At 58.8% G+C, this 53,496-nt stretch carries 67 protein-coding genes and 3 pseudogenes (2 of these 70 running past the window's edge); 36 read left to right on the top strand and 34 right to left on the bottom strand.

Translation table 11 applies throughout. The annotated features are described in order from the left end of the window. On the top strand, positions 1-28 hold the final stretch of the coding sequence (gene aac(6')-Ib, locus IMX18_RS27655) for an AAC(6')-Ib family aminoglycoside 6'-N-acetyltransferase (protein WP_071984682.1). Its footprint begins 527 nt before the window's first position; 28 of the gene's 555 nt are visible here — the last part of the coding sequence; its start codon lies beyond the left edge, outside the window; the stop codon is at positions 26-28. A 90-nt stretch (positions 29-118) separates the two neighbouring features. Next, the gene (locus IMX18_RS27650; protein ID WP_003108247.1) at positions 119-919 is read left to right on the top strand and encodes a subclass B1 metallo-beta-lactamase VIM-2; all 801 of its coding nucleotides are present in this window, start codon (positions 119-121) and stop codon (positions 917-919) included. Between the two features lie 180 nt (positions 920-1,099). On the opposite strand, the gene IMX18_RS27645 is transcribed toward IMX18_RS27650, so the two are convergent. From IMX18_RS27645 to IMX18_RS27625, 5 genes and pseudogenes are all read right to left on the bottom strand, one after another. Then, on the bottom strand, positions 1,100-1,723 hold the full coding sequence (locus IMX18_RS27645; protein WP_003155741.1) for a recombinase family protein: 624 nt from the start codon (positions 1,721-1,723) through the stop codon (positions 1,100-1,102). Positions 1,724-1,784: 61 nt separating this feature from the next. Further along, the gene (locus IMX18_RS27640; RefSeq protein WP_006122485.1) at positions 1,785-3,002 is read right to left on the bottom strand and encodes a TniQ family protein; all 1,218 of its coding nucleotides are present in this window, start codon (positions 3,000-3,002) and stop codon (positions 1,785-1,787) included. Beyond that, a complete protein-coding gene (locus IMX18_RS27635; RefSeq protein ID WP_003155746.1) occupies positions 2,999-3,907 on the bottom strand; it encodes a TniB family NTP-binding protein in 909 nt (302 codons plus the stop codon). Before IMX18_RS27635 ends, IMX18_RS27640 begins: the two co-directional genes overlap by 4 nt. A gap of 2 nt (positions 3,908-3,909) precedes the next feature. Continuing rightward, a complete protein-coding gene (locus IMX18_RS27630; RefSeq protein WP_000179844.1) occupies positions 3,910-5,589 on the bottom strand; it encodes a Mu transposase C-terminal domain-containing protein in 1,680 nt (559 codons plus the stop codon). Between the two features lie 74 nt (positions 5,590-5,663). Continuing rightward, positions 5,664-5,729 (bottom strand): annotated as a pseudogene (locus IMX18_RS27625) (hypothetical protein); the annotation flags it as partial. Between the two features lie 60 nt (positions 5,730-5,789). On the opposite strand from IMX18_RS27625, the pseudogene IMX18_RS27620 reads away from it, so the two are divergent. The 7 genes and pseudogenes from IMX18_RS27620 to IMX18_RS27590 all read left to right on the top strand — a co-directional run. Next, positions 5,790-5,966, top strand: a pseudogene (locus IMX18_RS27620) (DUF4158 domain-containing protein); the annotation flags it as partial. A gap of 114 nt (positions 5,967-6,080) precedes the next feature. Beyond that, positions 6,081-7,580 (top strand): IS21 family transposase, encoded by a 1,500-nt coding sequence (istA, locus tag IMX18_RS27615; protein ID WP_116826081.1) that lies wholly within the window; start codon positions 6,081-6,083, stop codon positions 7,578-7,580. Then, entirely contained in the window at positions 7,573-8,376 is an 804-nt protein-coding gene (gene istB, locus IMX18_RS27610) for an IS21-like element ISPst3 family helper ATPase IstB (protein WP_011911830.1), read from the top strand. The genes istA and istB overlap by 8 nt, the downstream gene beginning before the upstream one ends. Before the next feature lie 520 nt (positions 8,377-8,896). After that, on the top strand, positions 8,897-9,340 hold the full coding sequence (gene msrB, locus IMX18_RS27605) for a peptide-methionine (R)-S-oxide reductase MsrB (protein ID WP_003464965.1): 444 nt from the start codon (positions 8,897-8,899) through the stop codon (positions 9,338-9,340). 1 nt (position 9,341) lies between these two features. Continuing rightward, positions 9,342-9,881 (top strand): peptide-methionine (S)-S-oxide reductase MsrA, encoded by a 540-nt coding sequence (gene msrA / locus IMX18_RS27600; RefSeq protein WP_003464967.1) that lies wholly within the window; start codon positions 9,342-9,344, stop codon positions 9,879-9,881. 140 nt (positions 9,882-10,021) lie between these two features. After that, a complete protein-coding gene (locus IMX18_RS27595; protein ID WP_003464969.1) occupies positions 10,022-10,726 on the top strand; it encodes a glutathione S-transferase N-terminal domain-containing protein in 705 nt (234 codons plus the stop codon). Continuing rightward, positions 10,723-11,691 (top strand): magnesium and cobalt transport protein CorA, encoded by a 969-nt coding sequence (locus tag IMX18_RS27590; RefSeq protein ID WP_011979111.1) that lies wholly within the window; start codon positions 10,723-10,725, stop codon positions 11,689-11,691. Before IMX18_RS27595 ends, IMX18_RS27590 begins: the two co-directional genes overlap by 4 nt. Before the next feature lie 204 nt (positions 11,692-11,895). Here the strand turns inward: IMX18_RS27590 and IMX18_RS27585 are convergent, their stop codons facing one another. After that, the gene (locus IMX18_RS27585; RefSeq protein WP_016487060.1) at positions 11,896-12,063 is read right to left on the bottom strand and encodes a hypothetical protein; all 168 of its coding nucleotides are present in this window, start codon (positions 12,061-12,063) and stop codon (positions 11,896-11,898) included. Between the two features lie 75 nt (positions 12,064-12,138). Between IMX18_RS27585 and IMX18_RS27580 the strand changes: the two genes are divergently transcribed. From IMX18_RS27580 to IMX18_RS27570, 3 genes are all read left to right on the top strand, one after another. Next, positions 12,139-13,152: a zinc-binding alcohol dehydrogenase family protein gene (locus IMX18_RS27580; RefSeq protein WP_002118279.1), complete on the top strand. Its 1,014-nt coding sequence runs from the start codon at positions 12,139-12,141 to the stop codon at positions 13,150-13,152. Positions 13,153-13,224: 72 nt separating this feature from the next. Continuing rightward, a complete protein-coding gene (locus IMX18_RS27575; RefSeq protein ID WP_005006001.1) occupies positions 13,225-13,656 on the top strand; it encodes a GlcG/HbpS family heme-binding protein in 432 nt (143 codons plus the stop codon). Positions 13,657-13,714: 58 nt separating this feature from the next. Then, positions 13,715-14,008, top strand: a complete 294-nt coding sequence (locus IMX18_RS27570; protein ID WP_003464978.1) for a DUF1330 domain-containing protein — start codon at positions 13,715-13,717, stop codon at positions 14,006-14,008. Positions 14,009-14,333: 325 nt separating this feature from the next. On the opposite strand, the gene IMX18_RS27565 is transcribed toward IMX18_RS27570, so the two are convergent. Continuing rightward, positions 14,334-14,804: a TlpA family protein disulfide reductase gene (locus IMX18_RS27565; RefSeq protein WP_003464979.1), complete on the bottom strand. Its 471-nt coding sequence runs from the start codon at positions 14,802-14,804 to the stop codon at positions 14,334-14,336. 467 nt (positions 14,805-15,271) lie between these two features. Here IMX18_RS27565 and IMX18_RS27560 point away from each other — a divergent pair, with 467 nt between their 5' ends. The 5 genes from IMX18_RS27560 to IMX18_RS27540 all read left to right on the top strand — a co-directional run bounded on the left by IMX18_RS27560 (position 15,272) and on the right by IMX18_RS27540 (position 18,124). Next, positions 15,272-15,874, top strand: coding sequence for a sulfite oxidase-like oxidoreductase (locus IMX18_RS27560; protein WP_003464980.1), 603 nt, complete (start codon positions 15,272-15,274; stop codon positions 15,872-15,874). Then, entirely contained in the window at positions 15,867-16,613 is a 747-nt protein-coding gene (locus tag IMX18_RS27555) for a ferredoxin reductase (RefSeq protein WP_002118292.1), read from the top strand. The genes IMX18_RS27560 and IMX18_RS27555 overlap by 8 nt, the downstream gene beginning before the upstream one ends. 453 nt (positions 16,614-17,066) lie before the next feature. Further along, positions 17,067-17,339, top strand: a complete 273-nt coding sequence (grxC, locus tag IMX18_RS27550) for a glutaredoxin 3 (RefSeq protein WP_005005995.1) — start codon at positions 17,067-17,069, stop codon at positions 17,337-17,339. A gap of 67 nt (positions 17,340-17,406) precedes the next feature. Next, positions 17,407-17,688, top strand: a complete 282-nt coding sequence (locus IMX18_RS27545; RefSeq protein ID WP_003464986.1) for a DUF427 domain-containing protein — start codon at positions 17,407-17,409, stop codon at positions 17,686-17,688. Between the two features lie 169 nt (positions 17,689-17,857). After that, a complete protein-coding gene (locus IMX18_RS27540) occupies positions 17,858-18,124 on the top strand; it encodes a hypothetical protein (protein ID WP_003464988.1) in 267 nt (88 codons plus the stop codon). 860 nt (positions 18,125-18,984) lie between these two features. On the opposite strand, the gene sdhC is transcribed toward IMX18_RS27540, so the two are convergent. Continuing rightward, positions 18,985-19,359 carry a succinate dehydrogenase, cytochrome b556 subunit gene (sdhC, locus tag IMX18_RS27535; protein ID WP_005005993.1) on the bottom strand — a complete coding sequence of 125 codons (375 nt, stop codon included), beginning with the start codon at positions 19,357-19,359 and terminating at the stop codon, positions 18,985-18,987. Between the two features lie 227 nt (positions 19,360-19,586). On the opposite strand from sdhC, the gene IMX18_RS27530 reads away from it, so the two are divergent. After that, positions 19,587-19,805: a co-regulatory protein PtrA N-terminal domain-containing protein gene (locus IMX18_RS27530; RefSeq protein ID WP_004574529.1), complete on the top strand. Its 219-nt coding sequence runs from the start codon at positions 19,587-19,589 to the stop codon at positions 19,803-19,805. 152 nt (positions 19,806-19,957) lie between these two features. On the opposite strand, the gene merR is transcribed toward IMX18_RS27530, so the two are convergent. Then, the gene (merR, locus tag IMX18_RS27525) at positions 19,958-20,377 is read right to left on the bottom strand and encodes a mercury resistance transcriptional regulator MerR (RefSeq protein WP_004574528.1); all 420 of its coding nucleotides are present in this window, start codon (positions 20,375-20,377) and stop codon (positions 19,958-19,960) included. A 71-nt stretch (positions 20,378-20,448) separates the two neighbouring features. Between merR and merT the strand changes: the two genes are divergently transcribed. The 8 genes from merT to IMX18_RS27485 all read left to right on the top strand — a co-directional run bounded on the left by merT (position 20,449) and on the right by IMX18_RS27485 (position 24,594). Beyond that, positions 20,449-20,799 carry a mercuric ion transporter MerT gene (gene merT / locus IMX18_RS27520; protein WP_004574527.1) on the top strand — a complete coding sequence of 117 codons (351 nt, stop codon included), beginning with the start codon at positions 20,449-20,451 and terminating at the stop codon, positions 20,797-20,799. Between the two features lie 13 nt (positions 20,800-20,812). Then, entirely contained in the window at positions 20,813-21,091 is a 279-nt protein-coding gene (gene merP, locus IMX18_RS27515; RefSeq protein WP_004574526.1) for a mercury resistance system periplasmic binding protein MerP, read from the top strand. A 12-nt stretch (positions 21,092-21,103) separates the two neighbouring features. Then, on the top strand, positions 21,104-21,535 hold the full coding sequence (gene merC / locus IMX18_RS27510; protein ID WP_004574525.1) for an organomercurial transporter MerC: 432 nt from the start codon (positions 21,104-21,106) through the stop codon (positions 21,533-21,535). A 12-nt stretch (positions 21,536-21,547) separates the two neighbouring features. Beyond that, positions 21,548-23,230: a mercury(II) reductase gene (gene merA / locus IMX18_RS27505; RefSeq protein ID WP_004574524.1), complete on the top strand. Its 1,683-nt coding sequence runs from the start codon at positions 21,548-21,550 to the stop codon at positions 23,228-23,230. Between the two features lie 20 nt (positions 23,231-23,250). After that, on the top strand, positions 23,251-23,667 hold the full coding sequence (locus IMX18_RS27500; RefSeq protein WP_004574523.1) for a hypothetical protein: 417 nt from the start codon (positions 23,251-23,253) through the stop codon (positions 23,665-23,667). Beyond that, positions 23,667-24,029: a mercuric resistance transcriptional repressor MerD gene (gene merD, locus IMX18_RS27495; RefSeq protein ID WP_004574522.1), complete on the top strand. Its 363-nt coding sequence runs from the start codon at positions 23,667-23,669 to the stop codon at positions 24,027-24,029. The genes IMX18_RS27500 and merD overlap by 1 nt, the downstream gene beginning before the upstream one ends. Then, positions 24,022-24,258 (top strand): broad-spectrum mercury transporter MerE, encoded by a 237-nt coding sequence (merE, locus tag IMX18_RS27490; protein ID WP_004574521.1) that lies wholly within the window; start codon positions 24,022-24,024, stop codon positions 24,256-24,258. Before merD ends, merE begins: the two co-directional genes overlap by 8 nt. 123 nt (positions 24,259-24,381) lie before the next feature. Then, the gene (locus IMX18_RS27485) at positions 24,382-24,594 is read left to right on the top strand and encodes a DUF3330 domain-containing protein (protein WP_004574520.1); all 213 of its coding nucleotides are present in this window, start codon (positions 24,382-24,384) and stop codon (positions 24,592-24,594) included. Positions 24,595-24,731: 137 nt separating this feature from the next. Here IMX18_RS27485 and IMX18_RS27480 read toward each other — a convergent pair whose 3' ends face one another. From IMX18_RS27480 to IMX18_RS27470, 3 genes are read right to left on the bottom strand one after another with little or no spacing between them, the layout of a single operon-like run. Beyond that, on the bottom strand, positions 24,732-27,728 hold the full coding sequence (locus IMX18_RS27480; RefSeq protein ID WP_004574519.1) for a Tn3 family transposase: 2,997 nt from the start codon (positions 27,726-27,728) through the stop codon (positions 24,732-24,734). A gap of 3 nt (positions 27,729-27,731) precedes the next feature. Then, positions 27,732-28,142 (bottom strand): putative toxin-antitoxin system toxin component, PIN family, encoded by a 411-nt coding sequence (locus IMX18_RS27475; protein WP_004574518.1) that lies wholly within the window; start codon positions 28,140-28,142, stop codon positions 27,732-27,734. Next, positions 28,142-28,381 carry a ribbon-helix-helix domain-containing protein gene (locus IMX18_RS27470; protein WP_004574517.1) on the bottom strand — a complete coding sequence of 80 codons (240 nt, stop codon included), beginning with the start codon at positions 28,379-28,381 and terminating at the stop codon, positions 28,142-28,144. The genes IMX18_RS27475 and IMX18_RS27470 overlap by 1 nt, the downstream gene beginning before the upstream one ends. Before the next feature lie 201 nt (positions 28,382-28,582). On the opposite strand from IMX18_RS27470, the gene IMX18_RS27465 reads away from it, so the two are divergent. The 4 genes from IMX18_RS27465 to IMX18_RS27450 all read left to right on the top strand — a co-directional run bounded on the left by IMX18_RS27465 (position 28,583) and on the right by IMX18_RS27450 (position 33,663). Continuing rightward, a complete protein-coding gene (locus IMX18_RS27465; protein ID WP_223175427.1) occupies positions 28,583-29,512 on the top strand; it encodes a recombinase family protein in 930 nt (309 codons plus the stop codon). A gap of 76 nt (positions 29,513-29,588) precedes the next feature. Then, complete coding sequence (locus IMX18_RS27460; protein ID WP_217191461.1) at positions 29,589-30,125, top strand: hypothetical protein; 537 nt, start codon at positions 29,589-29,591, stop codon at positions 30,123-30,125. Positions 30,126-30,656: 531 nt separating this feature from the next. Next, complete coding sequence (locus IMX18_RS27455; RefSeq protein ID WP_217191460.1) at positions 30,657-31,775, top strand: phosphoadenosine phosphosulfate reductase domain-containing protein; 1,119 nt, start codon at positions 30,657-30,659, stop codon at positions 31,773-31,775. Positions 31,776-31,887: 112 nt separating this feature from the next. After that, positions 31,888-33,663 carry a phosphoadenosine phosphosulfate reductase domain-containing protein gene (locus IMX18_RS27450; RefSeq protein WP_217191458.1) on the top strand — a complete coding sequence of 592 codons (1,776 nt, stop codon included), beginning with the start codon at positions 31,888-31,890 and terminating at the stop codon, positions 33,661-33,663. A 63-nt stretch (positions 33,664-33,726) separates the two neighbouring features. On the opposite strand, the gene IMX18_RS27445 is transcribed toward IMX18_RS27450, so the two are convergent. From IMX18_RS27445 to ligD, 21 genes are all read right to left on the bottom strand, one after another. Next, a complete protein-coding gene (locus IMX18_RS27445; RefSeq protein ID WP_217191456.1) occupies positions 33,727-34,143 on the bottom strand; it encodes a hypothetical protein in 417 nt (138 codons plus the stop codon). 152 nt (positions 34,144-34,295) lie between these two features. Next, a complete protein-coding gene (locus IMX18_RS27440) occupies positions 34,296-34,616 on the bottom strand; it encodes a hypothetical protein (protein WP_217191454.1) in 321 nt (106 codons plus the stop codon). A gap of 55 nt (positions 34,617-34,671) precedes the next feature. Next, a complete protein-coding gene (locus IMX18_RS27435) occupies positions 34,672-35,031 on the bottom strand; it encodes a hypothetical protein (protein WP_217191452.1) in 360 nt (119 codons plus the stop codon). Positions 35,032-35,573: 542 nt separating this feature from the next. Next, positions 35,574-35,978 (bottom strand): hypothetical protein, encoded by a 405-nt coding sequence (locus IMX18_RS27430; protein WP_217191450.1) that lies wholly within the window; start codon positions 35,976-35,978, stop codon positions 35,574-35,576. A gap of 26 nt (positions 35,979-36,004) precedes the next feature. Beyond that, the gene (locus IMX18_RS27425) at positions 36,005-36,547 is read right to left on the bottom strand and encodes a hypothetical protein (RefSeq protein WP_217191447.1); all 543 of its coding nucleotides are present in this window, start codon (positions 36,545-36,547) and stop codon (positions 36,005-36,007) included. A gap of 22 nt (positions 36,548-36,569) precedes the next feature. After that, positions 36,570-37,019, bottom strand: coding sequence for a hypothetical protein (locus tag IMX18_RS27420; RefSeq protein ID WP_217191445.1), 450 nt, complete (start codon positions 37,017-37,019; stop codon positions 36,570-36,572). A 300-nt stretch (positions 37,020-37,319) separates the two neighbouring features. Beyond that, positions 37,320-37,550, bottom strand: coding sequence for a hypothetical protein (locus IMX18_RS27415; RefSeq protein ID WP_217191443.1), 231 nt, complete (start codon positions 37,548-37,550; stop codon positions 37,320-37,322). A 16-nt stretch (positions 37,551-37,566) separates the two neighbouring features. Then, positions 37,567-37,809 carry a hypothetical protein gene (locus tag IMX18_RS27410; protein ID WP_217191442.1) on the bottom strand — a complete coding sequence of 81 codons (243 nt, stop codon included), beginning with the start codon at positions 37,807-37,809 and terminating at the stop codon, positions 37,567-37,569. A 520-nt stretch (positions 37,810-38,329) separates the two neighbouring features. Next, positions 38,330-38,530, bottom strand: a complete 201-nt coding sequence (locus IMX18_RS27405) for a hypothetical protein (RefSeq protein WP_217191440.1) — start codon at positions 38,528-38,530, stop codon at positions 38,330-38,332. Positions 38,531-38,610: 80 nt separating this feature from the next. Continuing rightward, positions 38,611-39,024, bottom strand: a complete 414-nt coding sequence (locus IMX18_RS27400) for a hypothetical protein (RefSeq protein WP_217191437.1) — start codon at positions 39,022-39,024, stop codon at positions 38,611-38,613. A 98-nt stretch (positions 39,025-39,122) separates the two neighbouring features. Next, the gene (locus IMX18_RS27395; RefSeq protein WP_217191435.1) at positions 39,123-39,329 is read right to left on the bottom strand and encodes a hypothetical protein; all 207 of its coding nucleotides are present in this window, start codon (positions 39,327-39,329) and stop codon (positions 39,123-39,125) included. 93 nt (positions 39,330-39,422) lie between these two features. After that, complete coding sequence (locus tag IMX18_RS27390) at positions 39,423-39,602, bottom strand: hypothetical protein (RefSeq protein ID WP_217191434.1); 180 nt, start codon at positions 39,600-39,602, stop codon at positions 39,423-39,425. Between the two features lie 9 nt (positions 39,603-39,611). Then, positions 39,612-40,091: a ParB/RepB/Spo0J family partition protein gene (locus IMX18_RS27385; protein ID WP_217191433.1), complete on the bottom strand. Its 480-nt coding sequence runs from the start codon at positions 40,089-40,091 to the stop codon at positions 39,612-39,614. Between the two features lie 10 nt (positions 40,092-40,101). Further along, positions 40,102-40,416: a hypothetical protein gene (locus IMX18_RS27380; RefSeq protein ID WP_217191431.1), complete on the bottom strand. Its 315-nt coding sequence runs from the start codon at positions 40,414-40,416 to the stop codon at positions 40,102-40,104. A 463-nt stretch (positions 40,417-40,879) separates the two neighbouring features. Further along, positions 40,880-41,152 (bottom strand): hypothetical protein, encoded by a 273-nt coding sequence (locus tag IMX18_RS27375; RefSeq protein ID WP_217191429.1) that lies wholly within the window; start codon positions 41,150-41,152, stop codon positions 40,880-40,882. Positions 41,153-41,176: 24 nt separating this feature from the next. Continuing rightward, a complete protein-coding gene (locus IMX18_RS27370) occupies positions 41,177-41,413 on the bottom strand; it encodes a hypothetical protein (protein WP_217191427.1) in 237 nt (78 codons plus the stop codon). Positions 41,414-41,425: 12 nt separating this feature from the next. Beyond that, entirely contained in the window at positions 41,426-41,740 is a 315-nt protein-coding gene (locus tag IMX18_RS27365) for a hypothetical protein (RefSeq protein ID WP_217191425.1), read from the bottom strand. Beyond that, complete coding sequence (locus IMX18_RS27360) at positions 41,737-42,075, bottom strand: hypothetical protein (RefSeq protein ID WP_217191423.1); 339 nt, start codon at positions 42,073-42,075, stop codon at positions 41,737-41,739. The genes IMX18_RS27365 and IMX18_RS27360 overlap by 4 nt, the downstream gene beginning before the upstream one ends. A 673-nt stretch (positions 42,076-42,748) precedes the next feature. Next, positions 42,749-42,973 carry a DUF2188 domain-containing protein gene (locus IMX18_RS27355; protein ID WP_217191421.1) on the bottom strand — a complete coding sequence of 75 codons (225 nt, stop codon included), beginning with the start codon at positions 42,971-42,973 and terminating at the stop codon, positions 42,749-42,751. 64 nt (positions 42,974-43,037) lie between these two features. Beyond that, a complete protein-coding gene (locus IMX18_RS27350) occupies positions 43,038-43,322 on the bottom strand; it encodes a hypothetical protein (protein WP_217191420.1) in 285 nt (94 codons plus the stop codon). An 18-nt stretch (positions 43,323-43,340) separates the two neighbouring features. Then, positions 43,341-44,294, bottom strand: coding sequence for a non-homologous end-joining DNA ligase (gene ligD, locus IMX18_RS27345; protein WP_217191419.1), 954 nt, complete (start codon positions 44,292-44,294; stop codon positions 43,341-43,343). 137 nt (positions 44,295-44,431) lie between these two features. Between ligD and IMX18_RS27340 the strand changes: the two genes are divergently transcribed. From IMX18_RS27340 to IMX18_RS27315, 6 genes and pseudogenes are all read left to right on the top strand, one after another. Further along, a complete protein-coding gene (locus tag IMX18_RS27340; protein WP_217191417.1) occupies positions 44,432-44,863 on the top strand; it encodes a LexA family protein in 432 nt (143 codons plus the stop codon). Then, a pseudogene (locus IMX18_RS27335) lies at positions 44,853-45,185 on the top strand (Y-family DNA polymerase); the annotation flags it as partial. The gene IMX18_RS27340 and the pseudogene IMX18_RS27335, both read left to right, overlap by 11 nt. A 73-nt stretch (positions 45,186-45,258) precedes the next feature. Beyond that, positions 45,259-46,548 carry a site-specific integrase gene (locus tag IMX18_RS27330; RefSeq protein WP_034039555.1) on the top strand — a complete coding sequence of 430 codons (1,290 nt, stop codon included), beginning with the start codon at positions 45,259-45,261 and terminating at the stop codon, positions 46,546-46,548. Then, on the top strand, positions 46,541-48,271 hold the full coding sequence (locus tag IMX18_RS27325) for a site-specific integrase (RefSeq protein WP_034039553.1): 1,731 nt from the start codon (positions 46,541-46,543) through the stop codon (positions 48,269-48,271). Before IMX18_RS27330 ends, IMX18_RS27325 begins: the two co-directional genes overlap by 8 nt. After that, positions 48,268-50,307 carry a hypothetical protein gene (locus tag IMX18_RS27320; RefSeq protein ID WP_155684878.1) on the top strand — a complete coding sequence of 680 codons (2,040 nt, stop codon included), beginning with the start codon at positions 48,268-48,270 and terminating at the stop codon, positions 50,305-50,307. The genes IMX18_RS27325 and IMX18_RS27320 overlap by 4 nt, the downstream gene beginning before the upstream one ends. Further along, on the top strand, positions 50,288-50,752 hold the full coding sequence (locus IMX18_RS27315) for a hypothetical protein (RefSeq protein WP_023443007.1): 465 nt from the start codon (positions 50,288-50,290) through the stop codon (positions 50,750-50,752). The genes IMX18_RS27320 and IMX18_RS27315 overlap by 20 nt, the downstream gene beginning before the upstream one ends. A 67-nt stretch (positions 50,753-50,819) precedes the next feature. Here the strand turns inward: IMX18_RS27315 and IMX18_RS27310 are convergent, their stop codons facing one another. Beyond that, positions 50,820-53,496 carry the 3' portion of an AAA family ATPase gene (locus IMX18_RS27310; protein ID WP_058131653.1) on the bottom strand. 14 nt of this gene lie beyond the right edge of the window, so only the last 2,677 of its 2,691 coding nucleotides appear in the window; its start codon lies beyond the right edge, outside the window — the gene reads right to left on this strand; its stop codon occupies positions 50,820-50,822.

The following is a 53,496-nucleotide window of genomic DNA, read 5'->3' as shown; positions in this document are numbered from 1 at the left end:
ATTCGAGCGAACACGCAGTGATGCCTAACCCTTCCATCGAGGGGGACGTCCAAGGGCTGGCGCCCTTGGTCGCCCCTCATGTCAAACGTTATGCCGCACTCACCCCCATGGAGTTTTGATGTTCAAACTTTTGAGTAAGTTATTGGTCTATTTGACCGCGTCTATCATGGCTATTGCGAGTCCGCTCGCTTTTTCCGTAGATTCTAGCGGTGAGTATCCGACAGTCAGCGAAATTCCGGTCGGGGAGGTCCGGCTTTACCAGATTGCCGATGGTGTTTGGTCGCATATCGCAACGCAGTCGTTTGATGGCGCAGTCTACCCGTCCAATGGTCTCATTGTCCGTGATGGTGATGAGTTGCTTTTGATTGATACAGCGTGGGGTGCGAAAAACACAGCGGCACTTCTCGCGGAGATTGAGAAGCAAATTGGACTTCCTGTAACGCGTGCAGTCTCCACGCACTTTCATGACGACCGCGTCGGCGGCGTTGATGTCCTTCGGGCGGCTGGGGTGGCAACGTACGCATCACCGTCGACACGCCGGCTAGCCGAGGTAGAGGGGAACGAGATTCCCACGCACTCTCTAGAAGGACTCTCATCGAGCGGGGACGCAGTGCGCTTCGGTCCAGTAGAACTCTTCTATCCTGGTGCTGCGCATTCGACCGACAACTTAGTTGTGTACGTCCCGTCTGCGAGTGTGCTCTATGGTGGTTGTGCGATTTATGAGTTGTCACGCACGTCTGCGGGGAACGTGGCCGATGCCGATCTGGCTGAATGGCCCACCTCCATTGAGCGGATTCAACAACACTACCCGGAAGCACAGTTCGTCATTCCGGGGCACGGCCTGCCGGGCGGTCTAGACTTGCTCAAGCACACAACGAATGTTGTAAAAGCGCACACAAATCGCTCAGTCGTTGAGTAGCAGGCAGATGCGGCATAACATGAAGTTGCAGCCGACCATCACTCCGCTGCGCTCCGTTCTGGCGGCTGAACTTCGGCGTTGAACGACAGCTTTCCCAAAAGCTCTACGGCTGCTCTGGGTCGACACCGGTAATCGGATCGTTGCCGCACTGAACAGCGCCCCGTTCCAGGTCGCCTCCATTTATGCGGCTGAACCGAGGGAGAGCAGCTTTACGCCGTCTGGCCGCAGTTCGCCCTTGGGCGACACGTGCCGGTAGAGCGTCTGCCGGGTAATCCCGAGTTCTTCGCAGAGATCGCCCACCTTGGTTTCCGGTTGCCCCATGCTGGCCATCGCCAGGCGTAGCTTGGCGGCGGTCATCTTGAAGGGGCGCCCCCCTTTCCTGCCGCGAGCGCGCGCCGAGATAAGTCCAGCGACTGTTCGCTCGGAAATCAACTCACGCTCGAACTCGGCCAGCGCGGCAAAAATACCGAACACAAGCTTGCCGGCGGCAGTCGTCGTGTCGACCGCCGCACCGTGACCGGTCAGGACCTTCAGGCCCACGCTACGCGCAGTTAGGTCGTGCACGGTGTTGATCAGGTGGCGCAGATCACGGCCAAGCCGATCGAGCTTCCACACGATCAGCGTGTCCCCTTCACGAAGCGCCTTCAGGCAAGCAGCCAACCCTGGGCGATCATCGCGCCTGCCCGAGGCCAGATCCTCGTAAAGGTGCGCAAGGCTCACACCAGCGGCGATGAGCGCATCGCGTTGCAAATTGGTGGACTGGGATCCGTCCGCCTTCGATACCCGCATGTAGCCGATCAGCACCTTTTCACCCGTCACGTATACGTTCGATTATGTGACAGTGTGAGCCGGAAAGCTCTATCCGTCAAAATTTGTCACTTAACCCGTCATTTTGTTTAAGACATGCAAAGGGTGCATCAGGCAGGTAATGTGACAGAAATTCCGGCGGGATGCCTTCCTTCACGAAGGTGGCGCGCAACCGTTCCAAGGAAGCGGGATCGCGCCGACCATAGGAAGCCAACGCGAACAGCGAGCGTGCCGTCTCGGGGTTGTGTCGCGCTTCAATGATGGCCTCGTCGATGGCCTGGACTGCACGCTGCCAGTGATTGATGGGCTCGGGCTTCGGCGCTTTCGTCGGCAGGCCACTGGTGAACCCGGTTTGGGGCTCGGACCAGAATAGCTTTGCCTGCTCGCCTGGCGGGCTGATGTCCCTCACCTCAATCAAGCTGATTGCCGTTGCCGCCGCCTCCAGCATCTGTAACCGTACTATCGGATTCAGGGTTTCATACGGTCGCCACAGACTTTGCCCAGCACGCAGCGGATGCCCGCAGCCTTCCCAGACTTGGCGGGGATACCCCGCGCAGGTTCCGCACGCGGAAAGCGGGGTGTTCAGCTCATCGAGCAGCGTGCGAAGAAGTCGAAACCACAATCCGGCGTGGATGCGTCGGCGCGGCAGCTCCACGTGACCGGTTGTCAGTGCCTGCCAGGTACGCTGGTCCATCGCCGCAATCGCGTCGCTGGCGGTGCGCGGTTCGGCGTCGGCGTTCTCCCAGCCGAGAAACCGCCCTGGCACGCCCCAATAGGATTCCAGCCAGCAGCCATGCAGCGGGCAGCTCAGCATCAGGGGCAGCTTCCACGCGAGCAGTACGGCTTGGTTCTCCGGATCGCTCAGGCAGAGCGGACAGGCGCGGTTTATCGGCTGGCTGGGCAGCCAGGCACGCCAGCTCGTGATGGATCGCGTCTTACGGCGGAGTCTTGGCAGCAACACCGAGAGCTGAAACGCATAGGTTTCCAAGGCGTCTGGAATCTGGTCATCAAGGCTGTCCAGTAGCCAAGGCACCCATCCGGCGAAACTCATACAGCGCAGCCGGTCCAGCTCGATGCCGCTCCGCTGGGAAAGCAACGCCAGCAGCGAGAGTGGTGGCGCGGTGTCCAGGTCATCGACCTGGCCGTGACCAAGATCGTGCTCCAGCAGGTCGGGCTCCTCCATGTGATAGCAAAGGGCCACGCGGTTGAGCCATGAGGACAGCGCCTCGCCTTCTTTCGGGGCGGGATGCAGCGGCCAGCGCGGCGCAGGCTTCACATCAGTTCCCGCTCGAATTGCCGCCGCCGCTCGCTGGGTCCGGTGTAAACGGCCATGCTGAGTGTGCGATGGTTGATCGCTTCCTCGCCGCTCTCCACGGCGACGATGGCCGCCGCCATCAGCAAGTGCGCCAGTTCCCCTATGGTGCCCTCGCTGCGTGTGAGCAGGTAGCGAGCCATGTCCAGCGTGGCAATTGGGGAAGGCCGGCGCAGCGGGAGCGAAGCGGCGAAGCTGGCCAGCAGTGAGCAGCAATCGTCGTTGGCCTCCCATACCGGCAGCATCATCGGCTCGAAGCGATTTTCCAACTGGTCATCGGAGCGGATGGCTAGGTAGGCGTCGCGCGTGCCTACCCCAACCAACGGGATGCGCAGTTCGTTGCCGAGGAAGCGCAGCAGGTTGAGGAATTCCCGGCGGTTGACGCTGTTGCCGGCCAGCACGTTGTGCAGCTCGTCGATCACCAGCATGCGCACGCCGACCTTGCGCAGCAGTGCCAGAGCCAGTTGCTCCATTTCCGGCAACCGTGGGCGTGGGCGCAGCGGCGCGCCCATCGCGGCGAGCAGCGCGACGTAGAAGCGGATCACGGACGGCTCGGACGGCATCTGCACGACCAACACCGGGATGTGCTCCTGGTCGGCGTCGGAGCTGGCCGGGTGGGTGCGGCGGAACTTCTCGACGATCATCGACTTGCCATTGTTGGTCGGGCCAACCAGCAGCAGGTTGGGCATGCGTTGCTTGTTTGGCCACGCATAAAGGGCTTCCAGCCGGTTCAGCGCCTCGACTGCGCGCGGATAGCCGATCCAGCGGTCGGCGCGAAGGCGCTGGATGCGCTCGTCCGCCGGAAGACGGGCCAAGCCCTGGGCCGCCGGCAGCAGGTGGGACAGGTCGATGATGGGATATTCGTCCACGGCTACCACTCCTCAATCTGGTCGAACGGTTTGGCGGGTGGCAAGTTGTCTGCCTGCGGGTCGGCAATATCCGTATCCGGCGGAACGGGCTTGTCCGGCCGAGCTGATGTCTTGAGGTGCTGGCGGCGATCCGCGTCACGCCGCGCCTTGCGTGTGGCCTTCTGCGCGCTGGTCACAATCTCACGCATCTGGCCGATCATGCGGAACAGCGCCGACTCATCCACCTGTTCGCGCCCTTGCTGCCGCAGTTTCGCCAGCGCCTGCCGTTGTTCCCAGAGGGTGACAGCCGGATGCGACAAGGTACGGTAGGGAATTTCCAGGTAATGCTGTCCCTCCGGTTCCAGGACCCAGATACGGCTGATGTCGCGCGGATCGCGCCGGATCAGAAAGGACGGCCAGCGTTCACGCCGCGCAATCCACGGCTTGAGCGCATCGGCGTAGTAGTGGATGTGGTCGATGACAAAGCCGGTGCGGGTCAGCGTGCGCCGGAGGATCGGCAGAAAATCGACCAGGAACGAAGTAGCGCGTGTGACGACGGCCGGTACGCCGACACGCGCCACGGCCTCGGCCCAGCGCGCGGCCGGCGGTTGGAGCAGGCCGTTGTGCACCGAACCGTGGTAGGTGCCGACCGCCAATGTGAGCCAGCGCTCTAGCTCGCGCAGCGTCAGGGCGGCCTTGTTTTCGGAATCGTAGTCGCCGCGCTGGTCAGGGTTGGAGAAGGTCGTTCCCGGCAGTTCGTCGTGAATCATCTGCATCGCCGTGCCGATGATCCGTTCCACGATGCCGCCATAGTGCGGCTGTCCCAGCGGGCGATAGTCCAGCCGGATGCCATGCTGCTCGCAACCCCGGCGCAGGGCCTCGCTCTTGAACTCGGCCGCGTTGTCTAGGTAGAGCAGCAAGGGCTTGCCGCTCATCTGCCAATCCATTTCCACGTTCAGTCCTTCCAGCCAAGGGCGCTTGTCGCAGGCGACATGCACGAGGCACAGGCCAACCGAAACGGCAGACGGCGCTTCCAGCGTGACGACCATGCCGAGCACGCAGCGGGTGAACACGTCGATGGCGAGGGTCAGGTACGGGCGGCCAATAGGTTGCCGGTCGCGGTCATCGACCACGATCAGGTCGATGACCGTATGGTCTATCTGCACCTGCTCCAGCGGCGCGGTCACGGCAGGAGGCTCGCCGCCCACACCTTGTAGGTCACGAGCGGCATCCTGGCCTTCCCGCCGGCGGATGACCTTGCGCGGGTCAAGGCTAGCGATCCGTAAGGCCACGGTATTGCGCGCCGGCACTCGCAGTTTTTGAGCCTTGCACACCTGAGTGACTTCGCGGTGAAAGGCCGCTAGGCTGCGCTTCTGCTTGGTCAGGAACCGCTTTTGCAGTAGCTCGTGGATGACGCGCTCGACCGGTTCCGGCAAGCGCCCCTTACCTTTACCTCCACCGGACTGGCCGGGCACCAGATCCGTCACGAGGCCGCTGCCTTGCCGGGCACGCCGGATCAGAACGTATACCTGGCGCCGAGACAAGCCCAGCGCCTGAGCCGCCATATCGGCCGCTTCGTGCCCGACCGTCTCCGACTGCGCCAACGGACTGATGATCTCCGCACGACGGCGCGCACGCTCCCAAGCCTCATCAGGCAGAGTGGCCACGCCTTGTTCTGGAATCCGTGGGGTGTCCGTCGCCATGCTCACCTCGCTTTGGTGCACACGAGTATTGAGCATAGTCGAGATTGGTGCAGATCACTTCTGATATTGAACTGTCAGGAGCTGGCTGCACAACAGCCATTACGCCCAATCAACTGGTGCAGTCGTCTTCTGAAAATGACAGCGCCGGTTGCCTTGGCGGGCTTGTCACAAACCTACGTTTTCAAGAAGAAGGAAACCGCATGCCCCGCCGTTCGATCCTCTCCGCCGCCGAGCGCGAAAGCCTGCTGGCGTTGCCGGACACCAAGGATGAGTTGATCCGTCACTACACGTTCAGCGAAAGCGACCTCTCCATCATCCGGCAGCGGCGCGGCCCGGCCAATCGGCTGGGCTTCGTGGTGCAGCTCTGCTACCTGCGTGTTGCTGCTGACCGAAAACTGACCCAGTAGAGGCTGTTCTGCCGACTGAAAACTGACCCAGGTGTTCAACTGCTTCTGCTCAATTTTTGAGCAGGAGAACACAGGGTGATCAGTATGGAAATGATGGGCAAAATTCGCCGGATGTATTTCCGCGACAAGCTGTCGCTGCATGAGATAGCCAAGCGCACCGGGTTGGCGCGCAACACGATTCGCAAGTGGGTCAGAGCACCTGAGGCCAAGCCGCCGGTCTACCAACGCCGCGCGATCTTCAACAAACTCAGCCCTTTTCACGCCACGCTGGAGCAGGCGCTAAAAGCCGATTCGCTGCGGCCCAAGCAACAGCGGCGCAGTGCCAAGGCGCTGTTGGCGCAAATCAAAGCCGAAGGTTATGACGGTGGCTACAGCCAGCTCACCGCGTTTATCCGTGCCTGGCGAGGGGGACAGGGCAAGGCGTCGCAGGCCTTTGTGCCGCTGACCTTTGCTCTTGGCGAGGCGTTTCAGTTTGACTGGAGCGAGGAAGGCTTGCTGGTCGGCGGCATTTACCGGCGTATGCAGGTGGCACATCTGAAGCTGTGTGCCAGCCGTGCGTTCTGGCTTGTGGCGTATCCGAGCCAGGGCCATGAGATGTTATTTGACGCCCATACACGCTCGTTCGGCTCCTTGGGCGGCGTGCCGCGCCGGGGCATCTACGACAACATGAAGACCGCCGTCGACAAGGTCAATAAGGGCAAAGGCCGGGCGGTGAATGCGCGCTTTGCGGTGATGTGCGCGCATTACCTGTTCGATCCGGACTTCTGCAACGTCGCCGCTGGTTGGGAAAAGGGCATCGTTGAAAAGAACGTGCAAGACAGCCGCAGGCGTATCTGGCTAGACGCCCAGGACTGCCAGTTTCACTCCTTCGAGGAACTCAATGCCTGGCTGGGCCAGCGCTGCCGCGCGCTTTGGAACGAGCTGACGCACCCTCAATACAGCGGGCTCAGTGTGGCCGAGGTACTGGAGTTGGAGCGCGCCGAACTGATGCCTATGCCCGCGGCCTTCGACGGTTACGTCGAGCGGCCTGCGCGGGTCTCCAGCACCTGCCTGGTCAGTGTCGGGCGCAACCGTTACTCGGTGCCGTGTGAGTACGCGGGTAAGTGGGTCAGCAGCCGTTTGTATCCGACCCGCATCGAGGTGGTGGCCGATGATGCGCTGATTGCCAGCCATGCGCGCTTGCTGGATCGCGAACAGGTCAGCTACGACTGGCAGCACTACATCCCGCTGATTGAGCGCAAGCCCGGCGCGCTGCGCAACGGAGCGCCCTTTACTGATCTGCCAGCGCCGCTGCGTCAGCTTAAGCACGGTCTGGGGCGTCATGCCGGCGGTGACCGGATCATGGCGCAAGTCCTGGCTGCCGTACCGGTCGCCGGACTCGATGCCGTGCTGGTAGCCGTTGAGCTGGTACTGGAGAGCGGCAGCCTGAGCGCCGAACACATCCTCAATGTCGTGGCACGGCTGACAGCATCCGAACCGCCGCCCAGCGTCGAAACCCACTTGTCGCTCAAGGAAGCCCCCGTCGCCAACACGGCGCGCTACGACCGCCTGCGTGGCCAGACCAAGGAGATCGGTCATGCGTGATTTGATGGCGGAACTCAAGGAACTGCGCCTGCACGGCATGGCCACGGCCTGGGCGGAGTTAACTGCACAGGGTGAGTCGAACACAGCCTCATCCAAGTGGCTGCTCGAACACCTGCTGGAACAAGAGCACACAGATCGCGCCATGCGCTCGGTGAGCCACCAGATGAACATGGCCAAGCTGCCGATGCACCGCGATCTGGCCAGCTTCGATTTCAACGCCTCTAGCGCCGACGCACGCCTGATCAGCGAGCTGGCCAGCCTGGCCTTTACCGACACCGCGCAGAACGTGGTGCTGATCGGTGGGCCAGGCACCGGTAAAACCCACCTAGCCACCGCGCTGGCCGTGTCCGGCATCACCCGGCACGGTAAGCGCGTGCGCTTCTACTCCACGGTCGATCTGGTCAATCTGCTGGAGCGCGAAAAACACGACGGCAAAGCCGGGCGGATCGCCCAGGCACTGCTGCGCATGGATCTGGTCATCCTCGACGAACTGGGTTATCTGCCGTTCAGCCAGGCTGGCGGTGCGTTGCTGTTTCACCTGCTGTCCAAGCTGTACGAACACACCAGCGTGGTGATCACCACCAACCTGAGCTTCGCCGAATGGTCGAGCGTGTTCGGCGACGCCAAGATGACCACCGCCCTGCTGGATCGGCTGACCCACCACTGCCACATCGTCGAAACCGGTAACGAGTCCTATCGCCTGCAACACAGTAGCTTGGCGGCCCAGGCCAAGATCAAATCACGGGAGCGAAAGCGTAAGGGCGGCCAGGAACCGGAGGACGATGAGCCGTTCTGATTTCATGGCGACGACGGCCTGCTACATGGCTGCGTGTGGCAGGTCTTAAACAACTGAACTGGGCTAGCGAAGGAGTGGGGGCAACAGCAGCTGCGCTGGTAGACTTATCCACAGTTGCTGGTAACAAAATCAGCAATCCGCCCTGGGTCAAATTTCAATCGGCAGGGTGGGTCAATTTTCCATCAGCGCCAACACACTAAGCAACCATCAGAAAATTTTGACTGTACGCCAAAAAATTCGCATCTACCAGCATCTAAACAGGCGTTGTTGATTATCATAAAACACTGACACTGTATTATATAATCGTGCTTTTGTGTTATTTTTTTAATATTTACTGATTACGTACTTGCTTAACCACTCAGTTGCGCTAGAATTAATAGACGCGAAATTTAAATCTCTAATTTTCCAACACTTAGTAAAACCTCGTTTGCCATCCCACTACCATTGTAGGAGCAAATCAGGAGACATAAAAAATTAGCGGTAGCGTGCCTGGCCCTCTAGATAAGTATTGGAGACTGTAATGAAGTTTGAAAAGTCACAGACAGCAATCGACCACCTGACTCCCGAGCAACACCGAATTACCCAGGAGGCGGGCACCGAAAGGCCCTTCACGGGCGAGTACAACGACAACAAGGAGCCTGGCATCTACGTCGACATAGTGTCGGGAGAGCCACTGTTCGCTTCGACGGACAAGTTCGATTCGGGTACTGGCTGGCCCAGCTTCACCAAGCCGATCGTTTCGGCAAACGTGAACGAGGTGCGGGACAGCGCACACGGCATGGTCCGGACGGAGGTCAGGTCAGTACACGCAGACAGTCATCTCGGCCATGTGTTCCCCGATGGTCCTTCCGACCGCGGCGGTCTGCGGTACTGCATCAACTCAGCGTCCCTTCGCTTCATCCCGCGCGACGAGATGGAGTCCGAGGGATACGGTGAATATCTCGATCAAGTAGAGGAGGCTTAACATGCATCAGCGCGCTGTTCTCGCAGGAGGATGTTTCTGGGGCATGCAGGATCTGATCCGCAAGCGGCCCGGCATCATCTCGACCCGTGTGGGTTACACGGGCGGCGATATTCCGAACGCCACGTATCGTAATCACGGCACGCATGCCGAGGGGATCGAGATTGTCTTCGACCCGACAGTGACGAGCTACCGGAACATCCTGGAATTCTTCTTCCAGATCCACGATCCGACGACGCTGAACCGCCAGGGCAATGATCGTGGGCTCTCCTACCGGTCGGGCATCTATTATGTCGACGAGGAGCAGAAGCGCGTCGCCGAGGATACGATCGCCGATGTGGATGCCTCGGGGCTGTGGGATGGCAAAGTGGTGACCGAGGTCCAGCCGGTCGGCGAGTTCTGGGAGGCCGAGCCCGATCACCAGGATTATCTGGAGAAGCGCCCGGGCGGCTACACCTGCCACTTCGTCCGTCCCGGCTGGGTGCTTCCGAAGCGCCAAAAGGTTGACGACGTACAGCCAGCGGCCGGGACCGCGGCGGAATAGGCTTCACTGCCGTTGCCACTGCGCCGGTCCGGTCCGCAATCTTCGTGACCGCGTCGTTCAGCGACGCGGTCATCGAACCCTACTTCAGAGTGACGGCTCGTTCCAGTCAGTCGCCATCGCAACACCAGGATCGCAGATTTATGCCAGACCTCTCGTCCTTTCCGATCACGCAGCGCTGGCCGGCATCTCATCCCGATCGCCTGCAACTCTACGCAGCCCCTACGCCCAATGGCGTCAAGGTCTCGATCATGCTTGAGGAGACTGGCCTGGCGTACGAGCCCCACCTGATCGACATCTCGAACAACGAGTCGAAGGATCCGGCGTTCGTGTCGCTGAACCCGAACGGACGCATACCGGCGATCATCGATCCGGCTGGCCCTGACGGTAGACCCATCGCCTTATGGGAATCCGGTGCGATCCTCCTCTATCTGGCCGACAAGACGGGTCAGTTCATCTCCACCGAACCAGGCCAGCGTTACGAGACCCTAGCGTGGGTGTTCTTTCAGATGTCGGCCATCGGGCCGATGTTCGGTCAGCTCGGCTTCTTCCTGCGATTTGGCGGCAAGGACTATGAGGACAAGCGGCCGCAACAGCGCTTTATCGACGAATCCACGCGTCTGCTGGGGATTCTGGATCGCCGGCTGGAAGGCCGCGACTGGATCGTCGACGACTATTCGATCGCGGACATCGCGACGCTCGGCTGGGTGAATGCGCTGGTGGAATTCTACGCTGCGGGTGACATCCTTGGCCTCAGCAGCTTTTCGAACGTCCGCGCATGGCTTGGACGCGGGCTGGCTCGACCGGCCGTCCAGCGTGGCCTCCACATTCCCGCGAGGCCAGCATGAGCATCATCGCCGCCTATTATTACAACGAAGGCAAGCGAGTTCGCGAAATCGCGCTCGATGAGCACGTCAAGTTGGGCGAGAGTCGCTCGGGCTTCTGCTGGATCGCGCTTAGCGAACCCACCCCCGAGGAACTACTCGCGATCCAAAGGACATATAATCTTCATCCGTTGGCGATCGACAACGCGATGCACCCGCTGTGCCCGCCCAAGCTCGAGGTCTACAACGATGAGTTGTACGTCGTCGCGCAGACCGCCGAGCTGGTCGGCGACCGGATCAGCTACGGCAAGATGGCGATCTTCACCGGTCACAATCACCTTATCACCGTGCGGCACGGCAATGCCGGAGCGCTGGGCAAACTTCGGGAGCAACTCGAGGCATCGCCGACGCAGTTCGGCAAGGGTGTCGACTATGTGCTGCACGCGATCTTGCATCGCGTGGTCGACCAGTATCTGCCCATCTTCGAAATGATCGAGGACGACGTCCTGGCGATGGAGCGACGGTCGCTGCACGATTTCCTCGGGCCAGAAGAGGTGGCGCGAATCTTCGAACTAAGGTCCGAACTCACGCGGTTCCAGCGCACGCTCAGGGCTATGGCCGAGCTGGTGCGAAAGCTCGTTCGCGGCCACTTTCCCTGCATCAGCGCCGAAATGACACCATATTTCCACGACGTCGCGGACCATGTCCACCGCGTGCAGTCCATGGTCGACGGCCTCCTGCTTGTCCTGTCCACGGTCTTTGAGGCCAGCAGCCTTCTGGAAGCGCAAAGGATCGGTGTGGTCACCCGCCAGCTCGCGGCCTGGGCGGCAATACTGGCAGTCCCGACGGCGATCGCTGGAATATACGGCATGAACTTTAAGCACATGCCGGAGCTGGACACGGCCTACGGATACTTTGTCGTGCTCGGAGTGATAGCGATATCGTGCGTTTTCCTATTTGTGCGCTTCAAGAAGGCTAAGTGGCTGTGAATACTGCCCATCGTTTTCTTCGCCGTCATCTGACGGTTACAGCGGGCCTTATACGGAAGCTTGTCCAATCCAACTCAAGATGAAGGTGCGTCCATGACATAGCAGCTGACCGACGCTCTACAAGCAGTTCAGTCCTTCATCGCCAAGGGCTAAGACCGCGAATAGCGCGTCAAGGACAGCAATCTCGTCGATCTCGAGCCAGGATCAACCATCGGTCCGTGCGGCATCTGCGTCGACGCGGCGTTTCGCCTCGGAAGCGGTGATGATGGCGATAACGCCTCCACCCTCTACGCGATCACCGATCCGGCGACCGAGCATAAGGGCCTGTTGATCGACGTGTTCGATGAAATCTGCTACCGCGACCCAGTTCAAGAGTCGGGACCTCAATGTAGAAGAAGTTGACTAACGAGCATTCGCGTCATCCGATCAAGCAAGCTGGAGACATTTATGAAAGCCATTGGTTACAAGGTTCCGGGACCCATCGCCGCGGATGCCGCGCTGGTCGACATCAATCTGCCTCGGCCTGTCGCTGCAGGATACGATATCCTGGTTGAGGTGAAGGCCGTCTCGGTCAACCCGGTCGACTACAAGGTCCGCAACAGCACGCCGCCGGCAGATGGCGATTGGAAGGTGCTGGGATGGGATGCCGCCGGGATTGTGCGCGAGGTCGGCCCCGACGTCACGCAGTTCGAGTTAGGCGACGAGGTCTATTATGCCGGATCGATCACACGGCCCGGTACCAATGCGGAGTTCCATCTCGTCGACGCCCGGATTGTCGGTCACAAACCTGCGTCGCTCTCCTGGGCGGAAGCGGCGGCGCTGCCGCTGACGACGTTGACGGCCTGGGAGGCGATGTTCGACCGCCTGGACGTGGCGAAGCCCGTACCCGGTGCGGCGGAGGCGATCCTCATCATCGGTGGCGCGGGCGGGGTTGGGTCGATCGCCGTCCAGATCGCGCGACAGCGCACGGACCTCACCGTCATCGCCACAGCCTCTCGACCGGAAACCCAAGAGTGGGTAAGAGGGCTTGGAGCTCACCACGTCATCGACCATTCTCGTCCGCTCGCGCCACAGATCGCCGAACTCGGCATCGGTGCTCCCGCTTTCGTCTTTTCGACCACACATACCGAGCAACATGTCGCCGACATCGCCGAACTGATCGCCCCACAAGGACGGTTCGGACTGATCGACGATCCCAAGGCATTCGATATCATGGTTTTCAAGCGCAAGGCGGTGTCGATCCACCACGAGCTGATGTTCACGCGGTCGATCTACGGCACGCCCGACATGAATGAGCAGGGCGAGATTCTGGATGCGATGGCAGCGCTGGTTGACGACGGCAAAATCCGCACGACGCTGACCCGGCGACTGTCGCCGATCAATGCCGCCAATCTGAAGACGGTGCATGCACTGATCGAAAGTGGCGCGGCTAAAGGCAAGATCGTCCTCGAAGGCTTCTAACGACCGCGATCGCCAAACATCTTGTCCAACCTCAAAAAGCCGAACGGGTTATGCCCCAGCGATGAGAATCCCATGACCAAATCTATTGCCACCGCCTCGATCAACCGCGAAACCGCAGTCGCCCTCATCGACGCGGCGCTCGCTGCGGCCCGTGCCATCGGCATCCCGGCTGCCGTCGCCGTCGTCGACGCCACCGGTAACCTGCGCGCGTTCGAGCGCACCGACGATGCGCCGTTCCTTACCGTCGATGTTGCCATCGACAAGGCCTGGAGTTCCGCCTCGTTTGGGTTCCCGACCCATGTCTGGAACGACTATGTGACCAACGATCCAAAAGTGGCGCCGCTAGCCTATCGCCCTCGGATGGTCGCTGTCGGCGGCGGTTATCCGATTCTGGAGGATGGGAAGTTGATCGGCGGCATAGGCATCTCCGGAGGCAACTATCAGCAGGATCAGGATGCGTGCGTCGAGGCACTCATGAAAATCGGGTTCCAGTTGCCAGCCTGACGACTGTGAGGCCATCACCGGTGGTAATGGCCAACAGATCCAACCTTTGAGAGGCCTAATGATGGAAGCGTTCGTCGTCTTTACGCGGGAAGAAACCAGCGACCCACATGCACTCGCAACCTATTCTGCAGGCGTCGGACCATCGTTCGATGGTCACGACGTTACCTTTCTCGCCGCTTATGGCGCGATCCAGCATTTGGAGGGGCCGCCCATCGAAGGGGCCGTAATCTTGCGTTTCCCGACGATGCAGGCCGCTCGCGACTGGTATGACAGTCCCGCCTACCAAACCATCGCTGCTCATCGCTTTGCCGGTTCCCGTTACCGCGCCTTTATCATTGAAGGGCGGCGGTGACATACCGACAGAAGCACTTCGGCGCTGACCACGAGGTATCGGCGTGTGAACTCGCATCTTGGGAATCTGTGGGGGGGACCAAGACAGCGGCGCTAGGGGCTCATATCGTCGATCGGATCAGAGAGTTGCTCGGCGAGAATGGGTTATCTATTGCCGAGCTGACGGAGCGGAGCCGCCCTCTCCCAACGGATTGATTCAATCGTTGACGCTCCTCCTATCCGGATCCGGGTTTTCGCACGCTGATCAACAGAGTTACAGCGCGCAACGCCTGTAGTGGGCATCAGGGGATGGGTGGCAATCAGGATGATTGCCCACCTTCCAACGATTAACCTTGCTCAAGTTGCTTCACTAGTCGCTCCGCGTCGAGATGGAAGTCCGAGAAAACAATGCTACCGCCAGCGTCGATAACCGTAAACCACGGAGTTCCTCGTGTGCGGTAGTCTTCCATGAAGGTTGGAAACGGCGAGCCGGTCGGTTGCTCGTCGTGACCGAAAACGATAGGAAGCTCATACTTGAGCTGGTTCACGCGCAACTTCTCGAAGGTATTCTCATGCGTTCCTTCGAAGACGGTCTGGATCACTGCGAACCCCACGTCTTTTGAGCTCAACGCTGCATGCAACTTTTGTAGCGTCGGAAACCCATGCAAATGGCAACCTTGGCACCAATGCTGGAAGGCAAACAAGATTTTCGGGCCGGGCCCGATATCTGACAGTTTGAACGGCGCGATACTTTCCCCATCTTTGCCAATCCATTTTTGCACCCGCAGCTCAGGCGCTTGTCGTTCGATCTCGTTCATCTGATCCTCCAACCCCGATACAGAAGCTTAGTGGATGATCGCGCGTCGCGACGGTGCGCGAACGTCCGACCTTATTTTCCCTATTTCCTGAAGCCAGAATAGATCAGATCGACATTTCGTCCTTAATATACTCAAGCTGCCGGCGAGCGCGAACTGGGCAACCATGCGCTGGTGAGCCTTGAGCTTTGCACGCTGCCCATCCGTTTGAGAGCGAACCTGCAACTTCCGCTCCGCATACCGCAGATCAGCGTACGCAGCCTTGGGGTTATCTACCCTATAGCCATTGGGTATTGGGAATCATGCTGGCCTGACGCTATGTTCGATACGCGATTTTTTACGATGATAGAGCATCTGTATCTGATTTTTAGTCGATTGGCTTATTCGGCGGATGTGCGGGCAAATGCTTTACGCAGAGTACTGAAATGAAGGCCGGCTTCGGTCTGCCGTATCGAGCAAGAGGGGTCACTATGGTCACCAGAGGTTTCACCGGTCGCGGTTCAGGCGACCAGTCCGATCGGATTCCGCCAGGTCAGCATCTGGTGGAGGATTTCCCTGTTCTGTCGGCCGGCCCTACGCCGAGGGTAGAGCCCTCCGACTGGAAATTCACAGTCAAAATTGGTCCGAAGCCCGTCAAAACGTGGAATTGGGGCGAATTCAACACTCTACCAAAGACCCAGGTGACAAAGGATATTCACTGCGTCACCTCTTGGTCCAAACTGGATACCGTTTGGGAGGGTGTACTCATTGAAGACATCCTTGCAGATGCAGAGCTTGATCGGCCTACCGATTTCGTCTTGGCGCACTGCTACGATAATTATTCGACAAACGTCCCTCTGACGGATCTGCTTTCCGGGAAAGCGATGGTCGCCCTCAGTTATGCGGGCAAGCCACTTTCCCGCGATCATGGGGGGCCGGCGCGTCTTCTAGTGCCGCACCTTTACTTCTGGAAATCCGCCAAATGGGTGAATGCGCTGCAATTCACGACGCGTGACGAGGCCGGCTTTTGGGAGCTGCACGGCTATCACATCTACGGCGATCCGTGGCGCGAACAACGATACACCCATGACTGAAAACGAAGCGCAAGTCCGTTCGTGGCAATCATGCGTGATCGACGACATCATCCAGCAAACACCGAGTATCAAGAGCTTCTTCCTTCGGTTGAGCAAGCCGTTCGCGCACACCGCAGGTCAGCACGTCGATATCCGGCTGACCGCGCCCGACGGCTACAGTGCAATGCGCAGCTACTCGATCGCGTCATCGGCAGTTTCGACCCCGATCGTCGAGATAGCTATCGAGCGCATGCCGGATGCCGAAGTTTCGCCGTTTTTTCACGACATCGCGGCGATTGGTGACGAAATCGAAGTTCGCGGTCCGCTCGGTGGCCATTTCCTTTGGCCTGAGCCTGCCATAGATCCGGTTCTGTTGATCGGGGGAGGCTCCGGCCTCGTGCCGTTGATGGCAATGATCCGGCAGCGCCGCGCATTGGCCCAAGCCGTTCCGACAGCGTTGCTCCTGTCCGCACGAACCGCCGAGGACGTTCTCTTCTCAGAAGAACTTCATTGCATCGAAATCAGCGATCCGGCGTTCGTCCTGGCGCTCGCGATTACGCGCGAGAAACCGGTTCGCGCATCGGACTTTGCGCGACGGATCGACGGCATGATGGTCCAAGAAATTCTAACCAGGCTTCAGGGAAAGCCGACGCAAGTGTTCGTCTGCGGGTCTAACGGATTCGTCAACATCGCAACCGATAGCGCGCTGCTGGCGGGCTTGGACGCCTCCATCATCAAGACGGAGCGCTACGGGGGCTAGCGGCGCGAGCTATCTCACGTCGCGCCGATCGTAGACGTGCGCCCTGGGAAGCTTTGGCGATCAACGTGAACCGTTTTGCCGAACACAGTCTTCGTACCCCCCGGCCTCTAGAACGCCTTCGCTCGCGATACCTGGCTCGACATCAAGCTCAATTTGAAAGTTCCTGCACTATCCGTCGTCCTGATATGCTCGACCAGCATGATGGGCGATTCGAGCGGGACCGCTTCCGTCCCAATCGAGGCTCGGTTACCTTAGAGCATCGGCTCGGCGCTACAGGAGGCGCGTGCGGCCTCTGCCTGGCGGTGAAAGCACTTTGGGCCATGTCGCCTGGATAGCGGCCAATCGTCAGCATCTGCTCCGATGTCGGCCAAGGTGCAGTCGCCATCTTTGAACGCCGCGAATTGGAGATCAACGCCATGACAGCGATCCGCGTGCAACTGCCGGAGATGCAATATGACAACTGATGTATTGCTGTACACCACGAATTGGTGCCCGTTCTGCCGCCGAGCGAAGGCGCTCCTCAAGGAAAAGGGCGTGCGATGGAAGGAGCTCGATATTGAGGCGGATCCGGCTCACCGGCAGGCCATGGCGGAAGCGTCGGGGCGAAGCTCCGTGCCGCAGATCTTCATCAATGGCACCCTTATCGGTGGCTCCGATGAGCTATTCGCGCTCGATGTCAGAGGCGAGCTCGACAAACTTCTCGGGCGCAACCCGCCTGCCACCTGAGGAGGTGCGGCTTGGGGCAGCCAGCCCGCGAGCCTTCGCCGGTTGATGAATACAAAAGGAGAGTCCGTTGGTCTCAGCCATCTGGAAAGACACTACTATCGCCACAAGCGACGAAACAGTCATCGTCGAGGGAAATCACTACTTCCCACCGTCAGGAGTCGACCTGAGCCTGCTTGAGATGAGCCCGCACACATCTGTCTGTCCGATCAAAGGCGCCGCGCGCTTCTTTCATGTTCGCGCGGGTGACGCGCTCAACGTGAACGCCGCTTGGACCTATCCCGCCCCCACTCCGGATGCCGAGGGTATCCGGGATTACATCGCTTTCTGGAAAGGCGTGGACGTTGCCTAGCAGACTGGACGGACGACTTCGCTGATAGCCATGCGGGCGCCGACATCTCAATTATCCTGCCCACCCCGGGCCTCGTCGGCTGCAGGAATCTGCCCGGCACCTTAGCGCGACCCGGCACTGGCGGTCTCGCACCCGCCGCGCCTCTGTTCTATCAATAAGGATGGATGACATGGAGCATTCCGAGTTCGATGCCGCTTTCGCGAAGCTTGCGGAGGGATACAGAGAAGGGACTTATGAAGGCCGGCGTTTCAGCTTGATCGTCCGGCGATCTGGGGACGGACGTCGCAACAGTCTGTTCGCCAGGGAGTTGGACGGGACTGACATTGTCAGCTTCAACCTCTTCCGCGTTACATCAGATAGGACATTGTTGAAGCCGTGCGAAATGTCCGCCGAAAAGGTCGTAGCGTTCGTGCTGGAGTTCCGACCGGACACCTGACGGGCAGAACAAGATCCCGGCCAACCGGCGCGCCTGCGACGGCCGGCTATCTAAGGCTGCGCAAGCCTATAGCCGCAGCTCATTGCACTTCGTCTGGCGAGGAATTCAACATCGATACGTCGCCATCCGCGGGGATATCGGTACAGGCGCCCGTGTAAGCCAGATTGAGAAATCCTAAGCGATGACTAACACCAATGACGCCACCCTTCCGACACATTCTATTCTTGAGGAATGCACAGCGATGGCTGTCGTCAACGCTCTGAAGATTATTCTGAAGAACAGCTACGCGATCTACCTTAAGACAAAAAATGCCACTCGGGCGCATCCCGCCCCTACTTCAGGGACTTTCACTTGCTTCTCGCTCTGTCACTCACAGCATCGGCACGCCCATGACGCATGGTATCCAGGCCTCATAATTTTCCCATATAACCTTCTTGTCTTTTGCGCACCCAGAAAGACTCGAGGCTTTAACTGGACAGATGAGCCCTCGAGGGTAGTGTTCACCTGATTGGCTTTCTCATATCTGATGTTGATTCGCACAGTGTGCCAACCAGGTGATAGTTTCAAAAAACCTGCGCTTCAGAGCGAATTAGACGATCTTCGATAAGAGCGATCCGCCTCAAAATCCAAAACATCTAACATTGTCCTAGAGCCATATTTGTACCTAGTACTATGGCGCTCCCATTAACACATTTGATGATGCACAGAAAACTTAGCTCATGATAGCTTTCAGCTAACAGCTATTCGGAAGCCCGAAAGGATTCAACCGTTTAAGCGTGAACCGTCGATTATAAATACTTTCGTAAGTTAGCTTTAAAGGACGCTTTTAGTCCTTGTAAATACGCATTACGACTCCACAGCTACCAAATCCATACGGCGCCAGCAACCATTAAAACACCCGACACTACTAAAACAATAGTAGAGGCGCGATTGCTGCCTTTCAAAGTATGACCAACACCCACATCCATAACTAGGTGTCGAATTCCGGCTACGAGATGATAAATAAATGAAGAGTATACCAACCAGAAACTAACTTTGCCGAAAGGTGAAGAAAAAATCTCCTTGACTTCATTAAAACCCTTTTCTGACTCCAACGATTTGCTCAGCATATACAGTATCAGTCCCAGAAAAATAAAGAGCATAATTCCTGAAATCCGGTGCAGAATCGATGTAAGCGCCGTGAGAGGAAGCTGAATGGTTCGAATATCAAGATTAACCGGCCGCTTTTTATTCATTTTGACTCCAGTCAACAATTCTAGTGGGGGATTTCAGTTTTCGATCTCATTCATCATAGCAGCTGTAACTGGGGTTTGGGGAGCAACGGAACAGAAAGTGCACTTAAGCCCTGCCATTTCCTCTCAGCGCCATAATCCAGGACCTTCATCTCCATCTCTCCTTGATTCCGTACTTAACTACGGAGATAGAGTCGGCTCGTGGGTAGAAAACCCGAGAGGAGGCTGTTATGAAATACCTAAGACTACTGCTGATAGTTGGTGCGACTCTGCTGTCATCCACCGTATGGGCCGAGAGCGGGAGCGACCGTTCAATCGAGCGAATCGCCGCTATGCGCGACAAGGCTGAGGCGGCCTTGGTGGCGGAAACCGCCAAGAAGATTGAGCAACTGGGGGCCACGGCGGCTGGCCGGGTCGAGGCGCAGCCCGGCTGTCCGCCTGCAAAGTAGAACATGAGCTGCTGATGCAGTACTAACCTGTGGCCTATGCAAGTGCTCCTTTGGCCATTCAGCGGCGCTCAATGAGCGCCGCTGTTTTGCCAAGCGCAAGCCGACCCCGGAGGTGCCTCACGCATCGGGAAATCCTCGGTTAACGCGCGGAGTCAGCGCAGTTCCTTTTCCCCCTGCAGCGAAACGATCAGCGGACAGGAAACCGTCCCGTGGCTCGCACAACAATCGTGAACCAGCCGCGCCAACACCGACTCGATCCGCCGCAGATCCGCGAGTTTCCCCCGCACATCCTCGAGCTTCTGCTCGGCGAGCACGCGCGCTTCGTCGCAGTGAGCGCCGTCATCCAATCGCAACAGCCCGGCCACCTCATCGAGGCTGAAGCCCAGTCGTTGCGCGGATTTGACGAATTTCACCCGGGCCACGTCCGCCTCGCCGTAGCGGCGAATGCTGCCGTAGGGCTTGTCCGGTTCGGGCAACAGCCCCTTGCGTTGATAGAACCGGATGGTTTCCACGTTGACCCCGGCCGCCTTGGCGAAGGCGCCGATGGTCAGGCTTTCCACAGTGTTTTCCATACTGCTTGACTCCGTACTTGACTACGGAAGTAACCTTAAACCATCGCTCACATGCTCGAAAGGAGAAATGCATGTCTGAACCATCAAACGGGCGCGCCCCTCTTGTCGCCGGGGGGCTTGCGGCGATTCTCGCCTCGACTTGCTGTCTTGGGCCGCTGGTTCTGATCGCACTGGGATTCAGCGGGGCCTGGATCGGCAACCTGACCGTGCTGGAACCTTACCGCCCGCTCTTCATCGGTGCGGCGTTAGTCGCGCTGTTCTTCGCCTGGCGACGCATTTTCCGCCCGGCTCAAGTCTGCAAACCGGGTGAGGTCTGCGCCGTGCCCCAGGTACGCACCACCTACAAGCTGCTGTTCGGGCTGGTAACGGCCTTGGTGCTGGTCGCGCTCGGCTTCCCCTACATCCTTCCCTTGTTCTACTGATCAGGAGTCCGCCATGAAAAAACTGCTTGCATCCTTCGCCCTCGCCACCCTAGTCGCCGCACCTGCCTGGGCGGCCACGCAGACCGTCACTCTGGCGGTGCCGGGCATGACCTGCGCCGCTTGCCCGATCACGGTGAAGAAGGCGCTGACCAAGGTCGAGGGCGTGACCAAGGCCGAGGTGAGCTATGAGAACCGCGAGGCCATCGTCACCTTCGATGATGCCAAGACCAATGTCCAGGCGCTGACTAAGGCGACCGAGGACGCCGGCTACCCGTCCAGCGTCAAGCAGTAGGCGGGCATTCCGATGGCAAACCCTTTCAATTTGTTCACGCGGATCGGTGACAAAGCCGGGTCCGTTGGCGTGCTGATTTCTGCCATAGGCTGTGCCTCGTGTTTCCCCGCCCTTGCCGGTCTGGGGGCCGCGATCGGTCTGGGCTTTCTGAGCCAGTGGGAAGGCCTGTTCATCACCACGCTGCTGCCGTTATTTGCCGGGCTGGCCCTGCTCGTCAATGCCCTCGGCGGGTTCAGTCACCGGCAGTGGCGACGCGCTGCGCCTGGCCTGATCGGCCCGGCCCTGGTGCTGATAGCGGTGTATTTGATGCTGGCTCACGGCTGGCGGAGCGGCTGGCTGCTCTATATCGGCCTGGCCCTCATGTTTGGGGTGTCCATCTGGGATCTCGTGTCGCCCGCCCACCGCCGTTGCTCCCCGACGTCCTGTCCGACTCCGCCAAAATGAAGGAATAACACTATGACCAAACTACAAATCGTCGGCATGACCTGCGCCTCCTGTGTCGAGCATGTGAAAGAGGCCTTGGAGAAGATCCCCGGCGTGCATCGGGCGGATGTTTCCTACGCCAGCGGGAAGGCCGAACTGAAGGTCGACGAGGGCGTAAGCCGTGAACAGATGCAGGCCGCCGTCGAGGCCCTGGGGTATCGAGCGGCGTTCGAAGACGCCACGGCACCTACCCGCTCAGGCCTGCTCGACAAGGCGCGGGGCTGGTTGAGCGGCAGCATTGGCGCCGGGAAAGATGGCGACAGGCTCCACGTGGCGGTCATCGGCAGCGGTGGCGCCGCCATGGCGGCCGCGCTCAAGGCGGTGGAAGGCGGTGCGCGCGTCACCCTGATCGAGCGCGGCATCATCGGCGGCACCTGCGTCAACGTTGGCTGCGTGCCCTCCAAGATCATGATTCGCGCCGCGCATGTGGCCCATCTGCGGCGCGAGAGCCCGTTCGACGCCGGACTGTCCACCACGAGCCTGACCGTCCTGCGCGAGCGGTTGCTCGCCCAGCAACAGGGTCGTGTCGACGAACTGCGCCACGCCAAGTACGAAGGCATTCTGGAGAGCACGCCGGCGATCACCCTGGTACGCGGCACCGCCCGTTTCCAGGACGGCCGCACGCTCAGCGTGGAACTGGCCGAGGGCGGCGAGCGCATCGTCGCCTTCGACCGCTGCCTGATCGCCACCGGCGCGAGCCCGGCCGTTCTACCGATTCCCGGACTCAAGGACACCCCGTACTGGACCTCGGACGAGGCGCTGGCGAGCGACACCATTCCTAAGCGGCTCGCCGTGATCGGCTCCTCGGTGGTGGCGGTGGAACTGGCGCAGGCCTTTGCCCGGCTGGGCAGCAAGGTCACGGTCCTGGCACGCAGCACGTTGTTCTTCCGCGAAGATCCGGCCATCGGTGAAGCGCTGACGGCAGCCTTCCGTATGGAGGGCATCGAAGTGCTGGAACACACGCAAGCCAGCCAGGTGTCCCACGTCGACGGCGAGTTCATCCTGAGCACCAATCATGGCGAGCTGCATGCCGACCGACTACTCGTCGCCACCGGCCGCACGCCCAACACCCAAGGCATGAATCTGCAAGGCGCCGGCGTGAAGCTGGACGAACGCGGTGCCATCCAGATCGACTCGGGCATGCGCACCAGTGCCCCGGATATCTATGCGGCCGGCGACTGTACCGACCAGCCGCAGTTCGTCTACGTGGCGGCGGCCGCAGGCACCCGTGCGGCGCTCAACATGACCGGCGGCGAGGCGAAGCTCAATCTCGACGCCATGCCGGCCGTGGTGTTCACCGATCCGCAGGTGGCCACCGTGGGCTACAGCGAAGCGGAGGCGCACCACGCCGGCATCGAGACCGACAGCCGCACCTTGACCCTGGATAACGTGCCACGCGCACTGGCCAACTTCGACACGCGGGGTTTCATCAAGCTGGTCATCGAGGAAGGTAGCGGACGGCTCATCGGCGTGCAGGCGGTGGCCCCGGAGGCGGGCGAACTGATCCAGACCGCCGCCATCGCCATCCGGGCGCGGATGACGGTGCAGGAACTGGCCGACCAGTTGTTCCCCTACCTGACGATGGTCGAGGGGCTGAAGCTCGCGGCGCAAACCTTCGCCAAGGACGTCAAGCAGCTGTCCTGCTGCGCCGGGTAATGAGCGCGCGAGGTTGAAGCATGAACGACACGGCAAGCGATCTCGGCAGTCGCGACAGCCTGCGCAAGACCTGGCAGGTAATCAGCTTATGGGGGCTGCCTGCCGTCGTGGCGACCATAGCGCTTGTTCTGGCGGATCGACGCCCTGCGTTGTTCCTGGCAGCGAGCGCCGCGCTACTCGTGATGGGCGGCGCCTGCCTGGTCAACGCCGCGCGCTGTCGCCGCCTTCACTGCTACATCACCGGGCCGTATTTCCTGATGCTCGCGCTGGGTGCGCTGCTGGCTTATGGGTTTGCCCCAAACGGCGAGTATCACTCCCGGCTGTGGTTGCTCCTGGCACTAGGGGTTACGCCATTGCTCATCTGGCTACCTGAACGCCTAGCCGGAAGGAAATATCTGAGCGCCCTAGTTTGCGGGGAAGACCGGGAGTGTCGGTGATGAATGCCTACACCATATCCAGACTGGCCGAGGACGCGGGCGTCAGCGTGCATGTGGTGCGCGACTATGTGCTGCGTGGCTTGCTGCACCCCGCGCGGCGCACGGAGAGCGGTTACGGCATTTTCGATGAGCGGTCCCTGGCGCGTCTGCGCTTCGTGCGCGCCGCCTTCGAGTCTGGTATCGGGCTCGACGAATTGGCACGGCTCTGCCGGGCGCTCGATGCGGACGATGGCGCCGACTTGATCGGCTGCGTCGAGTGCCTGCTCCGGCTAGTCACGGCACGGCAGGCGGCCTTAGCCGCAGTGGCAACCCAGCTGGCCGGGCTGACTCATTGCGCCGGCGAAGGTTCTGCCTATGCGTAACGCCGATCACGTTGAGTCAAGCAAGGTCTTCCGCTGGCGTGCTTACACCTGGGGCGTGCTCGCCGCGCTCACCTGCCCTTGCCATCTGCCGGTGCTGGCATTGCTGCTTTCGGGGACAGCGGCCGGCGCGTTCGTCAGCGAGCAGTGGAGCCTCGCGACGCTCGTGCTGGCGGTTTTCTTCATCCTCTTCCTGCGAGCGGCATTGCAGGCCTTTCGGAAGCGACCGTGACCCGCTCGGAGCACGGCGCGACCACCACTGCCGAGTTGGGCAGGGAGGCTGCAGGTCGATCGGCGCTCAGTCACGGGGGGAAAGCGTTGCTAGGTTTTCTTGGACGATGGAGGAACCCCCATCATGAACACAAACAACACCTCCACCATCAGCTGCTGCGAATGCTGCAAGGACATTCCCCTTGACGCCGCACTGACGCCGGAAGGTTCCGAGTATGTCGTGCACTTCTGTGGCCTGGAGTGCTATCAGCGTTTCATGTCGCGAGCAGATAAGAGGGCGGCATCCGAGCCTGATCACCCCTGCACACAAAAGGTCAGTACCCGTCAGGACGGCTAATTCGCGCTGCACCGGAAAAGTGGCTCTTGCTGGTCGCAGAAAGCGTGAGCCCGAGGACTCCGTCAGTCGCAATCCGTCTGAGCTGGAAGTGGCATCGAGTGCGGTGCCCGGCCGATTTCGAACCCAGGCCGTTACACCTACTGGTCGTCGTCCGGATTGCGCAGCGGCCGCAGTTCGCCGCGGGTAACCTCTTCCGGCACCGCGAAGGAGTAACGGCCCAGCATGTTGATGTGCTCGTGGATCAGTGGCGAGAGCCGCGCGACATCCTCCTCCAGCACCGGGTAGCCGTGCTGCCTGAGCCGTTCTACGGCCGCCGTCATGTAGAGGGTGTTCCACAGCACGATGATGTTCACCACCAGGCCGAGGGCGCCGAGCTGGTCCTCCTGGCCTTCGCGGTAGCGCTGGCGCAGCTCGCCGCGTTTGCCGTGGAACACGGCGCGGGCCAGGCTGTGGCGGCCTTCGCCCCGGTTCAGCTGGGTCAGGGTGGCGCGGCGCTTGGACTCGTCGTCGATGTAGGTCAGGGTGTGCAAGGTCTTCTCGATGCGACCGAACTCAGCCAGCGCCTGGGCCAGGCGGGTGGGACGATCCCCTGTTTGCAGGGTGCGCATGATGCCGGTGGCCGGCACTCGGCCGAGCTTGAGCGAGCCGGCCAGGCGTAGCAGGTCGTCCCAGTGCTCGGCGATCAGATCGAGCTTGACCGACTGCCGGGCCAGGCCGTTGAGTTTGCCGTAATCCGCCTCCGGGCGCGTGCGCCAGAAACGGGTACCGCCGACGTCGGCCAGGCGCGGGCTGAAGTGGTAGCCGAGCAGGCGGAACAGCCCAAACACCACATCGCTGTAGGCCCCGGTGTCGGTCATGATCTGCGTCGGCTGCAACTCGGTCTGCTGTTCCAGCACCACGGCCAGCAGCACCAGGCTGTCGCGCAGGGTGCCGGGCACGGTGATGGCGTTGAGGCCGGAGAACTGATCGGAAATCAAGTTGTACCAGGTGACGCCCCGGCCGGTGCCGAAATACTTCGGGTTGGGGCCAGCATGCACGGTGCGCACCGGTACCACGAAGCGCATGCCATCGGCGGAGGCGACCTCGCCGCCGCCCCAGACCTGGGCCAGCTCCAGTTGGCTCTGCGCCCCCACCAGAATGGCGTTTGCCACTGACAGCGTGTCGTCACGGATATAGTTCTGGCTGACCCAGGACAGCCGGTCGCGGCGTAGCGCCTGATTGTCGGTGCGGATCAGCGGCTCCAGGCCGGTGTTGCAGGCCCCACCCAGCAGCACCGCGCAGAGGCTGGTGACCAGGTTGTCGGCCCGCGCATTGCGCTCGGACACATGGGTGAAGGCCTCGGCGAAGCCGGTGCGAGCGGCGATTTCCAAGAGGATTTCCGGCAGATCGACACGCGGCATCAGATCAGCCACGGCTGCTCGCAGTTGCAGCAGCGAGTTCGGCTCCTCCAGCTTGTCCAGTGTGCCGAGCGAGAGCTCGGTCTTGCCCTCGGCGTTCTCGCTCAGCTGGATCGCGGGGTTGTCGGGTAGGCGGGCCGCGACCGCCTGCCAGGTCGCATCCAACTCGGCGCTCAGCGCATCCAAGGTGGTGCCGGCGTCAATGGTCAGGCCCAGCGAGCGGCAGATGATCGGCCGCGCCGCCAGCCATTCGGCACCGTCGAGCAGGCCGAGACGCGGGTCGGCATAGCGCCAACTGGGCGAGACGAACACGTCGCGCCGGCGCAGGGCCGTGCGCAGCGCATCGAGCGTGCAGAACACATAGGCGCCCATGTCGAGGGAGCCATCCTCGCGGGTAATGTGCTTCTGCCAAGCCTTGGCCACGATCTCCTGCGGCGCGTCATCCTCCGGTTTCCGGCGGGGCAGGTTCAGCTGCAACCAATCCAGGCCGGCGACCACGCCTTTGCCGGCCGGGCTGAAGCCGAAGCGGATGTGCTTGAGCAGGTCGGGCAGGAAACGGCGCACACTGCGGTAGCGCGCCTCCAGGGCGAGAAAATACACATCGTCAACCGGGCGGATCAGCGCATTGACATCTTCCAGGGCTTTCTCCAGCGAGGCCCTCGGCAGGTCGTTGAACAGCCGGGCGCGCACGTTGTCATCGCTGATTGAGCTGTCCAGCACGACCTTGCACGCGGCGGCGAGCGTCGCCGCCGAGCGATCCAGGTCTTTCAGGCTGCGCATGCGGGCTTTCTTGTCGGCCTTCTCCGCGTTGCTGAACAGGTCGCGTAACAGCGCTTCCAGGACCTCCAGGGCGTCGTCGTGCGCGGTGGCCTCCAGGCACAGGGCGAACGCCACCAGTGTCGCCATCCGCCGCGACGCCGGCAGCCGGTTGATCGCCGTGACCTTGGCGGTGTTGGCGAAGCGAGCCAGGGCCGCGATACGGCTGGGCGGGATGTGCGCCGCCGCTGGCAAGGCGATGCCGATGCCGCGCACGTCATCAAGCCGGCGCAGCGCCCGAATCAGTGCGGGGCCACTGACCATCACCGGGCCGGAGCGCAGTTGATCCAGCCGGGAACTGCGGTTGCCTTCGGCGACCAGCAGCAAGTCCTGTAGCTGCTGCCGTTGCGCCTCGCTCACACTGCGGCCAAGGGTTAGCCAGAGGCGTTCTTCGACCCGGCTGCGCAGTTGGGCGATGAACCGTTCCAGAACGGTGACGCCGGGCAGTAAAACCTTGTGCGTCAGCAACCAGGTCGTCGCCCGATTGAACAACTCGCCAGGACGATCTGTCCCTGTCCAACAGAGCGCATACAGCCAGCGGGCAAGTCGAAAGCCGACGCTGGAATCAGCAAACACCCGATAGCCGTAACGCTCCTGAATCTCGGCGGCATGACGTTGACGTTGGCGGGTTTCGGCATAGGCCAGGATACAAGTTGGATCGGTAATGCCTAACTGGCGACTGAGCGCTTGCAGCACCTCTTGGGGGACGGCTGAAAAGTCGTCGGGAAAAGTGCCCAGGTAGCGGATGCTGGTCAGTTGGGTGGCGTAGCCAAGGCGGTTGTGCTCGCCGCGCAGCGGTAGGAGGATTTTGTGGTCGTCGTCGCTCAGGTGGAAGTAGCGTTCCAGCTCCTCACGACTGGGGGCATCGACATAGCGGCCAAAACCGTCGCGTTGCTCCTGGGTCAGAAAACCGACCGGCATCGATCACAGCACCTCGGCGCAGAACACGGCGGGCGTGACAATCCGCGTGCGTTCGATGTGCCCGCGTTGCAGCAGGCCGGCGCGGCGATCACCGGTCACCAGGTAGTCCGCATCGCCTGCCAGGGCCATGGCCAGCAGAAACGAGTCATCCGGATCATCGGCTTCGACCTCGATGGTCAGACGCTCCAGTACCACAGCCCGTTGCAGGTTATTGATCATGGCTCCCACTTTGGCGGGCTGAAGGATGGCCTGGAGCTTGGGGTAGCGGCTGGCTCGGCGGATTTCATCGAGCTGCATCCGCGAGGTCACTACCTCGAAACGCGCCGCCCGCCAGGCACGGTAGATCGCATCGGGCGCGCCATGCGGCGAGATCAGTGCGCTGAACAGGATGTTGGTATCCAACACGACCCGCATCAGCGCTTACGTGCCCAGTCGAGCGCTTCGTCAACCGCTTCGGTCAGCTCTGCCTCGCTCAGATGGGCATTAGCGGCCTTGGCCTGTTCGGCCGTCAGTTCCAGGATGTGGGCCCGCACCGCCTCTTCAATGAAGCGCGACAGGTCGCCTTTCCGGCCACCGCCCTGGCTGGCCAGAAACATCCGAAGCGACTGGTCGGTGTCGGCCGAGACGGCGACATTCCAGCGAATCGTATTCATGGCGTTCCCCGCTAGTAGGTGTTTGTGTGTTTATACGCCAATCACAAAGGGCTATGCAATGGTTCAAAAAAACCAAGGTTTTGCCGAACTCTATCGAGGAATGGCTCGGTTCGTTAAGCTCCCCGCGCTACGGTTCAAATAACTGGTACGCTTAATCAAAGTTCAACTATTACTAACGTAGTCGAGTAAACAGTACTTTTGATGAAGATCGGTTATGCGCGAGTGAGCACTCGGGATCAGAAAGCCGACCTACAAGTCGATGCCCTGAAACAGGCCGGGTGCGAACGCATCTACCAAGACATCGCCAGCGGCGCGAAAAGCGCCCGGCCGGAGTTGGACAAACTGCTGGCCAACGTGCGGCCGGGTGATGCCGTGGTGATCTGGAAGCTGGATCGCCTTGGGCGTTCCCTCAAGCACCTGGTCGAGTTGGTCGGCGAGCTGGCAGAGCGCAAGGTCGGCTTACAGAGCCTGAATGACCCCATCGACACCACCCACGCCCAAGGCCGCCTGGTGTTCAACCTGTTCGCCTCGCTGGCGGAGTTCGAGCGCGAGCTGATCCGCGAGCGGACTCAGGCGGGTCTGTCGGCCGCACGGGCGCGTGGCCGGATCGGTGGCCGTCCCAAGGGCCTGCCAGCCAAGGCTGAGGCCACCGCCATGGCGGCCGAAACCCTCTACCGCGAAGGTCGCCTGAGCGTCAGCGCGATCGGCGAGAAGCTGCACATCTCCAAGAGCACGCTGTACAGCTACCTGCGCCACCGTGGTGTCGAGATCGGCGCGTACCAGAAGAGCGCCAGGTCACGCGACCAGCAGCCTTCGGCCGCGTCGCCGGCAGAGCCGCCCGCCGCCGAGCGGGTGGCCACCGTCACCCTGCGCCTCGCGGTGGTGAATAACAGCAAGTTCGTGCGCGGCCGGAAGCGGGCCACGGAGAACATTGAGCGCTACTGCCTGGAGCCCTATGGCATGAAGCGGCTGGATGCCGGCCACTATGAGTTGACCATTCCGTATCGGAGCGACGATGAGCTGGACAAGAACGTGCATGACCTGCTGACCGAGATCAGCCAGGAGGCCGACATGCGCAACTGTTTTGTCGAGATGGGCGCCTGGGAAGAAGACACCGAAAAGCGTTGGTAGGGCTTACGTTGGTTTTTGGTTCCATTGCTCCCCAAACCCCTAGATTCCAGGCCCCACGACCGAGAGTTGAGACGATATGACCGTATTAGAACAAGCCATCATTGATTGTGCCCAATTGCACCTTACTCAGCTGAAAGGTGCGCTTACCCTCCCCAAAGGCCCCGAACGTAGCGACAGCTTTACCTCGGCCTGGTGGCAGCTCACGGGCTTGGCTCAACTTGCAGAGTTCCACAGCGGACTTAGCCAGCCCGCACGCGATCAGTTGCGCGCCATCGACCGCGAAGCAGCCCAGGCCATTAACAGCAACCGCGAGTCGTCCGGTACCGCGCAATTTGCCGACAGCATCGCCGCCACGCTAGCCGACCCCTCCACTTCGAACTGGCTCAAAAAGAGCCTCAACGAAGCCTTGGCACGCGATTGTGTAGACGCCGCCAATGACGCTGAAATTCTTTTCGAGCTGCTAACCCATCGCAGCGAGGAACAACTGCGCGCCGCCGCGCATGCTGCCTCCGGCATACCGGCACCGACACTGGCTGTCCGCTTTGCTGACGGTCGCGCCGGCACGCTGGACGTGTCCCAGGTCCGTCACACCATCCTAACTGGCGACAACTGACAGAAGGCACCAGGCATGGCAAGGCCTCGGATTCACCTCACTCCAGCAGAAGCCGAAGCTAACGGCTGGCTTTGCTCCCGTGATCTCAAAGCGTGCCACCGACTTATGCCGAATGGCATGGGGAATGGGTTGAAGGCCGCTTTGGGTGTTGGCAATGGCGCTGGATCAAGCTGATCGAGGCCGCCCGTGCTTGCGGAGTGCTCGAGGATGGCGCCCACCGCTCCCTGGCCGACGCGCGCATGACTCTAGGTGTCCTTCGATATCTGCAACGGCGCACGAATGGAAAACGGCCGCGAACCGTGGCCTCGCCAACCCAATCCTCCTGATAGTGGCGCGTTAAGCATCAGCAGCTATCCCTTCCAGGAGAAGCGCGCCCAAGCAGTATCCAGCGTTTACTGTTCCATGAAGATTTCCCCCCCCCGTTTCTTGCCACACCAGTAAGGATCTTCCTCCTCTCCATTAACTTGGGATCTGGCATTGTCGCCGTAGGCTGAGTCTATAGGCACCAGGTAGGTGCTAAGAGGAAAGCCAATGCACCCGTTAATCTCCCGCGCACACCAGTTCGACGACCAGGTAGTTGTTCCAGCACTGGGCCAGCAGCTCACACTGCTTGGGTTTGAGCCTGAGCCTGCTGTGCAGGCAGAGGGAACCTACTTCGATGCACCTATGGTGGATCTGGACAGCTACGATCACGTTGTAGTCTGTGTATCTGGCAAGGACAGCATCGCTTGTCTGCTGGCCCTGATCGAGCAGGGGGTGGATCTGCGTCGTGTTGAGCTCTGGCACCACCGTGTTGATGGGGCGGAGGGGAGCACACTGATGGACTGGACATTCAATGACAGTTTCATCGAGAAGTTCGCAGCGGCATTTAATTTGCCGGTCTATTTCTCCTGGTTGCAGGGTGGCATTGAGGGCGAAATGCTCAAAACGGACGCCTACTCCAAACCTCACATGGTCGAAACTCCAGGTGGAATTATCTGCTTGGATCGCGATACCAGTCGGACCTTACCGGCGACCCGCCGCCGGTTTCCTCAGCAAAGCGCCAGCCTGACAACTCGCTGGTGTAGCTCCGCAGCCAAAATCGACGTGGGCCGAAGGGCCATCACCAATCAGGAACGCTTTCTCGGTACCAAGACCTTGTTCGTCACTGGCGAGCGTCGTGCTGAGTCGAGCAACCGCAGCAAATACAACCAGCTGGAACCTCACGCCGTAGACCGGCGCAAGGGTCGCCTCGGGCGGCACGTAGATGCTTGGCGACCAGTGCTGCACTACACGGAAGAACAGGTGTGGGAGCTGCTTGCTCGACACCGGGTAGAGGCACCCGTTCCCTACCGCTTGGGCTGGGGTCGCTTCAGCTGCATGACTTGCATCTACAACTCTCCGAGAGTATGGGCCACCATTCGAAAGTATTTCCCTGAAAGGGTCACCCCGATAGCAGGCTACGAGGACGAGTTCGGCTGCACCATCAGTCGGCAGAGAATCAACGTGCTGGATCTATCGGCCACGGCCGAAGCATTTGATATCACCGATCTTGAGGCACTTGCCCAGGCGCGCCAGCGCGAGTACTTGCTACCTATCTTCACGCCCGAGGGCAAAGCCTGGCAGTTGCCAGCAGGGGCATTCGTTACCGAAGGCTGCGGATCAGTTTAGAAAGCTCCTCCGGAGGCTCGTTCCGAACCGAGGCCGCCCGGATTTCGAATGACTGCCGTACCTTGAATCCATCAGCTCCATTGAGGAGCCGGATTCAAGCACGGAGCTTGTCATGCAGCTATTCGATGTAGATCTGTTCTCCTCCGCTGGCGCTCAAGAGATGCCTACTCATGTTGTTCGTAGGCCTGAGAAGACCCTGGCCGAGAAGATTACCGGTGCGGTCGACGCTGTGAAGCGCATTGTGCGCGCCGGCAAACAGCCAGTTGTGGCTTGGAGTGGCGGCAAAGACTCGAGCGTTACGCTGAACATCGCGTTCACAGCAATTCGAGAGCTGGCCACCGAAGGTTTCGCGGTGCCAACATTGAACGTCATGCACTCCGACACCCGCATGGAAAACCCGGTAATCCACTGCTACAACCAGAGCCAGATGCAGCAAATGCAGGCCTACGCAAAGGCCGCCAGCATCGAGATGAAGGTGTGGGTAGCAAAGCCGGGCTTGAGCAATGACTACCTGGTGAGCTTGGTCGGCGGGCGAATTATCGCCAGCGTTGGCTCCAACGCCAAATGCCAGCAAATGACCAAAGCAGATCCCCTGGAACGAGTGAAGAAAGCAATCCTCCGGGATGTCGCGGCTCGCCTTGGCCGCAAATGCACAGACGACGATATCGTTTCGCTCATCGGCACACGGTTCGATGAATCGGCGCAGCGCGAGCGGAAAATGTCTGAGCGCGGCGAGAGTGCCTTTGAGGCGGTGAATCTTGCCGCCGAAGCCGGCGGGCACGACTGGGTACTCAGCCCTATCGCTGAAATGACCACCATGGACGTGTTCAGCTACATCGGCCAGGTGATCGCAGGCCGTATCGAGTGCTACGACCGCTTCAACCAGCTGGTTGAGATCTACCGCGACATGAATGGCGGTGACTGTATGGTGAACGTCTACCTGGCTGGGAAACAATCCGAGCGCCCAGCATGTGGCCATCGGACAGGCTGCTGGTCATGTACCCGCGTTTCCCGTGACTCGTCGGCCGAGAGCATGATCGCCAAGGAAGGCGGCGAGTACGATTGGCTCAAGCCCTTGAACGACTTGCGGAACTACATCAAGGCACGCCACTTCGATCCGAGCGCTCGGTGCTGGCTGGCGCGCAAAATCGATAAGGAAACAGGGACGATAAAAATCGCTCCGAATTCCTACTCGCCGGCATTCACCAAAGAGCTGCTGGGAATCATGCTCACGATTCAGCTCGACGAGTTTGACGCTGCCCAGCAAGCCGGCATCAAACCTCGCTTCACGCTCCTGGATATCCAGCAACTGCTGGCGGTCGAGGCACTTTGGGGACGGTATGGATACCAGAAGCCGTTTACCGCTATGAGTGTGTTCCTGGAGGTCTACGAGCAAGGTGTTCGCTATGAGATCCCAGATATCGCGGCGCTGCCAAAGTACACCGAGGCAGACTTACGTTACCCCGAGGTCGAGGTACCGTTCTGTGATGATCAGTACCAGGGAATGTTCAACGGCCTGCGCAGCATTTCCCATGCCGCTGCCGATGCTGAGTTCCTGACCACTACACGCAGTGGGATGGTGGTTATGGACGTGGTAACCAGTAGCGGATTTGAGATCGATCGCGAAGGTGCGGAGCTGTTCGTGAACTTCGAGCTGGATAACGCTCTGACCCGCATAACCTTCGACCAGTCTCCGACTGCGGGGCTGCATTACCTGATGGGGTTAGGAACCATCGCGATCTACAAGGGAGACCATGGCGATTGGGATCGGATGATGCGGATGTCCAATCAGATTTTCAGACACGACCTTCAGCCCATTCTGCATGACCGCGCTGCGCTGATAGCCCGCCTGGGTGGTAACGCACTGGGCCAGATCGATCTGTTCTAGCATCGTAATCGGTTCGATTCACGAGGCTGAGTTGTGGAGAGCCAGTCCGCCATCGCCAAAGGCTCAGAGATCACATGCCATCGGAAGCCTTGTGTTCGAATCGTAGCGAACAAAAAGGCTGGGGTTTCTCAGTTCAAAAACTTTCACAACCTGAACCCGATCGACGCAGAATATGCGGTAGCGACGATTAAGTTGGTCTAATCCAGCATCTTTCGCATCAGAGCAAATCGCGGCATAACCATCTGACCCAACGAGTGCAGCTGATGGAGTTCCTTGTGTGTTGAGATAGCGAACGCCGTCTACGCAAGAAGTCTCTTCAGGACGAAGTTTCTTTTCAGAAACAGAGGGAAGCTCAAGAACTTCCTCTGCTTTGGGTTTCGCCATCATATATCCGGTAATGCCAATAGCTAGTGCAGCAACGACATATGGTGCGTTCCGGCGGACGGCCTGAATCAGGCGATTATTGTGGTTCAAAAACATTAGCGAGAATTCCTCACAAAAACTCCGAGCAAGCGACTGGTTTCAGTCGACCGGAGGTCATTGTAGTGCGTACGCTCAGCGTGCTGGCTTTCGGAGTATATCTGAGACATGAACCAGGTCATGCTTGGAGGCCACCTATCAAACCGGCTTTCCTATGGTAGCAAATCCAACATGTAATACCCGCTAATAGCCAACAATAGGAACCAAGCAGCACCGTAGAATGCAAGCCTGACTTCACCGCTAGAAGGCACCGCTTTGTTTCGCCCAGGTTGATAGCTCGCCACAAGCATCAAGCCTTGGACTCCCTTTGGTGCTAAAGCAATAACCCCGAACAGGCACATAAACACCCAGGTCTCGGTCGTGCCGCCGTTGGCTTCTGAATAGATTACAAGCTTGCTGATAATCCAGGCTACTGCGCTGACCCATAAAGCCCATGCGTAAAATCGCAGAGCATTTTTTTGAATTAAGTCCAAGGCTCACCCTCCTTGTTTTATTACACGGAAAAAACGTCCTCGACCCCGACTGAGATTAGTCGAGTGGTTGAATTACTCGAATCCAGTCATTAACTTTTTGCAAATAGGCTTTAGGAGCCTCCGTGTCAAAATCAGCAAGAATTCTATTCTTAACAGGCTCGAACTCTGGCGGTATAACATCGCAGGCCTCAATCATAGCGTATTGAATCTGCAACATCTCCAAAACATATTCGCGAAGACGGTGAATTGCGTCTGGCCTCAGGGGTGTTTTTCCTTTCCGAAAGCCCGTGACGTTTTCTTGAAGAACCCGCATTGCGGGTTGCATTCGAGACCTAATCTCACGAAGTTCTGCAAAACGAGCGTCAGCATGAAATTCTTCAAATAGAGAGCGACTCGGTTTTTCTTCAACAGTCATTGTATTTTCCATGATCTGAAAAGGCCTGCGTGCGGTTGAGCTTTATGCGCTCAAGCGTTTTCTCAAAAGTATGCTACCGAGACCTGGCAGGGCAGCCAGGATGAAGGTCAAGATAGCCAGCGCGTAACCAGCCACGGAACCGCCGCGAAACCGATAGTCATCGGCCTGATAAAGCAGACCAACCGATTTTGGTAGAGCTACCCCTTCGGCTGGAGTGGTGACTGTGTGAAGATGCCACTGGTTATCTAGCCCGCCCACAATACGGCCTTCTGCTCGACAGTACCCGTTCACAACGGGTGACCCGACAGCGACGCAGATAGATGAGTCAGTTATGAATGCTACAGCTGGGTCGATACTCTGCTGAGCGAACCCTATTCGGATAGCACACCAGAGCACAAGCATCAACCAGGCGATCGATATCAAGAAGCTTTTCAAAAGTGAATCTCCATATTCATGTAAGCGATGGGCATATTATTTTTCAACATCACTCGTATAACGTGTAACGCTTCCTGAGTGAATTATAGCGAACAGGAAGCCGCGGGTCACCTTGTCACTCTAAAGCGGTTAATTTTACGCTGCGCCAGCAAAGCAATAACGGGAATAAACAATCGTGCAACAGGCAGCGCAAAACCACTGACCATAATCGCACATAAAATAAAGAAAATCACTTCGCCATATCCAGCCCCTATCAATCCCGAGACCAATAGCGGAATCGTTATGGCTGAAACCATATAGGCCAGCGACGCCTTCCAAGAGGAATTAGTCTTCTCAAGAATGATAGCAACTATTGCAGCAATCATGTTACCAAATGAAGTCCTGATTAGACTAACATCCAACAGACTTACACTATCAAAAGTGTAAATGCCAAAATGCATGGCAACCACATAAAAAACAGACGCCAGCAAATAGGCAATATCTTTAGCATTTACCGCTGCATTTGATTGCACACGAACCCCTAAAGCAAATACTGTTATTATTTAGGCCTAATCAACACTTCAAGATTTGGTACAACATTAGCGTCGAGATGGTCCTTCATTCGCTGGCTCAAATGGTGCTCGTTGGGAATAACAATTCCCTCTTGGCTCGCCCATTCACGCAAAATTCCCAGCAGGACCATGCTGAGGATGTGACCATCCTCCATGTACTGGAGCAGGAAAGCCTTTAGCCTCCCTCGTCCTTCATCGGAATGCAGGTCAAAACCGCCAGGCATGTCTTGCAGACGATGCGCAATGATGTTGCGATGTTCGAGGAAACGATCCAACTTGTCCTCGAAGGTGGGATGCAGATCAACCTTCCTTCGCAGTGCATAGAGCAACCGTCCCAGAGTGGCTTTCGAATATCGCTCCAGCAGGATTTGAACCTGCTCCACAGTTTGCAGGGGCTCGCCGTGCAAAGGGAATGTAAGACAGTTGCTCAACAGGCGTTCAACACCCTGCCCAGCGATGATCGCAAGACCCAGTGTCTTCAACACGTCGTCCTGTATAGGCTTATACCCCGATTGCGCTTGATCTTTCATGGGTTTTCCCTATCGGTCTTTGTCACTGCGCCTCAGTAGCGGCGGGAGCAGCAAGGATCTCCTCAGCGCTCCGTTGCATCCCATCACGGAATGCTTTTGCTGCTGCTTTATTTGCAACCCATGATGGCTCGTCGATGACTGCCCGCTTCATGACTTCCGGTGAATCACAGTCAACTACCTCGAGCGACCATTGACAGATATCCAATGTGCCCATGCGCGGCAAAGCAGGCATCAGCTTGAGCGCGCACTTATGGTTACCGGCGCTGGTGATTACATCGGCACCCACCTGGTCATCTTTCTTTTTGCTCACGGAGACGATTTGCACCAACACATCGTCGGGATAGCCACCGTAGGCCGCGGTCATGAAGTTTACAGTGGCATTGACAGCAGACCCGCAGCGGTCTGACTCGCCAGCTTGAACAAGGCCGGCAGCTGCCATGAGTAGGAAGAGAGCTGAAAACTGGCTTTTCATTGATGTCCTTTCATCAGACCTGTGAGACGTGCAAAACACATCAAAAAAAGCGCGCCAGATGACGACGCGGATGACTTCGCAGCCTAGGAAACCTCAATTCCATAGAATCCCAAGCGTCGTACCTGCATCACCCGGTCGACAGATGACGACCTGCCGCCATGATCCAACTTCACCAGAGCTTTGGGCGTTGTTTTCAGGTCGTTTTTGCGTCTGAAATCAATCCACCCAGCCGATTTCCTCGAACTCTTCGTCCTCTGCCCAGCTCGATGGCTGGGTTTGGGCGTACCTGGGCGGTTTCGATTAACAGTTTGTGGATGCCGGCAACGCCCAGGTTAGGCGCTCGCCGGTCAGCAGAGCAGCAGCTTGCTTGGCGCCACGGGCCGTGCGGTAGAAGCGCGGCAACTCGTCAAACTGGCGGCCACGATAGCCATGGGCACAATCCAGACGCCACAACTCGCCACCGTCGCTGCGGTCGTCGCGGGCGATCCACAAGGAGGCACCCTTGCTGGTTGTCGCTTCAAGTCGGCTCATCGGGTTTTCCTGTGTGTCAGCAATAGGGCTTCTGGCCACGGGCCACACGCTCTTTTACCGCTGTGGTGGCAGCCCGTGTGGCTTTGCGGTGTTGGTTCCAGTCATACAACCAGCGCGCTGCAAATAACCCCGCTGCCAAGCCAAAGAGCGCCAGTACCATCTGTAAGGCCCTGTGGAAGATGGTTTCCAGTTCGCCTTGACCTGCTGCAAGGGCAGAAGACGACGTAGCCAGGATGAGCAGACCGATTGCCAGTCTCATAGTCATTTTCCCTCTTACTCGACTGCTTTGCGTTGAGCTGCTTTCGCTGCCTTGGTCGGTCTGACAATCAACCAAAACATCAAGGGCGGTAAGACCAGCACAATCGCTAGATTCAACAGGTCACGGGGGGTGTACCCTCCGAAAGCGGCGCAGCCGAGCACCAGCAGGGCCATCACGGACGCGGTCAGAGTCAAGTGAGCTTTCAACATTGTTCGTTCCATTACTGCACACTTGCCTAACCGGTGTGCTTCTACTGACTCAGCCCCGGCACAGGCCGAGGCTTGGGGTGCAGCTGAGCGATATTCTAGGCAGGCTCAACGCTTACGTATGGCGGAAGCGGACTTACCTCCGAGCCCGACTCAGGCTCAATCCAGATTTGCCGCATGTGGGCACCGAAGCCATCGAAACGTAGAACGATTTTTCGTCCATCACTAAGGGTGAACTTATACTTGCAACCTGGCATGAAACTGACCATATAGACTCCTTATTCACAGGCATGAAAACCGAACCCCTAACTCCGTTAGCCCCGGTTTTCAGGCGGGGCTTGTGGTGCTGCTGGGTGCGCGATGCCTGACCAGCGTCGAACATCGAGCAGCGCCTGGTCATCCAGTTGCGCCTTGAGCAGCAAGGCAGGATCCATTCCAAATCCTGATAGTTTTGCCGGGGCTATCGTGGTGGCATGCAACCGCAACGCCCATTCGCGCAACTGTGCATCGGTCATTGGGCCGGAGGTCTTATACCCAAGGGACAGCGTTGGGGTTTGGGCCTTTTTACCAAACCTGCGGCGAAGCCATCCAAGGATCATGAGTCATTTTCCGAGTCGAATTTGCCAAGATGGATGCGCAGTCCAGCCTCACCGCGATGGGGCAACGTGAAGTACGCCGCCATCATGCGGTCAAGGTTTTGCTGCAACAGCATCAGTGGATGGCCGCTGCCGCCGATGTACATCGGCTGCCCGTGGGCAATGCCAGACTCGAAGAAACGATGGTCCCCGCTGTCTGCTCCACCGATGGAGTACGAGATCATTTCGACTTCATCATCGAGGTTGTAGTATTCGATAGTTTCCGGATCGACATCCCAGACCGCCGAGAGAAGGGCCTTGACCCGCACGTGTGCCTCAGCCCTGGTGAGTGCTTCGAAGAAGACGACACGCTCCATGGCCTGGCGGTCTTTCCAATCCGAAGCTGTCGAACTGGCGATAACTCGATAAATCATGCGCGTTACGGCTCCTGCTCGAACCTGGGGCGCGAAAATCGCGCCCCCTCTACTACCGCGGCCCAGCGCATGGCTGGGCTTGGCGGTACGGCAATTTCCTACTTGCCTTCGCTTTGACTCTTGGCTGCTTCCAGATCTCGTTCACACTGTGCAATAGCGTCGCGTAGTGACTGCTGATGTTCTTCGCGACGACGCTCTTGTGCACCGCTTCCTTCTCCACGTTCAGCATCGCGCTCCAACTCACTCAAGTAGGCAGCGTTCGCCGCAGCTAGAGCTGCTGTTGCTTGTTCCACGGTTTGACTCATCGATGTATCTCCTATCGGGTGCGCGAAAATCGGGCCTCTCCTACGGGCTTAGCCCCGACTGGCGGGGCTTGCGGTGTGGCGGCGATTTCCGTGCTATTGGGCGTTGCTTGGGATAACGCCAGCGCGTTCGCTGCTGGTCAATCGCTCTTGCTCAGCAGCGATGAGTTCATCTTTTTCATCCTGGCCCAAAGCATCCCACTGATTAAACTCGTCAGCCTCAGCGTTCCAGCGACTAGCAGCGATTTGAGCGGTACTCGTAGAGTCGGCGTTCATGGTGAGTTCCTACAACTTTTCGCTATTAATCTTGCATCGGGCTAAAACGGCATTGATGCGCGCTTGTAGTTCCGGTTTAGAGGCCGCGGCCTCGCGTAAATCAGGTAGCTGCTCCAACACCAGATCAGCCACATTCTCGCCAAACTGGTCGATAAGCCTCTCCAGATTACCAACCGTTTCTTCGGGGGCTATGAGCTCGCGGCTCATATTGGCGATGAGCGATGCTGATGCGCAGTCCGCCTCATCGAGTTGCAGCACCCTGATTGGAACAATATCCATGCCCAACTTCGTAGCCGCAAGCCACCGAACCATGCCTCCACCAGGGGTGATTTCATATCGGTTGCCCACCTTACGTACGAGGATTGGCTCCAGAATACCAATGTCTTTGATACTGGCAGCCATAGCGTCCACCCGACTCTGGCTAGGTGGGATAGCGTGAGTGCTATCGGGCAAGATTTTGCTGGTTTGATATGCCGTAGGTGTGCTCATCTCTGTTTCCCTACCAGTCGGAGCGCTGAAGGCGGTAGGTGCCCGGAAGGCAGTTTTCAGCGTGGCTCAATTTCGCCTCGGCCTCTTCCCGGTCATCCGCTCTATCAATGGCGAGCCAGTCACCATTCAGCTGACGTTCTTCGACGTACCACACCGGCTCGGTTGCTTGAATATCTTCACCCAAGGTCGACTGTCCATCACTGTCCTTGGGATGAAGCCGCTCCAATTGCGACTTGTCCTGGGTAATCGTTACCAGCCGGGGTGGGAACTTTTTGAGTGAAAGCGCCGCCGCTTCGGCGAATACGTCTTTACTTTTATCTGTCATGGCTACCATCCTGCTCGATCATGAGGGGCCAAAGTGCCCTGTACCTACTGCCGTAGCCCGCGCTCGGCGGGCTGAGTGCATTACCCGAGGCGCAGGCCGCCCGTGAGTATGTCTAGGGTGGAAGTGTCTTTGCTGCTTTGCTGCTACGCATGCAGTCCCCCGTTGTTCAGAACGTTAGCCGTTGATCTCGTCATCGCGGAGGGGACGTGCCACCTCGCTGACAAACACGATGATTGCGGTAAGGCCGATGGAGTAGCACCAGTAATGTACTGTTGCTATCAGACCCTTGAAGGTCATCCACGGGGCCAGGTACCCAAGGAAGAGGGCCATGACGGCGCCGAAGCTGAACAGCGCAGCGGTTACGCATAGCCATGGCTTGGGTGAAAATCGTTATCGGCCTTGCGCAGCTCTAAGCCGCCGATCTGCATTGTTTCCATTTCGCTCATGGAGTTGTTCTCCTCGATCAATCTGCGAGTAGTAGGCGAGCATCAAAAGCGTCATCAGGAACCTCAACGCCCCACCACTCCAACGCTCTCTCTCGAAAGAGAGCCCAGTCAGAAGCTTTTGGCTGCCCGTGCGTACAGAGACGGCATTGCGGAATGCCCGCCATCTGCTCTGTGACTGTCGTGTGCAAGTCGATTCCCATCCGCCCAAAACGACCTACTGTCGATCCATCCGAAGCATGAATCCACACAGCATTTCTTGCTTCGGATAGTTGAATTTCATAAGTGGTCATGTGGTGCCGTCCGGTTTTCCTTGGTCAGATTTCGGTACTACCAACCCATTGGGTGCCAAGGTAGCCATCGGCGCCGTCACGGGTGATCGCTTCATGCTGCATGGCAACGTCCAGCAGTTGCTCATGCGTCCAACCGGATACCGGCGCTGTCACCGTCACCAGCACGTTGCCGGCGAGCGAGCGGATTTCGAGGGCATGGTGCTTCAGCGTGGCTAGCAATTCCGGCTCTCCTGGGCGCTGATCTGTAACGAGACTCAACATGGCGATTTCCTATCACTCGCTGATAATCGCCTGACCGGCAATTGACAATGTAACCGGCGACCGCAACACACCTCCGTTGCAGATAGCAGCAGAGCAGGCATTCAAAAGTTGTTGAGCCAAGGCCATAGCCTCTTGAGCGCTACCAATTTGAATTTGCAGGTAGTCAGGATATTTCGACTTACCATCGACGATCTGTTCCCCTTCGCCCTGGACGAACAGAAGCTGGCTGTCCTGTCCTGCTGCGGTGAATATGGAATCCAACATTTTTGGGGTAGTACCTGGGATAGCGGTGCAAATCTGGCTGGTAATTTCTTCGCTGACTTTCATGTCTTCCCCTGCTCGATCCTGAAGGCCGAAAGTGGCCTGTTCCTACTGACAAGGCCCGCACGGGGGGGGCTGTTGATGCAACGGGATTTACCCGCCTTATTGAGCGCCGCTGCATCAGTGACCGTCCAATCGAGCTTTTCGCCGGTCACTATTGCCGCTGCCATACGTGCACCCCGAGTAGTGCGGAAGTAGCGGGGTAGCTCGTCTAAATCACGACCGCCCAAAGAGTGAAAATTGCAGTCGAGGCAAAAGAGAACAGACGAACCCTCTTCATCGCGGCTGATCCACAACTCTTTACCTTGTGAGTCCTTCGTCTGTAGCACGACGGTATTCATCGTCTCTCTTCCTGCTCAATACTGGGCGCAGATATCGCCCCTTTCTAGTGCCGCTGCCCATCTTGAGTTGGGCTTGGGCGTCCTGTTCGGTACTTGGATTCAGCGTCTCACGGCTAGCCGGCAACGCAAGGCCATGATCTGCCTAAGCGTGCCTCCAGGTGACTCAGCGAAGTATGTTCAGAGGATAACGGCCTCGATAGAAATCCCAACCCAGATCCGGCATTTTCCCACATTCCAGCAGCTCGCACCCGATGACGAATGCAGCACGGATCAGCTGACGGATTTGACCAGATCCAAGAGACGCAGCTCGTCGGGGGGGCATCCAGGGCTATCTGTTTGGATTGGACGGGGAACTAGGTTGATCCTGAGAGAGTTGGGGCGGTCCTCCTGCACAGCTTAACGGCAGGCCCGACGCGGAGTTCACGGAAAATCAGTTGCGCCACCCCTTGCTCCACCCGCACGCTGAAAGTAGAGCTGACCAATCGAGTTGGCATAGACAGGGCAACGTGATGACGATGTTGACGATGACTGATAACTGGATGTTTTTAGAAGCTGCTGGGGTGCTCTTATTGGTTTTCTTGGGCGCGATCACCCTCAGGCGATGGTATCGCAAAAAAAGCGCCCCACCTGACTGGCCGGAGGGTGAATATCGGTAGAAGCCGCTGGGAGCGCCCTACCCTTTGCTACGGCGCGGGTCTTCACTACGCGGGTATGTACGCTCGTCCTCAATCTGCCCGCCGCTGGTGTGGATCTTCACCGAGCCGGTACGCCCCTCCATGAAACCGGGCAACTGCTCCAACAACTCTGCCTTGGTCGCGGCAAACAACAGCGCCTGGCTGTCCCCCTGGCGGTGAAGCTTCCAGCCGGTGCCCTCGGCAGTTACGTGATAGTTGTCCATCGGGTTCTACGAAAATGTGGGTGGTATAGGTTGGGGCTCGGTTGTGCCGCGGAGTTCCAGGTGATCACAGCACGTCCGTATCCTGTTCCTCCCGGTACTGCCGGAAAATCTCCTCCTCAATGTACTCGGCGTAGCGTTCGGCCAACGCGGCGCAGCCGTTTCGCCCTAAATCAGAGGGCCGGCCGTGCACGTCAAAGATCACGCCGGAGACGACGCGAAATTCAAGTTCGCTGTAACCCTGCGCATCCCAATCGCTATTCCACAGACCAGGTCGAGCCTCCTCGATCACCAGCTCTGTGATTTCACAAAGGAGCACGCAGGCTTCCGCCTCAATGGCCACCTCATACACGTTGATGCCCTACTCTGCTTAGGCCAGATCCGTATCGCTTTCGATGCTGATCCCCGCTGCGGGTTTGTCTTCACGCAGGCCGATGAACACTGCATGCCGCACCTTGCCGGTGGGAGTAATCTCCAAAAATTTGACTTCAGCTACCAGCTCGGGCGTCACCCAGACCACCTGCACGCCTTTGATTGCGGGCGGGTTCACTACAGGTGCGCCATCGCGTTTCAACGGCCTCAGCCGCACAAGCAGCTCATCCAGCTGATGACCGTTGAAGCCTAACTTTACCCGGCCGGCATACTTCAACTGGCCGGCATCATCATGAAGACCGATCAACACTGATCCAATACCAGCGCCAGCACGGGTGTAACCTACCAGCACAAATTCTTGCCTGTTGTTGCATTTGAGCTTGATCCAGTCGCCATTACGCGTACCGCTGTACACGCTGCCGCAGCGCTTGCCCACCAGCCCCTCCAGGCCAAGCTGACATGCACTGGCCAAAAGCGATGTCGGATCAGCGTCCAACGTAGTCGAGAAGCGCACGCGCTCGAGGTCGCACTGTTGCAACAGCACTTGCAGAAGCTCACGACGTTTCTCCAAAGGCCAGCCACGCAGATCAGTGCCATCTACGAAGGGAAGATCGAAGGCGTAATAGACAAGGGCATCGGTTTGCCTCTGGCTAAATGCCGCTTGCAGGGGCTGGAATGCAGGCCTGCCCTCCCCGTCTAGCATCACAATCTCGCCATCGACCCAAGCCCCACGCACAGGCAAGCGGGCCAGGTCCTGCGCCAACATTGGCATGCGCGAGGTCCAGTCGTGGCCATTTTTGGTAATCAACGCCACGGCCCCATCGAGACGAGCCATCAAACGATATCCGTCTAGTTTGATCTCGTAGAGCCATTCGCCTGGTGGGGGACGCCCTACCAGGTTGACCAATTGCGGAGGAATACGGTCAGGGATCACCCCTTTCTTCGACGCCATGCTTTTGCGCCTCAGCATTACCCGATACCCAATGGAGTGTCATATCCGCTCGAAAGGTCCGCCATTTGTCCAGCCGGAGCTAGCCGCGCCGTGCGGCCTGCATTACTGTATATGCAAACAGTATTAGCCGGTGCTCCATGAAAGTCGTGTCAATTCAGCCACTCCGGAACTCCAATCAGGCGCTGGCGGTCCTCGCCGGCTCAGCTGCGGGCGGGTTTCCAAGCCCTGCTGCGGACTATTACGAGCCTCCTATTTCGCTCGATGAGCTGTTAAACATCCGAGCAGCGCACGTCTTCATCGTGCGTGTGGAAGGCGAGAGTATGCGTGACGCAGGGATTTACGACGGTGGCGTCCTGGTCGTTGATCGATCAATTACTCCCTGCCCTGGCCATATCGTCCTGGCTTACGTGGATAACCAGCCACTCGTTAAGCGGCTGGCCAAGGCTCCTGATGATAGTTGGCTTCTGGAGTCGGCCAACCCTGCATACAAGACCATTACGCCCGACGATTACGGATCGGTCGATGTGTTTGGCGTAGTCACCTGGGACCTGACCAAGCATGTGTTCTGAAACCTCTCGACCGATTTACGGGCTGGTGGATGTCAACTCGTTCTATTGCAGCTGCGAACGTATTTTCCGACCTGAGTTGAGACAGCGTCCTGTCGTTGTCCTTTCGAACTCGGATGGTTGCATTGTGGCCCGTACGAACGAGGCCAAAGCGCTCGGACTGAAGATGGGCGACCCTTACTTCAAGGTGCGCAATTTCCTTGAGCAGAATGGTGTTGCTGTGTTCAGTAGCAACTACACCTTGTACGGGGAATTGAGCCACCGCGTAGGGGTGGCCATCGCCTCGCTGGTCCCGGAGTGGGAGCGGTATTCCATCGATAAGAGTAAGTTGTATAGTGCGGACGCCTAAGCTATTGAGTTCTATCTATGGACATTGTTAAGCGTCCCAGGGGCGTTGAATGGCGACGCTAGAGCGCATTCATTTCGTGCCCCATTACCTCGTGCGCAGAGAGAACGCCGTCGCATACTCCCCCAGTAGCAGCCGGCCATCCATTGAGGGCTTGCCCCAAATCTTTTGGGCAGACTATGCACCTTGGAGGGAGGCAAACCTGTGGGCAGTGGAGCGAGCAACGACTGGTGACGCTTCTCTTAAGACCGTTGCCAGTAACATGAATGGCCTTCTCAATTACGCTAAATTTCTTGAATCTCGTGATTTGCAGTGGTTCGAGTTTCCCGCTCGCAAAGCTGACCGCTGCCTGGTGCTATACCGAGGGGCGTTGATCAAGATGCGCGATGCCGGCCAGATCGGCCCATCCACGGCGTCTGAGTACATGCGCAATTGCATCATGTTCTATCGGTGGGTAAGGCATAGGGAGCTTCTTTCTCCACACGTCCAGCTGTGGCGGGAAAAACCCTACGTCGTTAAATACTTCGACCGGGTGGGGTTCGAGCGAACGATCAGCGGAACCACCACCGACCTCAGCATCCCGAACCGTAAGCGCCCAGGCCAAACGCTTGAAGATGGGCTGTTGCCAGTCTCGGAGACCGATCGCGATGCAATTCTGGATTTCGCCGCAGAGAACGCCACGCCCGAGCTCTACCTCATGTTGGCCCTTGGATTTTTTACCGGGATGCGGCTCGGCAGCATCTGTGATCTCAAGATTCAGTCTCTGGAGCGCGCCGCCCCCGACCCTTCCGCTGAAGGGCTTCTACGCCTTGCAGTTGGTCCAGGCGCAGCTCCGCCAGTGCACACGAAATTCGGTGTGACTGGCCAGGTCTGGATACCCGAAGCGTTGCGTGATGAATTGCTGGAATATGCCAAAGGCTGGCGGAGGATGGAACGAGAGGCGAAAGCCTCGCCCGAGAATCGTGATTTGCTGTTCTTGACCCGCTTTGGTAACGCCTATGGCAGGCGCGGCACCGATCAGTCATCTGCTGTGAATGTTGAGATGTCCGAGTTTCGAAAACGGGGCGTCAAAGCAGAACTACAGGTGCTCCGTAAATTCCGCTTCCATCAGTCGCGCTGCACCTTCGGTACCGAATTGGCACGTCTGGCGCTATCGGCTTGTGCCGATGTCGCTATTGTAATTGCGACGGTCAGCGACGCGTTGCTCCATGGGCCTAACTCTGAAGCCACCACCTTCAAATACATCCGATTCGTACAGGCACTGCCGATCAAACAAGCCCTCTCAAATAGCTTCATGGCGGCATTTAGCGGGATCGGCGCTGGGGCGCGGCACGATGGATAGTTCCGAATTCGACCTCACTTTCCCGATGCTTGAGTATGGGGCCACTGAAACGCCCTGGGACCTCCGGCCGCTGCTGTTTCGCGGAGGTGCAGCAGCAAAGGTGAAGCATGTGGGCCGCCAGATCGCGCAGGGCGAACTCGGCAGTCCCTTGCCGGAACGTTTCGAGCTGGTGACGCAGCTGCATGAGCACATGACTGACGACCTTGCTGGTGGCGGAAGTCGCTTCTCGGTGCAGAACAAGATCAGTGCATTGCGCCGATTCTTTGCCTGGATCGATTCAGAAAACGTGAATCTCAGTCTCGAGACGGCGGCCGACACGTTCATTCGTTGGACCGATCACTTGCTCCAGCGTCATCGAGTCGAACGCAATTTCAGCGATGGGTCCCTGTACGATCTCACCAGGCTCACGGCGACGATGCTGGACCGAGCATTGGACCGCCAAGCAAGCCTGAGCAAGAGCACACGTATTCGCAAGCCGCGCGGCAAAGGCAAGGTACATACGAGCAAAGCGGACAAGCAGAATCTGCAAAACACCTTCGCATTCGGACACCTTCTAGCTGACGTATGCGAGGCATTGACCTGGAGGGGGACAATGGCCCCCCTCCCAGTTTGTATTTCGTTACGCACCGGCCAAGTGCTGGAACTATGGTCGGGATTGCAGAGCCCCGAGAAAGTAGCGGCCCGCCGTACCAGGCCGCAAAACCAAGCGCAAATCGAAGCATCCCTGGCGGCGCGTGCCGCCCACGATGCAGATCGGACACTGCGGACCCGTTTCCCCATCGTCAATTTACGGATCGAGAGTGAATTGCTGATGTTCATCGCCCAGACCGGTCTGAACCTCCAGCAAGCACATACCCTGCGGGTTGAGCAGTTTCATTACACCAGCCACATAGACGGCTACCAGGTACGTACCTACAAAAATCGACGGGAAGGAGAAGTGCTATTCGAGATCTTTGCCAGTTATCGAGAGTGGTTCGAGCGCTATCTCGAATGGCGTTCCGAATGGTTTCCCAATGAGCCGGATGGTTTGCTCTTTCCGCTTATACGTAGCGGGGGACGAATCCTAGAAGAGGCGACGCAGTTCACGAACGTTACGCGCATCTGCCGCGAGCTTGGCATACCGATAGTGAGACCGCGAAAACTGCGCGGGACGCGCATCAACTGGTTGCTTCGGGAGTCCCAGAATCCCCAACAGGTTGCGGAGTTGGCCCAGCATACGGTGCAAACGCTGATACGCGTATATGCCGACCCCCATCCGCAGATCGCTATGGTGGAAATTACGCGCTTCCATCAGCAAACCGATCCGTCCCTTTCACCTCCTGCTCCTGGTAGATGTGTATCGGCCACACCTGAACCAGTGGGCACGATGCCGAAGAATGGTCCGCGACCCGACTGCATCAATGCTGCCGGTTGCCTGTTCTGTACCCAGCACCGGGATATCGAAAGTGAGGATCATGTGTGGTCTCTCGGTAGCTTGCGCCACCTCAAATCGCTTGAACTGGCACGCTACCGCCCATCCAGTTCGGGTAAGCACCTGACGACAGAGCATCCGGCCCTGCTGGTGATCGATCGGCTGACGGCCAAACTGCGCTTCTTCGAAGAAAGTAGCGAGGTCCGCAGGCTTTGGGTCGAAGAAGCCAGAGCGCGCATAAGTGAAGGTGACTACCACCCGGCCTGGGATGGCTTCATCCGATTGGCAGAACTGCGACAAAGATCAGCATGACGAAAAATATTCTTTCCGAACTTGGCCTCGGCATCGACTCGCCCCTAGCGATTCCTGATGCGCCGAACTACCGTCCGCCGTGCTGGCCACCGCAGCGTGATTGGCCGGTCATCATAGATGCCGCTGGCCAGGTGGTGAGCCGTTGGGGCGATGCCATTTGGCGGCTCGACCCATGGGCGGGAAAACGGCTCACTCTCAATTTCGGCGATGGCCCAGATAAGAAATATGTCGCCGCGATCGATCCTGCGAACGCCGATTTATTGCGGACCGTAATCGGCTGGTGGCTATACGGCCCCAATGGAGCCCGTGGATACCGAGGCCTGAAAACGCGCTTCGACCAGATGCGTCGGCTGTTCGTCTTGTGCACTCAAGAAGGCATTCTCGCATCCGAACTGAGTCATTTTCCGCGCGTTGCCGACCGTCTCCCGGAGGTGCTCCAGGCTTCCCGGTCCGGTGAGTTCTTGGCATTGCTGCACGAACTGTACGAGCGGCGGGATGCGCTGGGGTTCACCTTGTTGGATCGCGCAGGGTTGGCACGCCTCGCAGCGGCCATGCCCGACCACCAGAAGCTCCAGACCCCCTATATCCCGCCCCGCATTTGGCACTATCAAATCACACGCTTGCGCGAATGCCTGGATGACTTTTTGGCGCATCGAGGCCAAGTCGAGGAGTGCTTCCGCTTCTGTCTGGCTGCCTATCGGCACAACTCTGCCAGTCTCCAAGGACAACGCAGGCCACAATCGTTCTATCCGTTTCAGTGGCCGTCGGATGGATCAAACGGAAAGTGGACTGGGCGGCAGTACTACGGCCCATTCATCGACACCGCGCATCGGTTTGGCATGGTGGAACTATTTCGTCGCTGGCTGGGAGTGAGCGACGACGAAATTCGCATTCAAACTCTGAGTCGCTACCTCAACCTCGTGAGTCGATCTGGACTGTGCTATCTGCTGAACTTCAGCCTCATGCGAGTCGAAGAGGCTTGGAACCTGCGCGCCGATTGCTTGCACATAGAACGTGATCCGCAGTTTGGCGACATCCATGTATTGTGCGGACGAACGACCAAGACGATGTCGGATTCTGAGGCACTTTGGGTGACGTCCCCGTCAGCTCAGGTGGCAGTTGAAGCCATGCGTGTGGTCGCAGACCTCCGCGCAGAATGCGACTCTCCCCCCGGCGAGGCCTCGGTGCCGGATGATCCGGCCAAGCGCTATCTGCTTGATTATTGCCTTGAACCGTGGGGAACGAAGTTCACCAAGATCAACCGCACGATTCGGCCATCGATTCCGAGCTATGCCCATGTGCTTCAGTGGTTCGACAAGCTGTTCGACCGTGAGCAATTGCGCATTACGCCGGAAGATTTCGAATTGGCTCGGTTGGTGACGCCGACGCTGACCGACGAGTTTGCGGTCGGCAAAATCTGGCCGTTGGCCTGGCATCAACTCCGACGAACCGGCGCAGTGAATATGCAGGCATCCGGGCTGGTCAGCGACGCTTCATTGCAGTTTCAGCTAAAGCACGTCGCCAGAGCGATGAGTCTCTACTACGGGCAAAACCATTCCAGGGTACGGCTGGAAGAGAAGGCCCATACCTACTACGTCCGCACCATGTACGAAACTTTGGGTAGGCAGCTGCAACAGCTGACGAGCAACCGATTCGTCAGCCCCCACGGCGAGAAGCGAAAATCTGAGATTGTCCGCCTAATCTCAGCCTCTGATGCTAAGAAAGCGATCAATCTGGCTAAGAAGGGGACGGTCACTCATCGACCGATTTTGCTGGGCATCTGCACGAGCCGTACCCCCTGTCCCTATGGGGGCATCGACAATATCGCTCGCTGCGGAGGGGGCGACTCCCCCGGAGAAACCAAACCATGTGCGGACGTTCTCTATGACCCCGAGCAACTCGACGAAGTCGAAGTGTTGGAGGCGGTATTGGATGAGCGCCTGGCCGCTGCCGAGGTAGACAGTCCGCTAAGGACTTCGTTGGAAGCCCAGAAACGTAGTGTGGAGAATTATCGCCATGTCATCCGGCAAACATGAATCCGCTGACCCGGCTAAGCGAATGAGTGCCGGCGAGCAGTATCGCGCAGCGTTCGAGCGGCTGAAGAGCAACAAGCCCGAACGACTGCCGAAGGGGACGCCCGTAAGTCAGAACAACGTTGCCAAGGAGGCCGGCAGCGACCCCTCTGCACTGAAAAAAGCTCGTTTCCCCCTACTGATCGCTGAGATCCAAAAGTACGTGGAAGGACACGCTGAGCAACGTCCGCCATCAGTGCGCCAAGTCAGCTTATTAGCCCGCAGAAAAAATCGTGGACTTCGAGAACGGATCGAGGAAATCACGCAGCAGCGTGACCACCTAGCCAGCCTACTCAGTGAGGCCGACGCCACCATTCTTGAGCTGTACGACCGTATTGCGGACTTGGAGCGCCAACTGCCGGCCTCCAATGTGCTTCCTCTTGATCCGCGAGGCCACAAAAAACTTTGAAACGGAGAGCTCGCAATATTCGAAAGAAACACAGCCATGCCCGACCAGCCCGGCATGAAACGTCGGGCTAGCCGCCGAAGAGCTTCTTGCGTTGCGCGGTCCGCTCCCGGCGTAGATTCTCGTAGGCAGTTCGGCGTTTAGTCGCGTTTTTGATTAATTCCAGGACCTGGGCGATATCGCCGAGCAACTCCTCACGCGCGGGAAGCGGTAGTTGGCGCTCGCCTGGGGTGTCGTGGGCCTCGGTAGCTTCGCAGGCCCGCGCATACACTGCCAGCAACTGCTCCCACTCCTCTGCGGGGTGGCCAATGACAGCACCAAATGCTTCTACGCTCACCACATCGCTGAACGGCTGGACGGTATTGTTCAAAAAAACCTCGCGTATGGCGCGCTCGACAGTGCCTCGGAGGCTTGAGTATCCCGATGCGATTTGCCGCTCAAGCTCATCATCCGGGTCGCTGCCGACCGGAACGTTCAGCGCTTTCGCACGACTTTCGAGATCGGCCAGGCGGGCCTTGGTGTCCATCGTCGTCCACGTCAGCCCCTCGCTCACTAGTCCCGGCGACTCGTCCCAACCGATGGTCTTGTAGCTGGCCGAGCGATCAGCGCGCTGAAGCGCCATCGCGAGCTCGGTCAGGAACACCGCATCATGGGTGAACACCAGCACTTGGCGGGTCTCAGCCAGCGCTACCAAACGCCGAGCTATGGCCCGACGATATACGTGATCCAGCGACGTAGACGGATCGTCGAAAATAACGGTCGAAGTATGTGGCAGGGATTCGAGCTCGGCGAGGAACATAGCCATCCCCAACGCGCGCTGCTCGCCCTCTGACAGCACCTTGGAGGCTTTCGCCGTGATTTCCTGCAGGCGCAGCGTGACCTTGGTCACCCCCAGCTCTGTGCGCCCGCTCAGGTCGGGTTGCACCCGTCGCTTATAGCCCAGGGCTTTCAACTCAGCATTCATAGAAGCGGCCAGAGCCTCGGTCACATGCGTCGCCGCCAGGGACGTCAGTTTGCGTGACACTGCCGCTGGGTTGAGGGCGGCATGGCAGCGGCTCAATGTGGCATGGACCTGACTGTCCTGAACAAAGCGCTCCACCGCGCCAAGCTGGTTGGCGAGGCGTTGTCGGGCTTCTAGCTCTGCCAGTTCTTGGGTCAGCGCCAAGCGTAGAGCGGGATCGGCAGAGGTCCGCAGGGTATTGGCGTCGACTCGGAGCGAAGCAGCTTTGGCGGCGAAGAGACTATCGAGGTTTGCTTCGATAGGAAGCGGTTCTGACTCGGGGGACCAGTTTCCAGTTTGCAGGGCTTGGCTAACCCAAGTATGCCGGGCGGTCCAGACCGATGCCGCTGCGGTGATGGCAGCGTGTAGGTCGGGCAGTCGCTCCTCCACGTCAGCCCGTGTTGGCACATCCAGAACGTTTAGATCGACAGCCTGCACCTTCCCTAGAGCGTTCATGCGCGCAAGCGTGGCGGCTTGCGCATCCGCCGTGGCGCTGTCGGCGACAAATGCCGCGAAACGCCGCATGCGCTCCGAGGCATCCGTTGAATAAGGTTGCTGGCAGAGTACGCAGTAAGCGTCCGGTTCCAGGTGCGGGAAGGGATGTTCAGGGTATGCCGTCTGCTGAGAGAAAGCCTCAGCGGCTCGGTACATCGTTTGCCAGAGTTCAGCTCCTGTGCCTTCCAGCAGCGTGGCGGTGGGTGAGGACGTTACCGGCAACTCCATGGCGTTCAGTGTGTCTCGATCCTGAAGACGCGCTTGCGCCAGTTGCATGGCGAGATGCGCGGTTTTTTCCGTTGTAATCAGTTCCTTTGCCCGTGCTATGGCACGATCATTCACCCAGCGCTGGACTTCCTCGGCTCGACGCTGCGCCTGGTCCAAGCGTGTCGCCAAACGTTCCAAGGCCAGCGCCTGCGGCACAGGATCGCTTTCCAGTAATGTCCGCTTCAGAAACTCCAGTCGCCGGAGTTCATCGTCACCGACCGTCCCTAATCGAGCAAGCACGGCGCGGTCCGAGTCCCCACCTAATTTGGCGATGTAGCGGCCGACTTCGGTGTCACCCTTCAGCGGTTCGAATTGCCGGGTATCCAGAGCCAAGGCATTGCGTTCGGTCCCAATCCGTGCCTGTAAATCACGCTGAAGTAGGACCAGGCGCGTCAGATGAGTGAGTCCGTAGGGCTGAAATGCAGGGGTCCCTTCCGCGTCGATGTAGTCATTGGCACAGGCCGCGTCGTAGACCGAGACCGAACTCAAATGCAAATGGGCCGGCCCGTTCTGGACCCAACGTGCGGTTTCCGGAGTGCCATCCACCAAAATGGCGAAATCTGCTGATGGCAGTCTAGCTGGGGTTGCCGCCCCAAAAGCGTCGGGCAGGACCTCCACCCGATGCCGAGCGTTGCAGGCATTCTTGAAGACGCGGGCGTAGCCGGATTTGCCGGCGCCGTTATGACCAAAGAAAATGGTCATGCCCTCCGGTGCGAGGTCAAAGGCACGACCGGACGGGAAGCCGTTTACCTGGTCTAGCCCCGAGACACCCACCAACCGCACGGTTGCGCCACTTCCGGCGCCTGGTACGTCGTCCAGCGTGAATGGCCGTGCTCCCCCCGTGGTTGCGTCTTCCCGTTCTTGCTCGCGAACCATTCGCAGAATGGTCTCGATGTCATCTTGGGTTAGTTCGGCCCGGGCAAATATCCGGCGCAGTGCTTCCTGCTGCCAGGGTCTGAGTCCGCCGGCCCACCCAATAATCTCG

Source organism: Pseudomonas shirazica (genome assembly GCF_015168335.1).
Taxonomy (GTDB): Bacteria; Pseudomonadota; Gammaproteobacteria; order Pseudomonadales; family Pseudomonadaceae; genus Aquipseudomonas; species Aquipseudomonas asiatica.
This window is presented reverse-complemented; position numbering and strand designations above follow the sequence as displayed.

Bases quoted from the DNA above. Each gene is read 5' to 3' on its own strand.
- merT (WP_004574527.1), top strand. From the start codon at position 20,449: ATGTCTGAACCATCAAACGGGCGCGCCCCTCTTGTCGCCGGGGGGCTT.
- IMX18_RS27385 (WP_217191433.1), bottom strand. From the start codon at position 40,091: ATGAGCACACCTACGGCATATCAAACCAGCAAAATCTTGCCCGATAGC.
- IMX18_RS27420 (WP_217191445.1), bottom strand. From the start codon at position 37,019: ATGAAAAGCCAGTTTTCAGCTCTCTTCCTACTCATGGCAGCTGCCGGC.
- msrA (WP_003464967.1), top strand. From the start codon at position 9,342: ATGCATCAGCGCGCTGTTCTCGCAGGAGGATGTTTCTGGGGCATGCAG.
- istA (WP_116826081.1), top strand. From the start codon at position 6,081: ATGGAAATGATGGGCAAAATTCGCCGGATGTATTTCCGCGACAAGCTG.
- IMX18_RS27405 (WP_217191440.1), bottom strand. From the start codon at position 38,530: ATGACCGATGCACAGTTGCGCGAATGGGCGTTGCGGTTGCATGCCACC.
- IMX18_RS27340 (WP_217191417.1), top strand. From the start codon at position 44,432: ATGAAAGTCGTGTCAATTCAGCCACTCCGGAACTCCAATCAGGCGCTG.
- IMX18_RS27410 (WP_217191442.1), bottom strand. From the start codon at position 37,809: ATGAGACTGGCAATCGGTCTGCTCATCCTGGCTACGTCGTCTTCTGCC.
- IMX18_RS27360 (WP_217191423.1), bottom strand. From the start codon at position 42,075: ATGAATACCGTCGTGCTACAGACGAAGGACTCACAAGGTAAAGAGTTG.
- IMX18_RS27435 (WP_217191452.1), bottom strand. From the start codon at position 35,031: ATGACTGTTGAAGAAAAACCGAGTCGCTCTCTATTTGAAGAATTTCAT.
- IMX18_RS27395 (WP_217191435.1), bottom strand. From the start codon at position 39,329: ATGAGTCAAACCGTGGAACAAGCAACAGCAGCTCTAGCTGCGGCGAAC.
- IMX18_RS27565 (WP_003464979.1), bottom strand. From the start codon at position 14,804: ATGAACGAGATCGAACGACAAGCGCCTGAGCTGCGGGTGCAAAAATGG.
- msrB (WP_003464965.1), top strand. From the start codon at position 8,897: ATGAAGTTTGAAAAGTCACAGACAGCAATCGACCACCTGACTCCCGAG.
- IMX18_RS27580 (WP_002118279.1), top strand. From the start codon at position 12,139: ATGAAAGCCATTGGTTACAAGGTTCCGGGACCCATCGCCGCGGATGCC.
- IMX18_RS27325 (WP_034039553.1), top strand. From the start codon at position 46,541: ATGGATAGTTCCGAATTCGACCTCACTTTCCCGATGCTTGAGTATGGG.
- merE (WP_004574521.1), top strand. From the start codon at position 24,022: ATGCGTAACGCCGATCACGTTGAGTCAAGCAAGGTCTTCCGCTGGCGT.
- IMX18_RS27330 (WP_034039555.1), top strand. From the start codon at position 45,259: ATGGCGACGCTAGAGCGCATTCATTTCGTGCCCCATTACCTCGTGCGC.
- IMX18_RS27570 (WP_003464978.1), top strand. From the start codon at position 13,715: ATGATGGAAGCGTTCGTCGTCTTTACGCGGGAAGAAACCAGCGACCCA.
- IMX18_RS27485 (WP_004574520.1), top strand. From the start codon at position 24,382: ATGAACACAAACAACACCTCCACCATCAGCTGCTGCGAATGCTGCAAG.
- merC (WP_004574525.1), top strand. From the start codon at position 21,104: ATGGCAAACCCTTTCAATTTGTTCACGCGGATCGGTGACAAAGCCGGG.
- IMX18_RS27480 (WP_004574519.1), bottom strand. From the start codon at position 27,728: ATGCCGGTCGGTTTTCTGACCCAGGAGCAACGCGACGGTTTTGGCCGC.
- IMX18_RS27450 (WP_217191458.1), top strand. From the start codon at position 31,888: ATGCAGCTATTCGATGTAGATCTGTTCTCCTCCGCTGGCGCTCAAGAG.
- IMX18_RS27375 (WP_217191429.1), bottom strand. From the start codon at position 41,152: ATGACCACTTATGAAATTCAACTATCCGAAGCAAGAAATGCTGTGTGG.
- IMX18_RS27575 (WP_005006001.1), top strand. From the start codon at position 13,225: ATGACCAAATCTATTGCCACCGCCTCGATCAACCGCGAAACCGCAGTC.
- IMX18_RS27595 (WP_003464969.1), top strand. From the start codon at position 10,022: ATGCCAGACCTCTCGTCCTTTCCGATCACGCAGCGCTGGCCGGCATCT.
- merR (WP_004574528.1), bottom strand. From the start codon at position 20,377: ATGGAAAACACTGTGGAAAGCCTGACCATCGGCGCCTTCGCCAAGGCG.
- IMX18_RS27315 (WP_023443007.1), top strand. From the start codon at position 50,288: ATGTCATCCGGCAAACATGAATCCGCTGACCCGGCTAAGCGAATGAGT.
- IMX18_RS27650 (WP_003108247.1), top strand. From the start codon at position 119: ATGTTCAAACTTTTGAGTAAGTTATTGGTCTATTTGACCGCGTCTATC.
- IMX18_RS27500 (WP_004574523.1), top strand. From the start codon at position 23,251: ATGAACGACACGGCAAGCGATCTCGGCAGTCGCGACAGCCTGCGCAAG.
- IMX18_RS27415 (WP_217191443.1), bottom strand. From the start codon at position 37,550: ATGAGCCGACTTGAAGCGACAACCAGCAAGGGTGCCTCCTTGTGGATC.
- IMX18_RS27630 (WP_000179844.1), bottom strand. From the start codon at position 5,589: ATGGCGACGGACACCCCACGGATTCCAGAACAAGGCGTGGCCACTCTG.
- IMX18_RS27460 (WP_217191461.1), top strand. From the start codon at position 29,589: ATGACCGTATTAGAACAAGCCATCATTGATTGTGCCCAATTGCACCTT.
- ligD (WP_217191419.1), bottom strand. From the start codon at position 44,294: ATGGCGTCGAAGAAAGGGGTGATCCCTGACCGTATTCCTCCGCAATTG.
- IMX18_RS27465 (WP_223175427.1), top strand. From the start codon at position 28,583: ATGAAGATCGGTTATGCGCGAGTGAGCACTCGGGATCAGAAAGCCGAC.
- IMX18_RS27555 (WP_002118292.1), top strand. From the start codon at position 15,867: ATGACTGAAAACGAAGCGCAAGTCCGTTCGTGGCAATCATGCGTGATC.
- IMX18_RS27590 (WP_011979111.1), top strand. From the start codon at position 10,723: ATGAGCATCATCGCCGCCTATTATTACAACGAAGGCAAGCGAGTTCGC.
- IMX18_RS27560 (WP_003464980.1), top strand. From the start codon at position 15,272: ATGGTCACCAGAGGTTTCACCGGTCGCGGTTCAGGCGACCAGTCCGAT.
- IMX18_RS27320 (WP_155684878.1), top strand. From the start codon at position 48,268: ATGACGAAAAATATTCTTTCCGAACTTGGCCTCGGCATCGACTCGCCC.
- IMX18_RS27540 (WP_003464988.1), top strand. From the start codon at position 17,858: ATGGAGCATTCCGAGTTCGATGCCGCTTTCGCGAAGCTTGCGGAGGGA.
- IMX18_RS27390 (WP_217191434.1), bottom strand. From the start codon at position 39,602: ATGAACGCCGACTCTACGAGTACCGCTCAAATCGCTGCTAGTCGCTGG.
- IMX18_RS27355 (WP_217191421.1), bottom strand. From the start codon at position 42,973: ATGGACAACTATCACGTAACTGCCGAGGGCACCGGCTGGAAGCTTCAC.
- IMX18_RS27530 (WP_004574529.1), top strand. From the start codon at position 19,587: ATGAAATACCTAAGACTACTGCTGATAGTTGGTGCGACTCTGCTGTCA.
- IMX18_RS27445 (WP_217191456.1), bottom strand. From the start codon at position 34,143: ATGTTTTTGAACCACAATAATCGCCTGATTCAGGCCGTCCGCCGGAAC.
- IMX18_RS27470 (WP_004574517.1), bottom strand. From the start codon at position 28,381: ATGAATACGATTCGCTGGAATGTCGCCGTCTCGGCCGACACCGACCAG.
- merA (WP_004574524.1), top strand. From the start codon at position 21,548: ATGACCAAACTACAAATCGTCGGCATGACCTGCGCCTCCTGTGTCGAG.
- merD (WP_004574522.1), top strand. From the start codon at position 23,667: ATGAATGCCTACACCATATCCAGACTGGCCGAGGACGCGGGCGTCAGC.
- IMX18_RS27370 (WP_217191427.1), bottom strand. From the start codon at position 41,413: ATGTTGAGTCTCGTTACAGATCAGCGCCCAGGAGAGCCGGAATTGCTA.
- IMX18_RS27425 (WP_217191447.1), bottom strand. From the start codon at position 36,547: ATGAAAGATCAAGCGCAATCGGGGTATAAGCCTATACAGGACGACGTG.
- IMX18_RS27365 (WP_217191425.1), bottom strand. From the start codon at position 41,740: ATGAAAGTCAGCGAAGAAATTACCAGCCAGATTTGCACCGCTATCCCA.
- grxC (WP_005005995.1), top strand. From the start codon at position 17,067: ATGACAACTGATGTATTGCTGTACACCACGAATTGGTGCCCGTTCTGC.
- IMX18_RS27400 (WP_217191437.1), bottom strand. From the start codon at position 39,024: ATGATTTATCGAGTTATCGCCAGTTCGACAGCTTCGGATTGGAAAGAC.
- IMX18_RS27475 (WP_004574518.1), bottom strand. From the start codon at position 28,142: ATGCGGGTCGTGTTGGATACCAACATCCTGTTCAGCGCACTGATCTCG.
- istB (WP_011911830.1), top strand. From the start codon at position 7,573: ATGCGTGATTTGATGGCGGAACTCAAGGAACTGCGCCTGCACGGCATG.
- sdhC (WP_005005993.1), bottom strand. From the start codon at position 19,359: ATGAATAAAAAGCGGCCGGTTAATCTTGATATTCGAACCATTCAGCTT.
- merP (WP_004574526.1), top strand. From the start codon at position 20,813: ATGAAAAAACTGCTTGCATCCTTCGCCCTCGCCACCCTAGTCGCCGCA.
- IMX18_RS27380 (WP_217191431.1), bottom strand. From the start codon at position 40,416: ATGACAGATAAAAGTAAAGACGTATTCGCCGAAGCGGCGGCGCTTTCA.
- IMX18_RS27455 (WP_217191460.1), top strand. From the start codon at position 30,657: ATGCACCCGTTAATCTCCCGCGCACACCAGTTCGACGACCAGGTAGTT.